General features: G+C 39.3%; 56 protein-coding genes (1 of these 56 running past the window's edge). 46 read left to right on the forward strand and 10 right to left on the reverse strand.

The annotated features are described in order from the left end of the window. Positions 1–201: 201 nt before the first annotated feature. Together IEW93_RS14400 and IEW93_RS14405 are read right to left on the reverse strand one after the other, a co-directional pair. Positions 202–519, reverse strand: a complete 318-nt coding sequence (locus IEW93_RS14400; RefSeq protein WP_188740004.1) for a hypothetical protein — start codon at positions 517–519, stop codon at positions 202–204. Between the two features lie 9 nt (positions 520–528). Continuing rightward, on the reverse strand, positions 529–1,017 hold the full coding sequence (locus tag IEW93_RS14405; RefSeq protein WP_188740005.1) for a hypothetical protein: 489 nt from the start codon (positions 1,015–1,017) through the stop codon (positions 529–531). A gap of 95 nt (positions 1,018–1,112) precedes the next feature. On the opposite strand from IEW93_RS14405, the gene IEW93_RS14410 reads away from it, so the two are divergent. Genes IEW93_RS14410 through IEW93_RS14445 form a run of 8 tightly spaced genes read left to right on the forward strand, consistent with a single transcriptional unit; the run spans position 1,113 to position 8,072 of the window. Beyond that, positions 1,113–1,658, forward strand: a complete 546-nt coding sequence (locus tag IEW93_RS14410) for a hypothetical protein (RefSeq protein WP_188740006.1) — start codon at positions 1,113–1,115, stop codon at positions 1,656–1,658. Continuing rightward, a complete protein-coding gene (locus tag IEW93_RS14415; RefSeq protein ID WP_188740007.1) occupies positions 1,655–2,383 on the forward strand; it encodes a hypothetical protein in 729 nt (242 codons plus the stop codon). Before IEW93_RS14410 ends, IEW93_RS14415 begins: the two co-directional genes overlap by 4 nt. Then, positions 2,380–3,441, forward strand: a complete 1,062-nt coding sequence (locus IEW93_RS14420; protein WP_188740008.1) for a hypothetical protein — start codon at positions 2,380–2,382, stop codon at positions 3,439–3,441. The genes IEW93_RS14415 and IEW93_RS14420 overlap by 4 nt, the downstream gene beginning before the upstream one ends. Beyond that, positions 3,441–4,403 carry a hypothetical protein gene (locus IEW93_RS14425; protein WP_188740009.1) on the forward strand — a complete coding sequence of 321 codons (963 nt, stop codon included), beginning with the start codon at positions 3,441–3,443 and terminating at the stop codon, positions 4,401–4,403. The genes IEW93_RS14420 and IEW93_RS14425 overlap by 1 nt, the downstream gene beginning before the upstream one ends. After that, a complete protein-coding gene (locus IEW93_RS14430; protein ID WP_188740010.1) occupies positions 4,400–5,581 on the forward strand; it encodes a hypothetical protein in 1,182 nt (393 codons plus the stop codon). Before IEW93_RS14425 ends, IEW93_RS14430 begins: the two co-directional genes overlap by 4 nt. A 4-nt stretch (positions 5,582–5,585) precedes the next feature. Beyond that, entirely contained in the window at positions 5,586–6,308 is a 723-nt protein-coding gene (locus IEW93_RS14435; protein ID WP_188740011.1) for a hypothetical protein, read from the forward strand. A 12-nt stretch (positions 6,309–6,320) separates the two neighbouring features. Next, positions 6,321–6,848: a hypothetical protein gene (locus IEW93_RS14440; RefSeq protein ID WP_188740012.1), complete on the forward strand. Its 528-nt coding sequence runs from the start codon at positions 6,321–6,323 to the stop codon at positions 6,846–6,848. 3 nt (positions 6,849–6,851) lie between these two features. After that, positions 6,852–8,072 (forward strand): secretion/conjugation apparatus DotM-related subunit, encoded by a 1,221-nt coding sequence (locus tag IEW93_RS14445; RefSeq protein WP_188740013.1) that lies wholly within the window; start codon positions 6,852–6,854, stop codon positions 8,070–8,072. A 350-nt stretch (positions 8,073–8,422) separates the two neighbouring features. Here the strand turns inward: IEW93_RS14445 and IEW93_RS14450 are convergent, their stop codons facing one another. Beyond that, a complete protein-coding gene (locus IEW93_RS14450; protein WP_188740014.1) occupies positions 8,423–10,285 on the reverse strand; it encodes a DUF2201 family putative metallopeptidase in 1,863 nt (620 codons plus the stop codon). Between the two features lie 13 nt (positions 10,286–10,298). Next, entirely contained in the window at positions 10,299–11,036 is a 738-nt protein-coding gene (locus IEW93_RS14455; protein WP_188740015.1) for a hypothetical protein, read from the reverse strand. A gap of 101 nt (positions 11,037–11,137) precedes the next feature. Between IEW93_RS14455 and IEW93_RS14460 the strand changes: the two genes are divergently transcribed. The 15 genes from IEW93_RS14460 to IEW93_RS14530 all read left to right on the forward strand — a co-directional run bounded on the left by IEW93_RS14460 (position 11,138) and on the right by IEW93_RS14530 (position 26,128). Continuing rightward, complete coding sequence (locus IEW93_RS14460) at positions 11,138–11,707, forward strand: hypothetical protein (protein ID WP_188740016.1); 570 nt, start codon at positions 11,138–11,140, stop codon at positions 11,705–11,707. An 8-nt stretch (positions 11,708–11,715) separates the two neighbouring features. Next, positions 11,716–13,395: a hypothetical protein gene (locus tag IEW93_RS14465; protein ID WP_188740017.1), complete on the forward strand. Its 1,680-nt coding sequence runs from the start codon at positions 11,716–11,718 to the stop codon at positions 13,393–13,395. Between the two features lie 114 nt (positions 13,396–13,509). Next, positions 13,510–14,493: a hypothetical protein gene (locus IEW93_RS14470; RefSeq protein WP_188740018.1), complete on the forward strand. Its 984-nt coding sequence runs from the start codon at positions 13,510–13,512 to the stop codon at positions 14,491–14,493. Between the two features lie 2 nt (positions 14,494–14,495). Next, positions 14,496–15,380 (forward strand): hypothetical protein, encoded by an 885-nt coding sequence (locus IEW93_RS14475; RefSeq protein WP_188740019.1) that lies wholly within the window; start codon positions 14,496–14,498, stop codon positions 15,378–15,380. 245 nt (positions 15,381–15,625) lie between these two features. Then, a complete protein-coding gene (locus IEW93_RS14480) occupies positions 15,626–16,321 on the forward strand; it encodes a DotI/IcmL/TraM family protein (protein WP_188740020.1) in 696 nt (231 codons plus the stop codon). Between the two features lie 2 nt (positions 16,322–16,323). After that, on the forward strand, positions 16,324–17,505 hold the full coding sequence (locus IEW93_RS14485) for a DotH/IcmK family type IV secretion protein (protein WP_188740021.1): 1,182 nt from the start codon (positions 16,324–16,326) through the stop codon (positions 17,503–17,505). After that, complete coding sequence (locus IEW93_RS14490; RefSeq protein WP_188740022.1) at positions 17,502–18,752, forward strand: DotG/IcmE/VirB10 family type IV secretion system protein; 1,251 nt, start codon at positions 17,502–17,504, stop codon at positions 18,750–18,752. The genes IEW93_RS14485 and IEW93_RS14490 overlap by 4 nt, the downstream gene beginning before the upstream one ends. 89 nt (positions 18,753–18,841) lie before the next feature. Continuing rightward, entirely contained in the window at positions 18,842–19,720 is an 879-nt protein-coding gene (locus tag IEW93_RS14495) for a coiled-coil domain-containing protein (protein WP_188740023.1), read from the forward strand. A gap of 15 nt (positions 19,721–19,735) precedes the next feature. Further along, positions 19,736–20,302, forward strand: a complete 567-nt coding sequence (locus IEW93_RS14500; protein ID WP_188740024.1) for a hypothetical protein — start codon at positions 19,736–19,738, stop codon at positions 20,300–20,302. Positions 20,303–20,312: 10 nt separating this feature from the next. Next, the gene (locus tag IEW93_RS14505) at positions 20,313–20,720 is read left to right on the forward strand and encodes a hypothetical protein (protein WP_188740025.1); all 408 of its coding nucleotides are present in this window, start codon (positions 20,313–20,315) and stop codon (positions 20,718–20,720) included. 19 nt (positions 20,721–20,739) lie between these two features. Further along, entirely contained in the window at positions 20,740–21,426 is a 687-nt protein-coding gene (locus IEW93_RS14510) for a hypothetical protein (protein WP_188740026.1), read from the forward strand. Then, positions 21,407–22,447, forward strand: a complete 1,041-nt coding sequence (locus tag IEW93_RS14515; RefSeq protein WP_188740027.1) for a hypothetical protein — start codon at positions 21,407–21,409, stop codon at positions 22,445–22,447. The genes IEW93_RS14510 and IEW93_RS14515 overlap by 20 nt, the downstream gene beginning before the upstream one ends. Next, on the forward strand, positions 22,434–22,619 hold the full coding sequence (locus IEW93_RS14520) for a hypothetical protein (RefSeq protein ID WP_188740028.1): 186 nt from the start codon (positions 22,434–22,436) through the stop codon (positions 22,617–22,619). Before IEW93_RS14515 ends, IEW93_RS14520 begins: the two co-directional genes overlap by 14 nt. Then, entirely contained in the window at positions 22,606–25,548 is a 2,943-nt protein-coding gene (locus IEW93_RS14525; protein WP_188740029.1) for a putative type IV secretion/conjugal transfer ATPase, read from the forward strand. The genes IEW93_RS14520 and IEW93_RS14525 overlap by 14 nt, the downstream gene beginning before the upstream one ends. Positions 25,549–25,642: 94 nt before the next feature. Continuing rightward, the gene (locus IEW93_RS14530) at positions 25,643–26,128 is read left to right on the forward strand and encodes a hypothetical protein (RefSeq protein ID WP_188740030.1); all 486 of its coding nucleotides are present in this window, start codon (positions 25,643–25,645) and stop codon (positions 26,126–26,128) included. 24 nt (positions 26,129–26,152) lie between these two features. Here IEW93_RS14530 and IEW93_RS14535 read toward each other — a convergent pair whose 3' ends face one another. After that, on the reverse strand, positions 26,153–27,052 hold the full coding sequence (locus IEW93_RS14535) for a hypothetical protein (RefSeq protein WP_188740031.1): 900 nt from the start codon (positions 27,050–27,052) through the stop codon (positions 26,153–26,155). Positions 27,053–27,151: 99 nt separating this feature from the next. On the opposite strand from IEW93_RS14535, the gene IEW93_RS14540 reads away from it, so the two are divergent. The 18 genes from IEW93_RS14540 (at position 27,152) to IEW93_RS14625 (ending at position 47,744) form a co-directional block, all read left to right on the forward strand. Then, positions 27,152–27,676 (forward strand): hypothetical protein, encoded by a 525-nt coding sequence (locus IEW93_RS14540; protein WP_188740032.1) that lies wholly within the window; start codon positions 27,152–27,154, stop codon positions 27,674–27,676. Beyond that, complete coding sequence (locus tag IEW93_RS14545; protein WP_188740033.1) at positions 27,673–28,563, forward strand: type IV secretory system conjugative DNA transfer family protein; 891 nt, start codon at positions 27,673–27,675, stop codon at positions 28,561–28,563. Before IEW93_RS14540 ends, IEW93_RS14545 begins: the two co-directional genes overlap by 4 nt. Positions 28,564–28,592: 29 nt before the next feature. Then, complete coding sequence (locus tag IEW93_RS14550; protein WP_188740034.1) at positions 28,593–29,726, forward strand: type IV pilus twitching motility protein PilT; 1,134 nt, start codon at positions 28,593–28,595, stop codon at positions 29,724–29,726. 2 nt (positions 29,727–29,728) lie between these two features. Beyond that, on the forward strand, positions 29,729–30,544 hold the full coding sequence (locus tag IEW93_RS14555; RefSeq protein ID WP_188740035.1) for a hypothetical protein: 816 nt from the start codon (positions 29,729–29,731) through the stop codon (positions 30,542–30,544). Continuing rightward, on the forward strand, positions 30,538–31,110 hold the full coding sequence (locus IEW93_RS14560; RefSeq protein ID WP_188740036.1) for a lytic transglycosylase domain-containing protein: 573 nt from the start codon (positions 30,538–30,540) through the stop codon (positions 31,108–31,110). The genes IEW93_RS14555 and IEW93_RS14560 overlap by 7 nt, the downstream gene beginning before the upstream one ends. Before the next feature lie 49 nt (positions 31,111–31,159). Beyond that, a complete protein-coding gene (locus IEW93_RS14565) occupies positions 31,160–32,083 on the forward strand; it encodes a hypothetical protein (protein WP_188740037.1) in 924 nt (307 codons plus the stop codon). An 11-nt stretch (positions 32,084–32,094) separates the two neighbouring features. Beyond that, positions 32,095–32,496, forward strand: a complete 402-nt coding sequence (locus IEW93_RS14570; protein WP_188740038.1) for a hypothetical protein — start codon at positions 32,095–32,097, stop codon at positions 32,494–32,496. A gap of 2 nt (positions 32,497–32,498) precedes the next feature. Next, positions 32,499–34,046: a secretin GspD/PilQ domain-containing protein gene (locus IEW93_RS14575; protein ID WP_188740039.1), complete on the forward strand. Its 1,548-nt coding sequence runs from the start codon at positions 32,499–32,501 to the stop codon at positions 34,044–34,046. A 1-nt stretch (position 34,047) separates the two neighbouring features. Continuing rightward, the gene (locus tag IEW93_RS14580) at positions 34,048–35,232 is read left to right on the forward strand and encodes a hypothetical protein (protein ID WP_188740040.1); all 1,185 of its coding nucleotides are present in this window, start codon (positions 34,048–34,050) and stop codon (positions 35,230–35,232) included. 2 nt (positions 35,233–35,234) lie between these two features. Further along, complete coding sequence (locus tag IEW93_RS14585) at positions 35,235–35,984, forward strand: hypothetical protein (RefSeq protein WP_188740041.1); 750 nt, start codon at positions 35,235–35,237, stop codon at positions 35,982–35,984. 10 nt (positions 35,985–35,994) lie between these two features. Continuing rightward, complete coding sequence (locus IEW93_RS14590) at positions 35,995–37,500, forward strand: GspE/PulE family protein (RefSeq protein ID WP_188740042.1); 1,506 nt, start codon at positions 35,995–35,997, stop codon at positions 37,498–37,500. A gap of 25 nt (positions 37,501–37,525) precedes the next feature. Further along, complete coding sequence (locus IEW93_RS14595) at positions 37,526–38,626, forward strand: type II secretion system F family protein (protein WP_188740043.1); 1,101 nt, start codon at positions 37,526–37,528, stop codon at positions 38,624–38,626. 62 nt (positions 38,627–38,688) lie between these two features. Beyond that, positions 38,689–39,147 (forward strand): type II secretion system protein, encoded by a 459-nt coding sequence (locus IEW93_RS14600; RefSeq protein ID WP_188740044.1) that lies wholly within the window; start codon positions 38,689–38,691, stop codon positions 39,145–39,147. Positions 39,148–39,271: 124 nt separating this feature from the next. After that, positions 39,272–39,664: a hypothetical protein gene (locus IEW93_RS14605; RefSeq protein WP_188740045.1), complete on the forward strand. Its 393-nt coding sequence runs from the start codon at positions 39,272–39,274 to the stop codon at positions 39,662–39,664. Between the two features lie 119 nt (positions 39,665–39,783). Beyond that, the gene (locus IEW93_RS14610) at positions 39,784–43,824 is read left to right on the forward strand and encodes a beta strand repeat-containing protein (protein ID WP_188740046.1); all 4,041 of its coding nucleotides are present in this window, start codon (positions 39,784–39,786) and stop codon (positions 43,822–43,824) included. 24 nt (positions 43,825–43,848) lie between these two features. Continuing rightward, on the forward strand, positions 43,849–46,155 hold the full coding sequence (locus IEW93_RS14615; RefSeq protein ID WP_188740047.1) for a beta strand repeat-containing protein: 2,307 nt from the start codon (positions 43,849–43,851) through the stop codon (positions 46,153–46,155). A 117-nt stretch (positions 46,156–46,272) separates the two neighbouring features. Then, complete coding sequence (parM, locus tag IEW93_RS14620) at positions 46,273–47,301, forward strand: ParM/StbA family protein (RefSeq protein ID WP_188740048.1); 1,029 nt, start codon at positions 46,273–46,275, stop codon at positions 47,299–47,301. Positions 47,302–47,312: 11 nt separating this feature from the next. Next, positions 47,313–47,744, forward strand: coding sequence for a hypothetical protein (locus IEW93_RS14625; RefSeq protein ID WP_188740049.1), 432 nt, complete (start codon positions 47,313–47,315; stop codon positions 47,742–47,744). 165 nt (positions 47,745–47,909) lie between these two features. On the opposite strand, the gene IEW93_RS14630 is transcribed toward IEW93_RS14625, so the two are convergent. The 3 genes from IEW93_RS14630 to IEW93_RS14640 all read right to left on the reverse strand — a co-directional run bounded on the left by IEW93_RS14630 (position 47,910) and on the right by IEW93_RS14640 (position 49,754). Continuing rightward, the gene (locus IEW93_RS14630) at positions 47,910–48,125 is read right to left on the reverse strand and encodes a hypothetical protein (RefSeq protein WP_188740050.1); all 216 of its coding nucleotides are present in this window, start codon (positions 48,123–48,125) and stop codon (positions 47,910–47,912) included. Between the two features lie 194 nt (positions 48,126–48,319). After that, positions 48,320–48,565, reverse strand: a complete 246-nt coding sequence (locus tag IEW93_RS14635) for a hypothetical protein (RefSeq protein ID WP_188740051.1) — start codon at positions 48,563–48,565, stop codon at positions 48,320–48,322. 256 nt (positions 48,566–48,821) lie between these two features. Further along, positions 48,822–49,754, reverse strand: a complete 933-nt coding sequence (locus tag IEW93_RS14640) for a hypothetical protein (protein WP_188740052.1) — start codon at positions 49,752–49,754, stop codon at positions 48,822–48,824. Between the two features lie 289 nt (positions 49,755–50,043). Between IEW93_RS14640 and IEW93_RS14645 the strand changes: the two genes are divergently transcribed. Both IEW93_RS14645 and IEW93_RS14650 read left to right on the forward strand, forming a co-directional pair. Beyond that, the gene (locus tag IEW93_RS14645; protein WP_188740053.1) at positions 50,044–50,694 is read left to right on the forward strand and encodes a hypothetical protein; all 651 of its coding nucleotides are present in this window, start codon (positions 50,044–50,046) and stop codon (positions 50,692–50,694) included. Between the two features lie 81 nt (positions 50,695–50,775). Then, positions 50,776–52,989 carry a HipA domain-containing protein gene (locus tag IEW93_RS14650; RefSeq protein WP_188740054.1) on the forward strand — a complete coding sequence of 738 codons (2,214 nt, stop codon included), beginning with the start codon at positions 50,776–50,778 and terminating at the stop codon, positions 52,987–52,989. 38 nt (positions 52,990–53,027) lie between these two features. Here the strand turns inward: IEW93_RS14650 and IEW93_RS14655 are convergent, their stop codons facing one another. Beyond that, the gene (locus tag IEW93_RS14655) at positions 53,028–54,941 is read right to left on the reverse strand and encodes an HRDC domain-containing protein (protein ID WP_188740055.1); all 1,914 of its coding nucleotides are present in this window, start codon (positions 54,939–54,941) and stop codon (positions 53,028–53,030) included. A 77-nt stretch (positions 54,942–55,018) separates the two neighbouring features. Between IEW93_RS14655 and IEW93_RS14660 the strand changes: the two genes are divergently transcribed. The 3 genes from IEW93_RS14660 (at position 55,019) to IEW93_RS14670 (ending at position 57,162) form a co-directional block, all read left to right on the forward strand. Beyond that, a complete protein-coding gene (locus IEW93_RS14660) occupies positions 55,019–55,480 on the forward strand; it encodes a hypothetical protein (RefSeq protein ID WP_188740056.1) in 462 nt (153 codons plus the stop codon). A 34-nt stretch (positions 55,481–55,514) separates the two neighbouring features. Beyond that, on the forward strand, positions 55,515–55,718 hold the full coding sequence (locus IEW93_RS14665) for a hypothetical protein (RefSeq protein ID WP_188740057.1): 204 nt from the start codon (positions 55,515–55,517) through the stop codon (positions 55,716–55,718). 97 nt (positions 55,719–55,815) lie between these two features. Next, positions 55,816–57,162 carry a tetratricopeptide repeat protein gene (locus tag IEW93_RS14670; RefSeq protein ID WP_188740058.1) on the forward strand — a complete coding sequence of 449 codons (1,347 nt, stop codon included), beginning with the start codon at positions 55,816–55,818 and terminating at the stop codon, positions 57,160–57,162. A 288-nt stretch (positions 57,163–57,450) separates the two neighbouring features. Here IEW93_RS14670 and IEW93_RS14675 read toward each other — a convergent pair whose 3' ends face one another. Beyond that, on the reverse strand, positions 57,451–57,671 hold the end of the coding sequence (locus tag IEW93_RS14675; RefSeq protein WP_188740059.1) for a DNA replication terminus site-binding protein. 760 nt of this gene lie beyond the right edge of the window; the window shows 221 of its 981 coding nt (coding positions 761–981); its start codon lies beyond the right edge, outside the window; it ends in the stop codon at positions 57,451–57,453.

Below are 57,671 nucleotides of genomic sequence, written 5' to 3' on the forward strand. Positions count from 1 at the left end.
GAGGTTTTGCGCCAATACATAGAACAACAAAACAGACCTCACTGAACTCGCTTTCCCCGCCACAGGTGACGGGGCTACTCGCTCGTTATCAAGTTAAGCGCTAGATTTGAGCGGGTTTATTTGGTGTGCTACATCAACAACAAAAAAGCCACCGCAATGATTTGGTGGCTTTTGCCGCAAAGGTCCAGAGTTATTTTGATGTTAATGTGGTTTCGGAGCTCTGAAAAAATCACTACTAGCGCCGTTTTGCATCAGATCTTCGGCAATACGTGACTTAACATTTTCGCGCATTGTTCTGTTATTAATGTCATTCAATGAGGCCGACAAGAACATGTCTGGTTTTTGCCTAAACATTTGACATAGCTCGTCTGCAGTTGCATTTTCCATTGGCGCCATAGATGTGATTTCTTCCATCACGCTCTGCAAAAATAGTGAATGAGGCATGACAGCACTTTTAGACTCGATCACTTCACTTAAAGGCTTTATTTCCTCACCACCTAATAAATTTTTAATGGCCATATATTTACCTTAGCTATTAGCGTCAAGTGATGCGTGAAACAGAGGCACTTCATTTGAGTTGCCTTCGTCGCTTGCAACTCTAAATACCAGTGATTTTTTGTTAAGCAATAGTTCAGACAGTTCAGGTGTGATAGCTAACTGTATCCAAAAGCACTGAAAACTAATGAGCTTTTTAAGTAGGATGGTGTTGTTAACAACCCGGCATTCAAGCCAAGAAACTCTAGAGAACCATTCCAGCGATTCCGGGACAACGATGGCACCATCATCGGTGTCATAACCAAGAGTTTCACTAACCTCTTTATTACAGCACAAAACATGTCCAACCGGTGTAACCTTCCAGTCAGCCACTTGGGCTACGATTAATTTAGTAACCCAATCAGTGAGCATCGTGTAAACGTAAACACTTTGACTTTCTTTTGGGGTTAAAGATTGAAGTTTTTCCCCGTAATGCTCAAGTAAAATCTCGTTGGGGTCAGATTTTAGCAATTCTTCGTCCATATGGCGTCCTTACAAATTTCAGTTGAGATGTTTTTCATTTAAAGGTTATACTATACTTATCGTATACATCAACAGTTTAATGTGGTGATTGTAGCATGAATTCTGAACAAAGTGTTAAGACTGTTTTTGAGCACGCATTTGCCATTACCAACCCGGCGTTAACAACTTTACGAAGTGGTGATGAAGTATGGCCGCTTAAAATAGGGATAAGTAAGCTAGAGCCGTTTTTGATGAGTTATTGCACCGCTATATCTTCGCTCCTAAACATTAAGACTCAAATAAAATGCAATGTTGTTGCTGTAAGCGAAACTAGTTTTGATGTTATGTATGAAGAAAGTGATGAGTTGGATTTGGCTTCGTTTCTACTTATTGCTTGTGACGGTGTGGAACAGGTATTAAGCAGCTCCAAAGTCGCTAATGATTTGGTGGATGTAAGTCAATTGGTTCAATCGTTCAGCCCTAAAACCTTTGGTCTGGTAGTGGGTGAAATGCTCGACAGCAAGAGATTACAGCAAGGGTTGGTTTCAAGCATTTTAAAAGAGTCAGGCGTTCTACCGATTAAGGGATCTCGCAGAGTCGCATTAGCGATGGTAGATAGTATCGTAGAATCAAATGAGAAACTAACTGGACCGTCGCTATGACATCTGCGCTGAGCCAATTTAAATCCGCTATAACAAAAAAGAGACAGTCAATGGGGGTGACAGTCTCTAGAGTTTCGTTTGAAACAATTGGTGCAGCATTGAACTCAGTAATCTGTTCGCAGGAATGCGCTACGATTGAAGATAGAGCCTTTTTGATGAAGTCTATTATTGAAGAAGCTCGAAACTTGAAGGATAAGTTGTATTCTGAAGGTGTTGAACTGGATGATAAAATAGCGATAGATGTTATTTGTGCTATTGGAGAAAAGACAGGTTTATATGACCTTGAAACGATGAGCAAAGTTTATCCGATAGTTGATATAGTTTGTAGTTATATCGAAGAAGATAGCACCACTAATAGATTCCCATTAAGTAAAAAAACACAACTTCAGACGATCACAAGACTAATTCCTTTAATTTCTAGAGCTTTTTCAGATTATACAAACGAAAGGAATTTATTTCTAAGTGTCCTAGACGCAATAGAACAGGCTATAGCCTACCTCACTAAAACTTGTAACTTAAATTGCGATATTGGCGATGAAAGTGAAACATATCTTGAGGCTTGTACCGACCTCTATATCGCGACCCTTACGCAGTTTCTAACGGACAAAAACCAAAAGTACCTCTTGCAAGATGATCTAAAGCAGATCCGAGTTAATTACGGGAAAAATATAGGTCTGCTTATCTTGAGCATACAAAGTTCCCGCTTCTTAAGAGGTGATAAATGAATTTACGTAGAAAGTTAGTAGCGGTTATTTTCGGTGGACTATTAGGCGCGGCAGTGAACCTATATTCTAAAAAAGCACAAGCCAATCCACTAGATGACTTATTTGAAGAAGCGCTTGAATACATAAGCGATATTATCATTCGTTATTATGGCCAGCGTTGGTATGAAAACACTCAAGAGCAAATGCAGGAGTGGGGCGAATTTAATGGTGATCAAACGGTACAGGAAGAAAATACCCTCAGAGTTGATTATGCCAGGCTTGGTGATTCATTAAACGCGACGGAAAAAGAACTAGCAAACAGAGAACTTATGGCCGATACAGAGCCAACGCCATTAGATTGTTTAGGGGGCGAATCTAATATTATAAAAGAGGCCGGAAAAGTAAGTGTTGAAAATGAAAAAGCATTACGTTCTAACCTTAGAAATCCCAACATCAAAACATTAAGTGATAATAGTCGTGAAGGAATCGATGACTATCAAATTGATATCTCTAATGACGAAGGTGTCAATGCGTTGAGCGCTTCTATTGCAGATCCTGTTAACTATTTGATGAATGGCTTTGGATATACTGCTCCTGAGTTGGACGCTATAAATCAATTTATGGCTGCCAGCATGCCAAGAACAGAACAAATAAACTTAATTGGTGTAGGTAGCAGAGCTGATAGAAAAAATGGCGAAAGGGCCTCGAGAATTGCAAAAGTAAATGTTGTTAAATCCACCTTAGATCACTTGCTGGCAAAACGCACTAAAGTACAAGTTGGAAACTTGGATTCTCGTTTAGAAGATTTAGCCAAGTATTATTATCGTAATAATAACAGTTCATTAGGCTTAAGCGATTCGGAAATATTACAAATTAATGTTGACTTGTATACCAAAAACAAAGAATTGAATGCAAAGGTGAATGGTAGTGAAGGATTTGCTAGTTTCGTGCCGATTGGAATACTACTAAGTGAAATGAAGTCTATTGAAAATAAGTTGATTTCTGAAATTGCTGAAACAGACAGTGAGATAAACAAATTGTTGGCCATTCAATGTTTGCTAGAAGCGGAGGCTAATTAATGGACGAGCAGTTAACTTGTAAGTCAAGAAGGCGCTTTTTTAAGGTGCCCTTAGCATTAGTTGCTGGTGCAACCCTAGCTAGTTACAGCAAACCAACAATCGCTGATCCAATCCAACTTATCGTCCAAGCGATGGCTGAAGCGGCAAAGATTGCACTAGATACCGCGATTCAGCAAATCGAAACAATGATGAGCGACATTTGGAGCGCCGCTTTTATGGCTGACTCTACCAAGGTGGGGAAGGTAGGTGACGGTATAAATGTAACAAAAGTAGAATTATTTAATCAAAAAATGATTAGAGCTACGATGCCTGCTCCACGCAGTTGCGAAATGGAACTGCAAATAGACAATAAAAGAAATACTTCAACAAGTTTTAATACAAATGTTAATGGTGATGGTGAAAACTTTCTGAGTGAGATTCTATCTGACAAAAGGAGTTATGCCGCAGGTATTAGAGATATTTTAAGAAGGAACGATATTCATCTAGTAGAAGCAACAAGCTCCGGGCAAATAATACTAAGCCCTTCAAGTCTCTTTGGCGATATTACTAGACCATTAACCAGTGAAGAAGAACAAAACTATCGTGATACAAGCAGAAACCTTATTGGCTTCAATGGCACCTCAGAAACAACTGTAACAACAAATCCGGGAACCAACGGTAAGATATCAAGAAAGAAATTTATTCAAAAAGCTAATGCTAAAACGTTAGCGATGAGTGTTTTTGAAATTGACATTGCAAAGTTGAACTCTGGTATTTACGGCACGTTTTTTCAACAGGTCGAAGAAACTTACTTTAGTGCTCAATGGCGTTCCGAAACCTCTGCAGTAGCCGATATAGTTCCAGCAGGTATTAATCTTTACAACCAAAACACAGTCAAGCTTGACTTGTTGATCAATTTATTAAGGCTTAAAGAACAGACACTTGTCTTGACATTAATAAAAACTATGCAGGATTTGAAATGAATAAAACGACCCAATCAACAGTTGAAGAATTGGTTAACCACAAAGACAATCTATCAAAATGTCACTCAAATTCTGATGGCGAGTCTGGGTTGGGTGCTCATTTGGAAAAAGAGCCGACAGTTGATGTAAAGCCGGAAGATGTATCAACTCAATTAAATGGATATCTTAAACAGCTTGATGACCTAAAGGTCAATAATAAATCTGGTAGCTCGCCCAATGATATAGCACAAATTACAGCTATCGTTACGGGCATGATTTTGTTAATGCAATCAAACAATGCACAAGCGGCAAGCCTAAGCGACTTGATTGAAAGGTTTGCTCAAGAAATATCATCAACGTTGACTGATCAATTAACACCTATGTTTGAGGGTATTATGGCAATATTCTCTGGTGAATGGGGTTCACTGATGGAGTCTGAAGGTGATAAAACCACTGTGACGATTGCTAAGGTGGGAGACTCAATCAACCAAGTTGCCAAAACACTTGAGCAGGAGAGAATTAAACGTGAAACAGCACCAAGACCCAATGCTTGTGAATTAGATGACGCAGCAAGACTAGAGTCTTCAGCTAAAGCCAACACAGCAGAAATATCATCACAAGTAAAAGACAGAAATACCCAAAGCTATTCTGAAGAAGTAAGCAGTGGAGATAGGCCAGGCCTTGCTAAAGCGGCAGCAAAAATTAACAGTCCTGATACAGACTTAAAAAAAGTTTTAAATCCTTCAGTGCTAGATAAGGGCAAGTTAACTGATGCTGAAGTAGAACAAGCTGAAGTGTTCGTTGATATGCTAAAGGCTACTGCTAGTGAAGGGGTTACGATAAGACGCCATAATCCAGATATGAGCCAGCCTTCACTTATCAAGCAAGCTAAAAACGCAAGCAAAATTACTCATATAGAGCTCGCGACCTCCGTATTTGTCGATGATATAAATCGTCGAAAGATTGTTTCAAGCGGAGAGTCTGAACATTCGCTTTTAGAAAAACAAATAACCGATACGTATTACAGTGAAGCGTGGCGACAAGGTATTAATGAGCTAGCTGCACCAACTCCCCTGTTAATTGATTTAGCAATGCAAACAGCAACTACAAACAAACTTTTATTTGATATGGCTCAAAATCAAACGATGCAAAATAAACTTTTAGCATCATTAATTCTGAAAGCTAACGAAAGAGGTTAACGCTATGACGGCAACTATAGAGCAAGATATCAGCCAGGTTACGATAGAGAATGCTAATGACAAAGAGCTGCTAGAGTCATTGAAAAAGCAGATGATTGCTGATGTGCCAGAAACATCAAAGTTGTTCGAGCCAAGATATAAGAAAGAATTTGATTGGCAAGATCAACACCCTCACGCAAGTGATGAACAAGCCAATGATGAAATGGCTTACAATCGAAAGCTAATGGAAAAAAAAGCAAACGAGTCTGAAATAAAGACACTAGTTGTAGCTGAGATGCTAAATGCGCTTTTAAACAAAACAGGGCCACAATTCAAAACAACTAAATTAAAGCAAAATTATGATGATAAACATAAAGTGCTAGACATGGCTCTGCAGGCAGCACAGCTAAAGGCTATGAATGATTATGCCAAGCATCAGCTTGTTGAACATATGAATACGCATGGGATTGACACTCCAGAGGCTGCTATCGAAGCGTTCAAAGCAGATGGTCCAGGTTCGTTTAAAGAACTAACACAACAATTTGAGGCGTCGAGCGCCGCCCTTATGGACATTATGCAAGACGCTTCAGCTATTTGTGCCAACAATGTTTCAGCACCTTCAGAAATATTGAGTCCGATAGGCGATTCGATTGATGGTATGACTGAGAACATGAGAGAGCTACAGGAAACTGCTGTTAAGAATGTCATGGAAATGATCGATAACGTTCTTGCAAAATTTACAAAATAATAGGCGGTCTAAATGGGTATTATCAAAAAAGTAGGATTGTGGGTTATACGGCCATCAATATTTAACATGACTCCTGGTGCATCCAATCCCTTCTATGATGCGAAAAACGCGATCAAAAAAGCCTCATATGCACAGCAAATATCCGTTGCTGATATGGACGAAACGATTGTGGGAAGGAAGCATAAGATTATGGCCAAAGAGTTGATGAAGGTCCCAGAAAATGAAAGGTTGGACTCTGCACATTTACAGCTCTCATTAGCATTCCTTTATTTTGTAATTTACTTAATTTCAGTGTCACTATTTTTTTTCGCAAAGTCGGCGGTGTTTGAAAGAATTTCAACTCCTTTTGTTCAGTTAATTAATTCTGAATTTGGGTTCGTATATTATGTGGTCTTGGTCTTTATTACGATTGCTATGATATCGCAAGTCATCAGCGCTTTATGGCGTTCAACTATTTTAAGAAATCCACCTCAATCGGTACCTTTCCCGGTATTTTTTATAAAACCTAGTTTGTGGCTTGCTTCGTTGCGATGGAGGTAGGTAATGGATAACAAAGACTATGAAAAGGAAGCCAAAGACACGCTTTCTATATTCCTTATTTTAATAGCAGGAGCAGTAGCCCTAGTATATTTTGTGCCTGAAACGTATCAGCTCCCATGGTTTATAACTAAAAAAGCCGAAATTTATCTTATCATAGGGCTAAGTTATGTTGATTTAAAAAATGTAATTGTTAGTAGGGAGATGTTAGAGAACGCACTATTTATTAATCAAAAATTAAACGAAATTCCCATAGGTGAATTCTACTGGGAAGGTATGAACAACACAGATAAGGCAACTCATTTTTTTGGTTATGTATTTAATGTTATCTTGTTCGGTTTAGGAGCAAAGCTAGCCTTTACGAATAATGAAAAATTTAAAACCCGACATGATTTAGAAAGCTTGTTGAAGTTTACAAGTGTTAAATGGAGAACGCAGCGCTATCTTATAAAACACAACCCACTAGAAGTTAGCGGTTATGATGCTACTAAGTCAAACTTCAGAGTAAGAGACAAGCCTATCGAATATTTAAAGAGAAATGGAGTATTGATCTTCGATGGCGATAACTATGCATTTAATCGTGTTGCACTGCAGGAAGTTTATCAGAAGCAGCTGGGGCCAGAAAACAATGGGATTGACGGTTTAAAGGATTTTGAAAAAGTGCTTTTTGCGGCGTTCTCATTGGTATTGTGCTGTATAGATCAAAAAACAAATAAGACATCTGGAGTGAAAGCTTCGAAAATCGAGGCTGAAAATTTATTAGGTGATTTATCATTTTATTATAATGATGAATACAGCATTAAAGATGTTTTAAGTAAGGCTAAAAAGATAAATAACTATGCAGTTAAGCAAGAGAAGATACAAAAAATTCTTGCTAATCACGCACACAACACAACCCTGTTGAGATCTATGCTATCTCAAGTGAGAAAACAATCCGGCGTATTTGCTGCAGCCCTATTTGGTTGTATAGCGCTCGAAGATAGGGTGCAATTTGTATCGTTATTTGATGAGGGTGCGCCAGAGTCTGCAGTAGAGACATACGCAATCGAATTAAACTTACATTATGAGCAACAGACTGGTCGGCGGTGCCTTATGATGCATACTGCAAGGATGGAAAAATATATCGATATTTATTTAGCGAGGGCTCAATATAACAAGAAGAAATCGTTATCCACCAAGACAGATAATGACACAGGTCAAATTAATCAGTCACAAAAAGTGCTTTAGTCCTTATTAGAAAACAACCACAAAAAAACTGATTACATCATAAAAAACCCACTACGTTGTGGGTTTTCTTTTATTCTTTAGTGTATTAGTCATCTTCACTTCAGATTAGAGCAGTAAGCCAAAATCAACCTTCGATTTCGAACGGTGTCAGTTTGTATGAATCTAATAAAACCCCTGAAGAAAGTACGGTAACAAAATGCGCCTGCCTTATCCCGGAGCACAAAGTTTTAATTACTGTGACATGTTGGCCTCGAAACTGTGATGCTAAAGTATCTATTACTTCATCAGGCGAGGTGCAGTTTATTCGGTTATTAAAACTTTTAATCATATAATCCACTTAGATTTCCTCATCAAAATGCTAAATTTAATTCCGCTTTCTTATCTTGGTTTGCTTCGTACAAATCCTGTAAGTCCAGCTCTTTAGTTGAGTTTAGTGCATGGACCTCGGCAAAATTACTTACTTTCTTCTGAAATGCAGGGTTAAAGTCGTGCTCCCGACACACAAAAACTAGTGGTGGTAATTCATCGTGGAGATTTCTCTCTAAAGGGGCTGCGGCTTCTAAATCTGTAAGGTAAATTATACCGCCGGGCTTAAGGCCGTTTGAGTGTTCAATACAGTGTGTAATAGCCGTGTTAATAGGACCAGTAAACTCTGTGCCACCATTGCCGCAAACGTCAAGATTGTTAACGCAATCATCCAAGGTGTCTTTGGTCAACAAGAAGGGTTTGCCTCTAACAGCTGTATCTGCTGCGTAAACCCAGACTTTAGCTGTATCGTCTTCATCTACCATTCCAGCAGCAATTGAAAAGAATTCAACCATTGTGTCTTTATCTGAGTAAAGACTTCCTGATGTATCGACGATGACGATTGTGGGAAGGGTTTCGACTTCCCGTGGTTGCATGCTTTCTTCATATACAGCATATTCAACGCCCATAGATGCTGGGTCCTGGAAGAATAAATCTGTCGGCATGTCTGCATCCATTTGCCACTCTTCGCCTTCACCTACAATTATGTCTCTAATAACAGACTCGATCTTCATTTTAGGTTTTTTAAGCTCGCCCAATGCATATCCAACGGCTTCTTCAATATGCTGTCCAGCCATCTTGTCAGAAAATGGATTACTCCTTCGAATATCATTTATTCGTTGAAATGACTCCTGAACCTGGTCCTGAAAGCGATCTTTAATTTCTTGCACCTGGGCTTGGGTGGCATCCTTGCTAATGCCTAGTTTATCAAGGACATTATCAAGGCCATTTTCCTTCAGTTTATCGATAAAATCTTCTAGCTGCATAGTGTGGTTAAGATCAGTATTTGGTGACCTTACAATCTCACCAAGCTTGCCATATTGCTCTAAGTTCGGGATTTTGGGATTGTTAACATGCTGTTGTCCTTGTTGTTGTCCTTGTTGTTGGCCTTGCTGTTGGCCTTGCTGTTGGCCTTGTTGTTGGCCTTGTTGTTGTCCTTGCTGTTGGCCTTGCTGTTGACCTTGTTGTTGACCTTGTTGTTGACCTTGTTGTTGACCTTGCTGTTGACCTTGCTGTTGACCTTGTTGTTGACCTTGTTGTTGACCTTGTTGTTGGCCTTGTTGTTGGCCTTGTTGTTGGCCTTGTTGTTGGCCTTGTTGTTGACCTTGCTGTTGGCCTTGTTGTTGCTTCTTGGCGTTTTGTTGATTAGCTTCCTCGGTCAGCATTGAGCAAATAAGTTCTTCAGGGAAGTGCCCAAACTTCTGTATTTCCTCCGCTTTTAAACCCCAACCACCAAGCACATCGCGTAAATATGTACCCGGCTCAAGGTTTAGATCTCTCACCTTATCCATATTGATACGGATGTCTTGAGCTATATTTGAAATTTGTGGGTCAAATTGATTGCAACGAGTAAAGTGATCTCGACAAATGTGATCTAGTTCATGGGTTAACATAAATATAACGCCGTCACTTTTAGTCCCAAGGTTTTTAGCTTCTGCATCGGCAGCAAGCAGGTTGATGAACGTATCAGCATGAAGAAAAATACCTGCCTGACACGCAAAAGCGGTTGAGCACTCTGCTGTTAACGATGGGTGGTCATAAATAAACATAGGTGTTTTTTCAGCAATTAATGACAACAGCCCATAAGAGGGCAATCCATATTGATCTGTAGATGTTAGTACACTGCGATATTTATTTAGAACACCTTGTAATTTAGGCTGAGAGTTAAGCGTAGTCTGGGTGGTCATTGGTTTTAACTCCTTACAAGCTGTTATTTAGAGTTTCTGCAAACTCAGGGATAGATTCATTTTTGAATTCATTGGAGATAGATTCTGTTGCGGCATCTACCATTCGAGAGAAAATGACACTGGCTGTGCGTTCATGACCTGCTTGATTAAATAGGTCCAAGGCGGTTTTTCCATAAATTTTTATAGAGCTAACATCTGGATAAGCAATCAAGAACTTATCAAATATTTCAATATTTGAATCTAATTCCTGTTCAGAGCAAATAGCCGCGACAAATTCAATATAAGCTTTTTGTACATCTTCTATATTTCGATATACCTGATTATCAAGCAAAAAAGCAACACCTTGCTGGTCGTTGAATTCGCAACGTTTAGATAAAGGGTTGTAACCAGAATCATGCAGATTCTGCTTAAAATCAGAAAGGCGCGATGTATCCAATAAAAAATCAATAGTGGAACTATATTTCAAGTTAGACGACAACATCCATACATCAAGTCTGGGTGGAGCATCAGCCTTTCTTGCTTGCCTTGAATAGACCAGTTCATCACGAAGTTCGTAGATAGAGTTAGTACATCTGGTAGTAACGGACCCAACTTCAAAATCTGAGTTCGCTTGAGTTATCAAATATGCCAATGTTTCAACCCTCATCCAAGATGGGTTATCTTTACTAATAACAATTGGGATGCCAGCATCGACATTCATCCCATTAGCGCGTATGTCATTGAGATATTGAGTTGCACGTAGCTTAGACATTAGTGTTCCTTGTAAAACTACTTTTCATGTTGTAGATTAGTATAATGGCGAGAGCCCTATAAAACAAATGATAATGAAGTTCAGCTAACGTAGAGGTGTGTATGAATCAAACAGTCTCAGATGGAATGTTCTTAGGCCACTTGCCTAAGCAAATGCTTATCACTGACATGTTTACAGAGTTTTCGCACGAAGACCATTTGAGTTGTCCATTTGCTTCAGCTTATGAACAGGTGAGAGGTATGCCGTTTTTTAAAGGGCGGTCAACGCCTCTTACATTAGTTTATAACGACGAGAATGATTTTGTTTTGGCTGAATCAACTCTAAAAGTTGTCTCGGACATGACTGGTTATGGCATCGTGAAAAGTTCAGATGAAATTGGTGTTAAATCAATTTTACATGCAAAAGTTAATGCAGATGATTACGCCGAAGTGTGCAAAGTCCTCAGTAGCCTTGTTAAAAGTGATAGAAGTGTTTTAGAAATTACAAATTTTAAAAACATTGAGTATCTGTCATTTGTTGCGCTTTCAACGCTTATTGAACAGAAGTTGGTCGATGGTGTAAAGGTCAATGGTTTGGCCATCGTTTTACAAGAAAGTCGCAACGAAAAAATTAATGAGAATGAGTATGCTCGTAAGCTTCGCTCATTGACAATGACAATTAATGAGCAGTAGGGGGCGACATGAAATTAGATGATAATAATGAGTTGGCAATCCCGTCGGTAAGCACCAAGCAGCTAATCAACATGTTAAAGCAAGACATGCTTGCAAACTTCTATACTGAAAATCCAACAACACCATTGCAGAAAGCTCGAAATGCAAAAATCGAAGATGTATTTTTAAAAGAGTTTAATAAACCTTTCTTTTCATACAAAGTTGAGCCTCATCATGCGGCAGGCCGACCTGGTGTCGGGAAAACAACCTCGTTTATGGTTGCTGGTGAGTGGGCGGCGAAACAATTGGATTTGAATTTTGTTCCTAATCCAGTAGGCGATTTCAGGGCCACAGAAAATGACTTTGTTATAGTTACGCTTGAGCTTAGTGGTGAAACGTCAAAAACCGTGGTTAGTGGCGTGCCTGTTGTGGTTGAGATGAGTGGAGAGAAGTACACAATGTCAGCCCCGCCGTTAGCATTTGATAATTTAAAAAATGCTGGTGGCTCTATGTTGTTGCTCGATGATATGCCAAATGCCCTGCCGGGAATTCAAAATATGTGCTTGTCACTGATGGAGCGTAAGGGGTTTCAAAATATCAGTATTGGTGAAAACACATTCGTTGGATCGACCGGCAACCTGGGGAAACTAGATGGCACCAATATCTCAAGCACGTCATCTGCAAACGCATCAAGACGTCAAAACTGGATGGTGTATGATACGCCTGAAGATTGGTGTCACCGAGCCGCCACTTCAAAAGGTGCCGCTCATCAGCGTGGAGACGCTTACTTAGGAGAGTTTTTTCAACAAAATCCTGAGTTGTTTTCAACAATCACCAAGAGTAAAAATGGTGAGCCATTTGCCACACCTAGAACATGGTCCAAATTCCTTGGATATTCGCGAGTAGCTTTTGCTCAGTATGAAAAAATGTTGGATATCGGAGATTCAAAATCGAAAGTCCATTTTGACCTTCCTGAAATCATGCTGAGAGCTCAGTCGTTGGTAGGGATGGACGCTGCCAACAAGCTAAAAGGTTACTACTTAACAATTACAAACAATGTAATGCCGATTGCAAAAAAATTAATTTCTGGAGATGATTTAAATAATATTCAGAAAGCGTTGATTAAGGAGCATGCTGGCAAAGTTGGTAACGAAAGCGAGCTGTTCTTTTCACAACTAAATCGTACACTTGGTGAGTTTGCTGCCTTAGAAGTTTCCAAGAATGTAGGTAAATATCCGAATGATTGGGTTGCCAAATCTAAGCCTGTGCTTGATTTGTATACCAAGGCCATTGTCGATAATATTTTGAAGTTGAATCGTGCAGATAAGATAGGCTCTAGCTTTGTGGCGTTTTCAAATAAACTTTGCACATTACATAACAGTGAAGAGGTGGCTCAGTATTCTAAGGTTACCAATGCACCTAAACTCAAACCTGACCTTGCGTTGGAATTAATAAAGTCATTTGCTCAGCATCCTGAGACTCATCAAAAAATGGGTGACAAGCCAATTTGGAAGGTGTGCGGAAGTGATGTAGTAACTAATGTTGCAAACTACGAAAGTTCAGATTCGAAAGTAGCAAATATTCAGTCTCAACTTGAATCTACAGAGTTGGCAGATTTATTAAAAAGTAAAGCAACTACAAAGCAGGAAGCACCTGAGCCTCCAAAAGAAGCCCTCGAACCGTCGCCACCCTCCATGGTAATGTACTAGAATAAATATGCCGAGTGAATCTCGGCATTATTTTAGGCTAAAGTAACTTTAACAGATGGTTTTATTATGCTCTAATGTACTTATCTAGTATTTGTTTTGTTATGTGAGGTGCGCATGTATCAGTTTTATAGAGGGTATGGGCAATTGATCGCTACTCAGTCAGCGAAAAAGAATTTATCCGAAATTCATAATGCTAGTTATGAAGTGGCCAATGAAATATCCAATGTTAAACATGCTATAGGTCTTATTTATAACAGAAAAATTCAGATGAACGATATTATTAACCATGTCATGAATGCCACTGCTGATGATAACATTCAAAAACTTTCAGATGACGTGTTTAGACGCTATGTCTTTGACCATCAGGCAAACTCAACGCGCTTATCGCATGCTGAATTTTTAAACAAATATTGTTATGATTATGCCTTCACGCTCGAATTGGCTGGCCGCTACATGAGCAATATTGCCGCCTTTTCAGATGTACCGGTTATCGGTCCGAACTATCTCAAATTACACAACATGCAATTGTACGCTGAAGTGCAAACTCACATCAAAGCGATTAAAGATAGACGTGATTTTGCTATCTTAAACGCCAATCTATTAAAGTTAAAACCGAAACTGCCCGATGAAGAGTTCTTTAAGTATAAGGCAGCTCTCGAACAGATTAAGGTACTAATCACAGATTATAATTATCTTGTTTTAGCAAGAGACAGAGCTAAACAAATTAATAGAGAAGAATATAACGTGGTTACTTTTGCCGACATACCTGATGATTACTACTTATCACAAGTTTTTGCTATAAAATACGGCCTAGGCATGGATTTTAGCCCAATCGATGACATACCTTCATATTGCAAAGCCCTTGACCCAATGAAAGGCTTGGCAGATAAAGTAAGCCTACCATTTGACTTTATGGAGTTCCCACCAAGAATTTTGGCCATGGCAGCAAACCAAACACTAACTGGATTGGATGTGCTTGATGTAATCACTGGCCCGATTGGAGATAATCCTGCAGTAGTAGACTGTTTGCCAGAAATACTTAAAGGGGAAGGTAAGACAATCTCGCAACATTATTTAGATCTGACGGTGAGGATTTAACCATGTCTAAGTTACCAATTGGTATTGTCGATACCACTCAAATTACTCACAATTTAATTAATTTAAGCAACCAATCCGTCGCACGCAGAGAAAATGTTAAGTTAAACAATGAGCTCAGTTCAATCTATCAACGCGTGGATAACTACAATCGTTTGCTTGCAAACAATGCTCCAGCTATTGCGAGATATTTAGGTTACAGCGTGAAGTCCGTAGGGGTTATGTTGAGACATATGAACCCAGCAAGACCTCATTGCAGATTAAACGTAATGCCCCTTGATTCACACGCTTATGATTTAAATATGTATTCAAATAACAAACTCGATATCAATTTTCTTCATTCTACTGACGAGACTTATTCGCTGTACAGATATCAAAACAGTTATCCTACCCCAATAAATACTGGCACCTTGCAAAACCAAAGAGATATATACATAAATGGCTTGGCTTGGAGTACGTTGGCTTACATTAAAAGATTCGATGTTGACTACATCGATGCAGCTGTTGACTTTGCGTTAAGCGAGCTTAATACGACATCTCAATATGATTTTTCAGAACGGGTGCAACGTAGAGTGGAATTAATATGTACAGAGTCATTGAACTCAGGGCATAACTGGATTCAAGATGTATTTAAATATCATGCGAAATATGACTCAACAACAAGTATTAAACCAATAAAAGAGTCTATCCCTGACATAAGCCTGCTCGGTGTTATCGCCAGGTCATATGAGTACGATTTAGTGAACAAAAAAACGGTTAGCAAAGAAGAATCCATCGCCATAGCGGAATCACATCACCCAATGGTTCAGGAAAGTTTTCATTTGCCATCAAAAATAACCGATGTCCTCACATCGTCCTCAGTCCAGCCATCAAATATGAGAACTCCATGAATCTAAGGGTTGAACACCTTTAGTGCTAATTCCTTTTCAGAGGTGGTTTATTTGCCCTTAAGCCATTCACTTTAGTTCCGCAACGAATATCTATGTAAACCCAAAGTTATAGCCCTACAAGAATGCAATAGAAATGCATTTTGATGAGCTATTCCCATTATTAACCATGTGCCGGTTGCTGATTACTGTTGAACAAAATTAACTTATGATGTATAAGTTACGTATATTGACTGATTGGTGGGAATATGGAAACAACAAAGAAACCTGTGACTTCGCAAAAGCAAAAGTCGGCAATAAATTTTTCAAGTCAGAATTCTCAGATTGCTTCGAAATTGATTATGGTTAGCAAGTTACAAGACATGATCGGATTCCAAAAAAAGATAATCATGGTTCTAGCTTCGTTATTAGTCCTGACCATCTTGATTATTTCATATCAAGTGACAAGGCCGGATGCAGTAGCAAAATACTTTACCGTAGATCAGGCGGGAAGATTAACTGAAGTAATTCCGTTAAGTGAACCTACATTGTCAAGAGCTGGTATCGGAGATTGGGCTGCAGACTGCGTGCGTTCAAGCTACACATTTATGTTTGCAACTTATAAAGAAGAACTGACTCGCTCTCTTCAACGTTGTTTCACCAAAGAAGGTATCGTTAAGTTCAAAGATCAACTAAATCGAATTGGAGTTTTAGAAGATATTGCAAAAGACAATGGTGCAAACATAACCCAGGTTGACGGTGTGGCGCTCATTAAGAAGGAAGGCGAAATAGATGGTCAAAAAGCGTACCTTATCGAAGTGCCAGTCTTAATTTCTCAAAAGTTTCCGAATAAGGTGTCTGCTGCACGACGCTGGACCGTGATTATCACCGCGTTAAGAGTTGATAACACTGAATATGATAAAGGTATGGCTATTCACGTTTGGAACATGGAACCAAGGGGATAGTTATGAATGTAAGTTTAAAGTCATTACCGCTTTTGCTCGCACTCTTTGCTTCAAGTGTATTTGCTGAAAATGAAATACAATCACCTACATCTGATGTCGTATTACCGGCTGAAGTAAGTGTGCAGCCGGTTCCATCTGCTCAAGGTGTGACCAAACAAAATATGAAGCAAAAGCCAGGGCAAATAAGGCCTGAAGCGGTAAGTGTAAATGGTGGTATAAATGGTGCCGCAACAGCGAGACTTCCTAATCCAGTTCAAATTGGGTCTGAAGTAGTGAGTGTTAACGCTGGTTTGAATGGTACCACATCCCCTACATATCCAACGGCAGACTTTAAAGAAGAAGATCCAAGTATACACCAAGAAGCTTTGTTGGGGTTATTCGCTGGCATGACCCCAGAGCAAATCAAACAAGTAAAGTTGATGTCAGAAATGCTACTTGAGGCCAAAAGTAGTCAGGTTACCCCGCTTACGCCTTCGCAAGACGTTTTTGTTATGAATTTATCCCCAGGAGGGGCGCCGCCAACAATAAGAACTAGGGAAGGGTTTAACACGGTTATCAGTTTCTTAGATACGCTCGGGAAACCATGGCCAATAGAGTGGTCATTGCCGGGGAACAGTGCTTACGAGGAGATAGATTCTCAAGGTGATAAGCCTGTTACTCATACTATCGTTCTGAATGCAAAATCAAAATATGAAACCACCAACTATACAGTAAAATTGGTTGGTCTAGACGATCCATTAATGTTTATTCTTGTAAATACTATTCACGGCACAACTGATTTTAAAATCACTTACAAGATCCCCAAAATAGGGCCAAATACCGAGTATGAAAACACATCATCTGCAAGTGGCATTGTAGGCACATCTACTAACTCAATTTTAGATATTAACATGGATGAGTTGGACCAGTTTTTTGCCAACCCACCCGCCAAAGCAAATGTGATTCCCGTGTCATTACCTCAAATAGCAAGCGTTTGGTATTACAACAGCTACTTTATTGTGAAAACAAGGCATGAATTAGCAGAAGATTACGAGCGTATTACATATGGGCCAAACGGGTGGAAGGTCTACGCCGTGCGCAAGATCGATTATGAAATGGTTGTGGTAACTGAAGATGGCATGGTCCAGGTTGCACTGCCTGCTGAGTTGGTACACAACTATTCAACAATGGATTCTAAATCATGAAGCAATTCTTTATAGGTTTAAAAAAAGCCTGGATGACTTTGCCGGTAAAGGCAAAAAAAGTATACAAGCTAAGTGCTGTGGTAATAGGTATATCTGGATTTTATTTGTATGGGTTATTAACAGGTGAGAGCGAACTAGGTTTGAGTTCAAGTGTGTCCATATCAAAGAACCCTGCTGCAGTGGCCGCTAAAAACGGTGAAAGCCAAATAGATTATCAACAGGCTCAATTGTTGGCAGAGAAAGAAGCTGCACTCGCTGAAAACACTAAAGAAGCAGGAGACAGTTACTTGCCGGACTTTAAGGTACTAGAAAACGCTTCAAGTGAAAAAATCGATTTCTCGATACCCAAAAAAGAGCCAGAAAAGCCAGAGCAAAAACCAAAGGCAGAACCAGAATTCGAGGAAAGGCGATTCCCAGCAAGGCAATCTCAAGTAAATCAAAACACAGAAGATGCAAAGATAAGAGCAGAAGAGCGTAAAAAGGCAATAGAAGCTAGGATAAGCGCTTATGCAGGCATAGTGTCCGTCGTTCAATCTCCAAAGGCTGCTGGTACATTGGTGCAACACTATAAGCCCGTAACAACAAATGCCACTGAAGTGGCTTCTGCTGGTGGCCAAGTTTCGAGTAATCAAGCTGGAACCGCTGGAACAGGCAGCGTCGTGTTAAATAAGTTGACTACTGGCGATGTTCTCTCTGCCAAAGTTGATAACTACATCAATACAGATAATAGCTCTAAGTTTGTAAGGCTTACTCTTCTAGAAGGTGAGCTTGAAGGTGCGATTGTCATGGGTGAGTTTGAAAGGGTCGAAGGCGTTATTGTAATAACCACCAAAACCATATCAAAAAATGGCATAACTACACCATTTCAGGGGGTTGTTGTTACGCCTGACGGAAGAATGGAAACGGGTTTAACAACTGACACTGATTATCACACACTTTATAGATGGTCAGCACTTGTGTTCAGTGGTGCTTTGAAAGGCGCCGGAGAAATGTACTTAACACTTACCGATGAAGTAATTACAGAATATGGCACAGTTACTAAGGTGAATGAGAAAGATCCGATGGATATTGTTATGGGTGTTGCTAAAGGGGTTGGTGATGCTACGGCTGATATAGCGGCTGAAGAATTTACGATACCGCCCACTGTGATATTAGACCCGATGGCGATGCCTGTTGTTGGTATTATGCTCACCTCAGATGCGGAAGCCCCATGGTTTAGTAGCAAAATAAGAGATAACGTACATTAAAACAAAAAATATGAAAATAAGTATTCAAATAAGCACATTTTTGTTTTATATTCTAATGTACCTAACATATAGCAAATAAGTAGGTTTTTGTGAGTAAGAATATTGAGGCGGCTAATTATCCTAGCGGCGACGATTACACGGATGATATTAACGAGCTTTTTAGCAACGAAGAACAGCTCGACGTTGATGATAGGGTCGATACTGATTCGCATTTAGATATGCCTTTGAACACTGGTGAAGCACCTAGAACTGCAGCGCAAGGTAGTGAAAAGGGTGGCAAGAAAAAGATGTCTAAAAATCAGTTGGCTTTATACCTGGTTTTGGGTGTCGTGATTTTATTCGCTTTGTTGCTTTTCCTGCAGATGCCGAGTAGCGAGCCTTCAGGGCCAGTTAAGAAAAGCACTGGATTCCAAGTAACTTCAGAGCCTCAGTCTCCAGCGGCTGTAAGGACGGAGGTTGTTTTAGAGTTAGAACAACAAATTAGGGATCTGAAGAACGAGTTGAAAGACACAAAAGAGGCCGTAGACGAAGCTTTTGAGTCAATCGCTGTAACACTTAACAACCAACAAAAAACGAACACAACGTTAGTTGAAGAGTTGAAAACAATTAAATCCAGTTATGACGATTTGTTGAGCAATGGCAACAATAAATTTGTTGATCAATCTAAAAAACTAAATTCAATACAAACTGATTTCAACGCCAAGTTGCTTAGTTTAAAGAAGGATTTGGAAAGTTTTAAAGAAGAGCAAAACAACAAACTCGACATCTCAAAGCGTAAACAATACGAAGTCGTAAGTGTGGTAACTGGTAAAGCACTCATTCGCGATATATCAAGCGGGAATGAGCTTCGAATAGAAGTAGGAACAGAGCTTAGTGGTTTTGGTGTTATTTCTGATATCAACATAACAGGCTGCATTACCTTTGAAACTGGTGAGCGCTATACACCAATTAAAGGTCGATGCATGTAAATAAGTGCGGTGAACATGGGAACTGAAGTGATAATAGGGTGGATACAGACCATCCATACAGCTGGCGCGGTCTATATCTCATTCTTTTTCGTCGTAGGTATAGCATTTGCTGCGATGGTCTTTATGAACATTAAGCAAATGTCGAGTATGGGGCAGATGCAAACCAGAAACCCACCATCAGTAACCGCAACAATTGCTTTTGCAATAGGCTCAGCAATGGCTATTTATATTGCTGGTTGGATAAATGCACTAGATGAAACCATTTTTTCAGGTGTAATTAGTTTAGGGACTAATGACCCGTTAACTTGGCGAGTGGATGATACTGTTAACCCAGGGGGAAGCCATGAAGAAGTGATTAAATTATTTTTAAAGACAGTAATCAAGTTCTTTGGATTAATTGGAATAGGGAATTCGATTAATTGTGTTTTAAAAATCGGTACTCAGTATGAAAAAGAAGACACCAAGAAAAAGGCGATTTTATTCGCCCTTGCTGGAATTGCTTTCATGAGGATCGAAGCAACAACAAAGCTTGTCGCAGAGTTAATCCCACTTCTCGACGGGATAGCAGAAATATTGGCATAGGAATAAAATTATGAACAAATTTAGAAAATTTTTATCAAGCTGGATGACAGCAGGGAAAGTTAAATACTACACATTACTCGCCTTTATAATGACACCGAATTTTGCCCATGCAGCAGAAGAAGTGGGTGTCCAAAAGGTTCTCAAAAACCTGATGGGTTTGTTCGAGGTTGGTGCCCAAGCGTTGATTAGTGGCTCGTTCTTGATCGGCCTTGGCTTCGCTGCCATGGCGTTTTTCTTGTTTAAAGGGGCAGGAGAGCCAAACGGTCAAAATAAAGGCGTGTGGTTCTCAATCGTCCTGTGTGCTGTAGCCGCAGGTGGATTGATGTACCTAGGCGCATCAGCTTACTTGTTCGGTGACACACTGTTAGGTGTTGATGGTACTGCTGATTCAATTGATAAGACTAACTACGGTCTATAAGTGACAAAAGGGGGGTATTATGAAGTTATTGCGCTCAAAATTATCGGTAGCTCGTAATATCCCTCTAGACCGAGGTCAGCTGTTATTAAATCCTAAAGAGGTAGGCATAGCTCACAAAAGAGACAAGGGGAAATGCTTATTCTGTGGATGGCAAGAACGCTCAAAGGGCATGCTTAGATTTGTTGCTGTTAATGGCGTTTATGACCAAGATGTAAAATCAAGCAAGATTGCTAGTTCATGCGAAATTTGTTTTCAGGCTTCAAGACTTGGGTATGTGGCATATGCATCTGCTGGACAGATAATGTATTGTCCAGAATTGCAACAAAAAGACATAAATGCTTTAGCAAGATTATATTTCTCTATACCAAATACAGAATCGACAATAGATGAGCCAGCAGAACTTTTGAATAGTTTTGTATGCCTCACAACGTATTTCGATACTCGTTGTCGTGAAACACCAATATATCTCGACATTCAGGGATACAATCTCGAAAACCTAGCAAGTAGCTTATGTGATATGGATGATGACCTCTATGAAAAAAGGGTAAGCTATTTCGACAAATTACGGTATTGGCCGAACATGACGTATTTACAAAAAGTTGTTGGCAATCAATGGGACTACATTTCTAAAATTAACTCACCAACTAATTGGAAGTTGATTAAAAATCAAATCGAAAATTTCGCAAATGAAAATAGTTCTTTTTGATGAATCTAATCAGTTTAAGTCATATTGGCTTGTCGATGCTCGCACAATAGTAAGAGGTGAAAATGCTGAAAAAATTCAGGCAGACACACTCTTAACAAACCTCACCGAAGTAGATGCAATATTACTGCAAACACAATTAACTGACATCCGGGTGCTGGCAGGAGACTATCTAAAATCAGATTTAAACTCACTTTATAATGAGTTGACAGGTAAACCCTTAAACTTAAATGATCTAAGCGATGTTTCAAGCTTGTATAAAGTAATTTTAAATACACATCGGATGTTAGAACTTCATCGGTCGCAATTCAATGGTGAAATAACCAATGTAGGACCAAAGTTAAGTATAACAAAATATTCCAAAAACTATTTCAGTGAACAACCTTCTGGCGCAATTAATAAAACATTAAGATTTACAAGTGTCGAGGTGGCGGCATATCTCTCTCAGATGTCGTGTTATGCAGGTCATTTTAAAAAGCTTGATGTTAGAAGCACACCTAGTTTGAGACGTTTTGATGGGGAAATATCAAGTTATTACATCGACAGTGAAAATTACTATTACGCAAAAATCCAGCTGTCAGAACGTCAGGATAGATTAAATGTCTACTTTCAATTTAACCGGCAGTTACAGGCAGTTTTGCCCAAAGATTTACTACTGATGTTGATAGAAATGGCTGATTGTGACGTCAATGTCCTTGAATTATACGAATACGAAAAAAATGGCAAAGAACAAAAAGTGGCATTGCCAAAAAAAATGAACATGACTTCTATAAGTGGATGGTTTAGTGCCGGGATAATTAATCGGGTGTTTTGTCATGAAATGTCTGTTCGAGGGTGTGTCTCATCAATTTTTTACAGAGACTTAATAAGAAAAAAGACAATTATAAGGGCTGAAAAGCTGAATTCGATGGGTATAAAAATAAATTCGATTGGCCCTTTTGAGATTAATTGTTCGGTTAATAAAGATGAAATCGATTTACTCAACTTAAGAGCGTATGAGGTTGGTTTATATGTTGCCAAATGACCTAGTTTCCCTGATCAAAGATGAACTAGCCTTGCGAAACATGCCCGATATCGAGTTTAAAGCAATGGTTGATTTGATGGGGAGCGATGACGCACCAAATGATCAAATAAAGATCACAGCCATCACTAAAAAAATTAAAGAATTAGAGGGTAACAAAGATGATAGTCGATAAGTTGTTTAAAATGCTGAGCTCTTTAAAAAAAGAGCATGCCTTCAATTATTTAGATCTTTGCCACAATACAGAGTCTAATACTTTGGTTACAGATAGCGGCGCACTGGTAACCGTCTTTAAAATAAATGGTCTTCAAGCAATTCCTGGAGAAGAAGAATGGATAAATGCCGCAAATAATTTGCTGTCAGCATTACAGACGATTTTTAAATCTGACGGACTTACCGTGCAGTGGGTTTATGAAAAAGATGACAATCAAACTCAGAGGGAGTTAATTCGCCATACAAGACCTGCAATTGATGCTATGAATGCGATAGGCCTAGACTTAAAGGATATTTATCAGGAAAACATTAAGGTTAACCGTGAGTGGGTTTGCTTCGAATCTTCGCATATCGCAATTTGGTCTGACTTTAGACTGATAGAACCACAACTATTAAAAAAGCGAATCAATGAGAACGCGTCTAAGGCAGTAGATATAGATCTATTTTTATCAGATGTTCCAAATATATTCTTATCAATTAGCGAACTCATTGTAAAACACAAAAGTGTTGTTGAAGAATTTTTGTATAACCTTGGCAGAGCTAAAATATTAGCTCAAACATTAACATCTGAAGAAGCATGCCGTGTGATCAAGGTTCAATATGATAAAGAGGCCTCACCTAACTGGGTAGCACAGTTAATTGGGCAGCTAAGGTATATTAAAGCTCCGAAAGATGGCGAACCTAATGATGATGGAAGCGAACTGTTCTGGACAAAGCTAAATGAACAGATAGCCAATAAACCATTTGAATATAAAAATGGTGGCCAATTATGCATAGGCCAAACACTATACAAAAGTGGGATGATTGAAACTTTCCCAATTACTGTAAAACCTTTTAGATCTTTGGTTGAAAGTATCGACGGTAATTTGCCGTTTCGCATTTCATTTAAAATAATGTCTGGAAAAGGCTTTGATTGGTCGTTAAGACAAAACTTGCTTGCTTTCACTTCATTCTTAAGTTCAGATAATTCTCGAGTGCAGTCAGAAATGAGTCACCTTGAAAAGTTAAGTGAAACAGATCCATTTGTGCGAATGTCAGTTTCATTTTCTACGTGGTCTAACGAGCCAGAAACGTTAATGTATAACTACTCACGCTTAGATCAGGCAGTGCAAGGGTGGGGGGTGTCGCAAACACTTGAGGATAAAAGCGATGAAATGGAACTTTATACAGATACAGTCATTGCTGCCAATGCCAAAACTTGCGCTACGCAAACATATATTCCAATCAGTGAGTGTATAAAGTTTTTGCCAATAGACAGAACGGCCAACATCTGGGATAAAGGCTTTTTGCTCTTTAGGACTCTCCAAGGGGTATGTTTCCCATGGACGCCAATCAGCCCTTTACTTAAGCCATCTATTGAATTGTATATCGCACGCTCACGACAAGGAAAGTCGGTTTTAAGTAACTCAATTCTTGCCGCATTAACCTTATCACCTGGTAATAAGGTGTTACCTTTAGCTGCAACTATTGACGTTGGCCCGTCGTCCATAGGTATTCACAAGATGATCAGGGATAGGTTACCGGAAAGTGAAAAGCATAAAGTCATTACTTATGTACTCAGTCTCGACGGCGATGACTACATTAACCCTTTTGAGAAGAATCCATGTTTAGATTCGTTATTTATGCATCAGCGAGCATTCGTTGCTGGTTTTTTATTGCTGTTATCTCAAAATTCACGCGGTGAAATGCATGAAAATATGGAAGGTTATGTTGATGCGTTAATCGAAGAGGTTTATCAATATAAGGCAAATGAAGGTGCTACGGCATACAATGCAGGGATCTTACCAGAAGTAGACCGGTGGATTGCAGAAAATGATTTCACGCTATATGAAGACACTAAATGGATAGAGATCGAAAAAGCGCTTGGTGATGCTAATGAGTGGAAGATGGCACAAGAATGCTGCGTCAAATCTTCACCGATATTAAATGACTTTGTGACTGTAGCAAACCAATCTGGTTCATTATTACGTATGTATGGCGATAGCAATGACCCTAGCTCTCCAAAAAAAGAATTCGTATTGCGAATGACAGAATCTGCAAAAAAATACCCAATTTTCACCAGCCATTCGACATTGAATTTTAGGGCCGCCAGATTAAGAAGTATCGATTTGCAAAACGTCATTACAAAAGACGAAATTATTGGTCCACGCCAAAACGGTATTATGTTTATGCTAGCCCTATACCTTGGCAGTGGCGATTTCTTTATGAACTCAGATTGCTTAAGAGCGGTTGATTCAAGGTACCTAGACCACTATAAACAAGTAGTAAAAGAAGTGCGGTCTTCGCCTTGCCGCTTGTTCATGGATGAATTTCATCAGTGTAGTGGCTTAAGGCAGACAGTGGTTAACGTAGAGCGTTATATGCGTGAAGGTGGCAAGTGGGGGATTAATAGCGCATTAGCTTCGCAAGAGGCGGGAGATTTTACACCTACAATGATTAGGCAGGCCACAAGTTACTTTTTCCTTGGCGGTAATTCAGTAGAAGCCGTTAAAGCATTACAGGACCAGTTTAGCTTGAGTCATTCTGATTTTACCGTCTTAACAGACAACACTGTTCACGGTCCGAAAAAAGGAGGAAGCTCATTGCTATATGTTTATAAAACAAATGAAGGCCAATTTAGTCAGGTATTAAAATTCCCAGTTGGACCGCAAATGTTGTGGGCTAATAGTAGTAATCCAGACGACTTGATAATTAAAGAAGAAATCAACGCTAAAATTGGTTCAAATATAGGATTGTCATTATTAGGTGAAATGTACAGTGGTGGTACAGCTGAAAGTGAAATCCAGCGTCGCAGAAGCGATGAAAGCGTAGTGAGTAAAGATATTGTTAAAGATATTATCGATGAAATCCTCACAGTTGCAGGTAAGCGTGGAATTCCATTTCTATCGTAAAGTTACTTTATGCTAGCAATTTTTTCTAGCGCTTTTGGCTAAGAAGTACGTAGAACTAATATGCACAGGTAATAGCAGAACAAAAGGAAGTAGCATGGCATCAGAACTTCATAACCAGCTTTGTTTAAGAGCTGCAAAATTTCTCAATAATAATGGATTCTCTGTTGCCTTTGATGATAGGTTTCAAGCTGCTACTGGCGTTGGCGAGTTACCTGATGCCATCGGTTTTCGAAATGGTGTGAGCTGTTTAATCGAGGCTAAAGTAACCAGATCTGATTTTCTTGCAGACAAGAAAAAACGTTTTAGAGTTGACCCAAGCTTAGGCATGGGAGATTGGCGGTTCTTTATTTGTCCACCAGGACTGATTAAACCAGAAGAATTACCACAAGGTTGGGGGTTGTTGTATGCCCACGCTAAAGTTATCAAGAAGGTTCACGGGTTCCCTCCGAATACTAAATGGTTTAGCGCAAAACCGTTTGTAGCGAATAAACAAGCTGAATGTGACTTCATGTACAGTGCTCTTAGACGAATAGCCTTACGAGGTAATTTTGATGACGTCTACGACAGGTTGTCTATATAGGATTTTGACATTACCCAAATAGAATTAATCTGCGAATAACTCTTGGAACAAATGAATTGTCTCTTCGGTGCTTTCTATATCAATCACATCCATTTCACCATGACGCTTGGCGCCATATGAGTGCCTAGATGTCGTTAAATCATTATGCCCCATAAGAAATGCAGCAGATTCCATAGATACGCCGGATTTTTTTAGGTTTGCAGAAAACTGATGGCGCCCCGTGTAAAGGTTTATTGTAGGTTGGCCAGGGAAGAGCTTTTTGCTTACATGATATATTTTCTTTCTAGCAGATTCATAGCAATCTTCGTATAAGCCTTCTATTACTGCAATTCTAATATATGCCAAATGCCGCTTAATGCAGTCGATGTCTGCTTCATCATAGTTCATAAGTGGAATTATTCGATGTTCAGGTAGATTGTAATGCTCACCATTCTGTGTAAGGGTCGCTTTGACAGTGTTTTTAACCTTCAGAATCAACCTACCTTTAAGATCATAAAATATGCTCGCATTACACCACTCTTTAGGTCTTAACCCAGTTAAAATAGAACAGCGTAACCAATCGCTTATATATAAATGCTGCTCAAGTTGAGAAAGCTCCTCATCGATCGCTAAAAATTGCTCCCAGCTTATTTTTTTACACTTCTTTTTTGTCTTGTCTTTCGGCTTGTATGCGACTTCAGATGAGTTAACGTGTACGTAATTAATCAGGTTTTGGTCCACCATCCCAGCTAGTAGGCTTCGCAAGTAATTTTTGCCAGAGTTTAAAGTAACTTTAGATAGCACATTCGATATAAACCAATCGATAAAAGCATACACCGATCTGTCGTTGTTCATAGTTAAGTAACTGTTAACCCAGCGGTTTACTCTGTCTCGATGGATTTTTTTATTCGAACTGTTAGCTATCAAATCATCTATAGTTTTCATGTTCACTTCATCATTGCAACAAGGATTGAATTATATTAAAGTATACGTAATTTATACATGATAAGTAGGTTTTGATCAATGAGACGGATAAAATCAACAATGATGGCATTAGTGATTTCACTTGCAGGATTCGGCTGTGCTTCTACTGATAAAGAGGCGTCGGCATATAATGTTGTTGATATGTCTGAAATAGACCTAGCATTGCTACAAAGCGGCAAGGCGATTCAAGCTTCAATCAAAATCATGGAAGAAAATAAAAACTTTATTGCCTCAAAAAGTAAATCCGATGAAGAGCAGCAGGAATATTCTGAACAAATGACGTATGTTCCAAATGGACTTGATGTGCCCATTACGCTCAATGACAGGCTACCGCTCCAAAAAACACTCAAAATTATTGGTTACCTAACAGGTTACCAAGTTATGACTGTTAACCCCCCTCAGAATGATATTTCTAAATCAGTTCGTGTTTATGCTCGGCCTGCAATTTATGTCTTGCGTGATTTAGGCGTTTCTCTGGGTGATGAAGCACATATATCAATATTGCCATTCAAGGAGCCAAAACCTGACGGGATGCTTGGCTTGATAACAGTTACTTATGCTGAAAAGTTGGGGGCAGGCAGATGAAAAACCTTATTGTGCTTGTTATTTTGTTATTTTCAGCAAATTTCTCAGCGTTCGTAACGGCAAAGCCTGCAGATAGTAAGTATCCAGAATTTTTGCAATATCTTTTGTCATTAGATTCTGACATGAGTATAGGCGAACAAGAGCGTTCAGCAGAGTCTCTTCGGATTAGATTGATTAAGAGTAAGGGACTTAGCTTTGGTCTACAAGGAGGTAAATTCTGGGCGTCTCAAGAGATTATGAAACACTTAAAATCAAAGGATACCATTTTAAGTAAAAACTATGATGCTCGCTCATTGGTTGTGCCATATAAAGGGTTCCTTATATTACCGCCGGTTATTGACGAGCTCGATGGTAAAACCGTTTACAAAGCAAATGGCTCTCAGATTAGAACAGCCGAACAATTGTACCAGATTAGAACAAATCCCCGCTTTATAACAAAAATTCCAACCTGGGAAGATTACATTAAATTTGTGGTTAAAAACCCAACTATCAAATATGTCAATGTACTCCCAAGCTCAGATAATAAAGAAGAGCTAGCTGTTTGGCGGCAAGCAGTTTTAGATGGGTGGTTACAGGGTGTTGAGCAAGCAAAGCGAATGGCTACATCACAAATTGCAATGTTAACGGCCGATATGCAAGGGCTAATCAGGTATCACTTACTTAGCGACAGGAACATGATTGAGCAGTTAGATGTCAGCGAGCAATTCAACGAAGTTGTTGGTGGTGGTACCACTATGTCTATTAATGATGTGATTATTAATATTAAGACTAATCCTACTCTGTTAACCAATAGATTCGAATGGAAAGCAATTCCGCAACTACCGCCCATAGAGAGTATTTTTCCTGACGGTGTTGTTATGAATACAGTTGAAATGGAGATGAAATAGTGGCTAAGAAACTCGACAAAGCTCTTTATATGCTCCCAGTTGTGACCACCTATCAACCTGAAGATATTATTAAGATTTTGATTCATGTTGAAAATGCTGGTGGGTTCTCAGACATTGTATTTCTAACAGATCGCGAGATAACAATTAAGGTTGATGGTATACCTTTCCAAATTACAACCAAAAAACTAACAGCTACTGAAGTTGACGGGTTCCTTGCTTTTATAACGCGAGATAAATCAGCGCCAATGTCTGTCAACTCTGGTGTCGAAGTGGATGAGGCTGTATCTATCCCAGGAGTCGAGCGTGGCCAATATTATCGCTATCGTATTAATGCTAGTGCGTTTAGTGTCCCGTACAGAGGTAGAGGGATAGCAATAACTCTTCGTTCTATCAGTAGCGAGACACCGTTGCCTGCAGACATTAATTTAAGGATCGATATTGCAGAAGCCCTAATGCCACGCCAAGGTCTTGTGCTTGTTGCTGGTGAAACCGGTAGTGGTAAAAGCACCACGTTGGCAGCATCGATTAGACACCGGGCGCAAAATCCAGATCCAGACAGTGGTTTGTTTATTTTGACTTATGAAGCTCCGGTAGAGTATGTGCATGATTACAAGTGTGTTAATGGCAGTCTTATCGTACAAGCTTCAGTAGATGAAATTCGTGGTGACACAAAGTCATTCGAGTCAGGTCTGCGTAACGCGCTTAGGCGTTCACCTGAAGTTATTCTTGTTGGTGAAATACGAGACTTAGTGACAGTTGATATCGCAATTAAAGCAGCAGAATCTGGCCATTTATGTCTTGGGACAATTCATGCTAACTCTGCAAGTAGTGTTTTCACACGTATAGCCAATTATTACCCAAGCGAAGTTCAAGAATCCAAAGTGCTTCAGCTTATATCTGGAGTAAAGGCGATTCTAGTCCAGTATTTAGCCCAGCGCGAGGGTGGTGGACGTATAGCATTGCAAGAGTTTTTGCCACTCAATAGTGATGTACGACTTGAAATTATGACTCGCTTGAAAGACGAGGGGATGCAGAATATGTCAGTGATAATTAATGAGATGGTGGACAAACATGGTTTCTCTATGATGACGTCTGCAATAAAGGCTAGAGATAATAAACAAATAAGCGAATTCGAATTTATGAAGATTTCATCGGGAGTGTAATCATGAGCGGCAATAAATACGATGACTATGATTTAACATCTGGAAGCTTAAATTATTGGCGTATGAGCTCGAAGTGGCCCATAGCAGGTAAAGGTGACGCCTCAATATGGGCTTCACACGTAATATTATTATTGCTCTGTATATTTTTCGGGGGGATTATCCCGTTTGTATGGGACCTTCTTTACATAATGATTGCTTTAAATGTGATCTGTAAAATGAAGAAAATGAATATAAATCAGATTTTCAGACACTTGTTACAGAGAGTTGGATTAAAAGGGAAAAAAGCAACCCCGTTTTGGAGGCATACAAGTAATTTTTGCTTAGCCATAGTTGTGATGTCTACCGTCTCTACTGCCGTTGTACCCGAAGTGCAGGCTTCATTTGAAATAATTATACCTAAAGCTACTCCAGCAGTTGATCCAATGGTGGCAAGCGGCGAGCAACTTATAGAGGGTGGGTTTGGGCGAGACGTCAAGCTTATTGATTTGATGTTTCAGATATTACCGAAGCCATTCGAAGCTGAATTTCAAAACTCAGAAATACAAGATATGAAAGTGAGCTGGTACGCAGATCAGAGGGTTTATTTAAATGCAGTTTTTGCAGATATAAGCAGACGCTATGGTCTTTTATTTACTTGGAAGCCTACTGGCGGTTTGATAAATGTGTCATGGGATACCGGTATATGCAGAAAAGTGATTGCCGAACATGACGAAGACCGAGCCGCTGATGCTGAAAAATTCAAAACGACTGAACAAGCCAGGCCTGCTTTTATTAGAAAAAAAATAAACGATGTTACGGGGGAGGTAATCATATGCTAAGAAATAGAAAAATTCTTACGCCTTTACTTTTCGTCTCGCTTTACTTTGGGTTCTCACACATAAGCAATGCTAGCTCAAGCTCTACTTATCCAGTACGTGATATGCTTTATGAGCAAACTCAATTAAAAAAGTATTCACGATTTAAGAACTGTATTTTTTGGCAGGCGAAAGCTTTTAACGTAAATGAGTTAGTCCTAATGTCAGTGCTGTTGGCTGAATATGGTGATGAAAACTCAAAGAATAGGAATAATGATAAAACGTATGATTATGGATTAATGCAAATAAATGATGCCCGAACTGAAGAGTTGTTAGAGTTGGGCTACAAGTTGGATGAAGTACGGACAAATGGGTGTAAAAACATAGAAGCTGCAACTCACATATTATCTAGAGAGATAGAGCGAGCCGGAGATGTCTGGCTTGGTGTTGGCAGATATCATTACAATGAAAACGGGAAAAATCCCAAGCACCACTACAAATATCGTGCAAGAGTAAATAGTAAGCTTCAAACACTATTAAAAGTGGCAAAAAAGTCGCTAAACACAATGCACTTATCAGGTGGACAATAAGTTAATTATATTGTAATGTTGCTGATAAGTTATGTCAGAAGGGTTGTTTATGAAAATCTTGAGTTTGGTGATTGTATTAGTCGCAATGATGATGCCAGCGACAAATGCTTTAGCGCAGCAAGGGGAGGTAAAAGAATCCGGGTACAAAATTCCAGTAGGAATGGCAGTGTCAAAGATCGTACCTCACAGCTGGAAAGTAATGTTCACTGATAATACGATGCGTAATTATCAAATTACATGGTCAAAGGGTGACCGCTGGACAAACGTTTTAGATCAAGTTGGGATGCAATATGATCTCGCTTTTGTGGCAGATGCAAGAAGTAAAGTTCTGTACGTATCAGAAACAAAGGACTTGCTCTTGCGAGGGATTACGTTAGTAGCATCATCCGGTGAGGCAAAAAAAATCAACTTAAGCGATGTTGAATTTGCTGCATTAGATGCCGAAGCAGAATTAAATTCAATTAATTCAGCATTGGATGATGCAACCAAGAATGTAGTTAAGATTGAAAATGAAATATATCAATCAGTTGCAGCGTTAGAGCGGGAATCGGATAGATTGGCTAGCACTCAATCAAAAAGCGTAGCCTATGGCAATCCGGCTAACAAATCTATCACCATGGACTTGATGAAAACAAGTACAGCTAACGAAATCGAATTGTACGTAGCAAGTAACGACGATGAAGACGCTTTAATTGAAGCTGGTGAACTGTTGGCCTCAGTAGATAAATATTTTACCGAGCGTTGGAACTACGAAGCAGTATACACAAAGAAATCACTTCCTTTAATAGTCACACTCCCACATTCATTAAGGATGCCATCTACAAGCATGGCAGATGATGTTCGCTCTTTCTCTGATGCGATAAACAACAAGAAAAACTCAGTAAATGTGTTCTTCAAGGTTGTTAAAGGGCGTTCTCTTGATGGGACAAAGGAAGGTCAAATTCAGATAACAATTGCAAATAAGCAGAACTAAGAGGATACAACATGAAATATGTATTAGCAGCAACAATGTGGCTTATTTGCTCAGTTGCAACGGCCAATTCTTTTGTAGAGATAATCGGTGAGAGTGACGATTCATACCTCCAAATTGAACCTGCACCTATTCAGGAGCAAGTTTCTGAAACAATGCCGCAATTCCAACTTAGTCAGGGATTGCTGAAAACGAATGTTGTTCGATTAACTAATGAATTTCTGCCAGGTCATGAAGTCGTGTGGACCCTAGATGACCGCCTTGAGCAATACAGTGATGTGCTTATCGTTGGTGACTCATATGAAGATATTTTAGAGCAAATAGCTCGCCAGTATGTGATTGGCGCATGCATCAGACCTAATAATGTTGTTGAAATGTACGACATAAAAGCCAACCGTTTTTACTGCGAGGATTAATAATGAGTATGTTAAATAAAGTAGCGATGGCTTTGGCTGTATCCATAATCGTAGCGCTTTCTGGCTGTCATTCGAGAGGGTATCAGGAGTCAACCAAAGAAACTGAGGCCCTTGAAATCAAATTGCGTGAACATGACAAAGCAAATGAATATCAATTTGTTAAACATTCAGGAAAGTGGTTTGTCCCACAAATAAGGCAATCACGAAAAAATATGCCAGATTGGTGCTATAGCCCACAACAGATGGGAGTGTTTAAAGATGCACCGATAAAGCTAATTCTTCAAGAGTTAACGAAGAGTATTCCTGTTAACGTTGTCTATGGGAATGATGTTGACTCATCGAAGCGGATCACAGTAGAGCTCAATCGTGATGTGTGTGATGGGTTGGAAAAAGTGAGCTTGGCTTCAGGTTACTCCTATTCTATCAATGATTCAAAAATCACACTAAAAGCATTTGAAGATAAAACGGTTGCTGTTGCATTTGCTCCTGGTGTGAATAAATACTTTTTAGGTAAAGAAAAATCTAATGGTTCTGGCTCTAGTGATCAGAGCTCAAACGCAACAAATACAGTATCAGTAGTTAGTGACACTCTTAACAATGCATCTGGCTTCAAAGGGGTTGAAGCCGAGTTGGACCCATGGACAAATTTGGTATCCGTCCTTGCCCAAATGAAATCGGATAAGGGTTTTATTGGGCCTAACCCTGTTGCTTCAAATATATTGTTGCGCGACACCCCTGAGCATGTAAGTGCTATGGAAAAGTATATTCAAGGCCTAAACCGTGCAGTTAACCGCGTGCTATCAATCGAATTTCAAGTCATTGAAGTCACAACTACGGATGGCGAAGAAAACGGCTTGAACGTACAAAATATTATCAAACAGTTTGATAGTGGTTCAAAGACAGTAACCTTTGGGACAGAACTTGCCAATACCATTTTGACAGAAACGACTTCGCCACTACTTGATATTGCCTTCACGCAACCGGTTGATGGTGATTCGGAGTCGTTGCTAATAAAAGCATTGGCTCAGCATGGGCGTGTCTCAGTATCAAGAAGTCAACGTGTTATTACATTAAACAATCAAGTTGTAAGACTTAAAGAGGTTGTTAATGACACATACCTAGCTCAATCTAAGAAAGATTCGACTGCTAACGTTGGAGCCACCGATGAACTCATTCCTGGCCAAGTTCAAAGTGGTTTAGATATGTATGCATTAGCAAGGGAATATGATGGCTTTATTCAATTGCATCTGTCGGCAAACATTTCGAATTTATTGAGCATCGGTGAAGTAACCTCTGGTGAGAGTAAGATTCAAACACCATCAATAAATGAACGTGAATTTGACACAATGGCATTTATTCCTCCAAATAAATCATTGCTACTAACCGGTCTGACAACATCAAGAAATGAAACTTCATATCAAGGTACTCTTGATGACAAGAGCGGCTTCTGGCCATTAACAGATCTATTTGGCTATACACGCGGTGGCAAAAAAACAAGAACAGAAACCATTATTCTTGTAAACGCTAGCGTTGTGTATAAGGAGTCATAATATGGCCATAGCGAAGCATGTTGTTCGCTATCGTACAAGCGATTACAACGTTAAAGATATTGTCAAATTAAGCGAGCAATGGGGTGAGTTCGTATTCAGAACTCCTCATGGAATTTGCTTCGCTGGTGAACGATATGAAGCTACTCAAGAATATTTGATCAAAAAACACAAAATTAAAAATGGCTATCTGATTATTCAACTCGGTGATCATACGTTTGAAGTAAATAAAGTTGTGGAACATTTCATTGAAGAAACAACGACCATTTCAACTTTGGCTGTTCCATTTGCTATTGCGCTAAATCAAGCTGTTGGCGACATTTCAGGTAACAGCATCGTATTGAGGGTTGATGCTAACACAGAAATCAATCCATCTAACGAGCACTTCATAATAGATAGTGATGGTGATGAAGTACCTGCTAAATACGAATACAGCTTGGCAGTAATTGCTGCCAAACAATCTTTTGGTAACACGAAAGCAATTTTGATTGCCGGTGTTGTAATTGCTGGATTGACCTATGGGTATGCTTACGATTTCTTTTTCGAAAAAGAAGTTGCCCAAGTGAGCGAGCAAAAAATTGACCCATTTGAAGGTTTTTTTGCTGCGATTAACGGTGGCGAGCCGGATGTTCGCCAAACGATGTTAGCAACATACAGAATGATGGAGGTTATAGATACTATCCCGCAGTGGCGAGGAATGAATATTTCTATCAATAAATCTGGTGGGGGAGTTGTCATCGCTGCGGAGTTAACGCCAAGGATTGATGGTGATAACCCACAACGGACAATCCTTGTTAATACAGCTGCAAAATACGGTTACTTAACCGATTTACAGCAACAAAACCCAGTAATATTCCTTTCGCTAAGGAACACTCCAATTTATGACCTTGAAAATGAAACCGCACCTTTTGTTAACATTGACCAGTCATTAGCTTATCTGTCGGACTCAGTTAATTCACTGGTCGAAAATGGAAGCATAACCATACCTGTCGAACAACTAGCCCCGACAGGAGGCGATTACAAACAAAAAAATTTGCAAATCACAATGACCGAAAATTACGCGCAACACCTTGATTATTTGTCAGTGATATTCAGCGGGTGGCCTGTTTATTTACAATCTGGGCGTATTGAAATGATGGATAGAAACAAATATAGAGCCCAATTTAATCTGACAATTTTAGGAGAGTGAAAATGAATTTAAATATTAAGAATTGGGATTCAAAAACAAAGGTTAAAGCGATTGCTTTACTAATTTTTGTAATAGCATCAGGTGCATATTTAATGCCCGAAAGTGAAGTGGAAGCGGAATCTGTTTCATTTGGTGAGCCTATGGAAAGGTCTTTTGAAGCCCAGCCTTCAGGATTTGATTCAATTCCTAATACGGCTGCACAGTCACAAGGAGTGAATCAAAACGCTAGCTCTCCCGCTTCAACGCCAAGACCCGAACCCGTTTCTGTGCCTAAGTTTAATTTCATTGTCGAGTTGGCAAAAGTAATTGATAACGTACAAAACAAGCCTGAAGCAATGCTGGACTATAAGTATGCTTTATCGGAACAAATGCTAGAAAAGAGGGCGAAATTGCAAGAGCTTGTAGCTCGAGAAACCACCGCGAAATTGAAAGAAATGACTAGTAAAAAAGAAATGAATGACTTAACACCTGGGATGTCAGTAGCCTCGAGCCTGCCTACGAGTGACATCAATGAATCCACTGTAAATAAAGCATTGTTTGAATATAACTATCAACCGTCAGATTTTTCGCTCACGAATGTACGTTCTACTATTGATGGCTTGGAAGCAATTATTGAATACCGTGGCGAATTCTACACAGCCAGAAAAGGTCGTGATTTATTAACAATGGTAAAAGTGTTAAACATCACCAGCGATAGAGTTGAGCTTTCTACTCCCAACATTAAGTCATTTAACGTTGTGTTGAAGTTATAAGGTGGAATATATGGAAATTGCTCATGTAGAAGAAGCATTGGATTTTGATAACCTCAGTGTCATTCCTAAATATATAGAAACCTGTGAGTATCAATCAAACAATGGCAAAGCGATAGCAATATGTAGTGACGGCACGCTTTTAGTTGAAGATGGTGCTCAAGACGATAAATTGCTGATTCAACGTTTTATTAAAATTGGCGAACGCGAAGGCTTTTCCAATATTTCAGTGAGAGTGGCTGATCGTGCTGAATTGCTGGTCCTACTGGGTCGAACCCAGAGAGAATCCGATACTCAAATGGACGAAGAGAAAGACAATGATGCCAAGGCTACGCTTGAACGCATTCTTGCTAAAGCAATCAAGATAAGAGCGAGTGATGTTCATATAAGAAAAGCTGGGGCCGACTCATGCGTATATTATCGAGTCGATGGGATGTTGACTAAAAATGAACCATATTCTGAAGCACTGTTAAGCCTCGCCATATCAAGGCTTATTAACAGGGACATTGGCAACATCAAAGAAATGAGTGACGATAACAGCATCGAAAATGGTACTGTTAATGATTACGTCATTAAAGTTGATGGTGAGCCAACGAAAAAAGAGCTCCGCTTATCAAAAATACCAACGACTCTCGGCAGTAAGACAGTTATACGTATTAACGATTCCAATGTTAAATCAAAAAAGCTAGAAGATTTTAAATATGATGAAGATACTTTAAATTTTTTAAAGGCAGAAGTATCACAATCGTATGGTTCAACCATTGTCACCGGCCCCACCGGTTCAGGTAAAACAAACTTGTTAGCGGCAATGACTTCAGCGATAGACCCCTCCAAAGAGCGAAGGACAATTGAAGATCCTGTGGAAATTAAGATCCCAGGAGTTGACCAATCAACAGTAATCGAAGGTTCAAAAAATGCCACCTTCGAAAAACTTTTAAAAGCAATGCTTCGTCAAGACCCCGACACATTGACTCTTGGTGAAATGCGTGATGCAGAAGCTGCGAGGCAATTGTTAGGTTTTGCCAGAACAGGCCATTACACTTTAAGCACCCTTCATGTTAACTGCGCGGCATTAACACCAGAGCGTTTAAACGACATGGGAGTGGATTTTTCAGAGATGAAATCCACACTTTCATCGTGCATTGCTGTGAGACTTGTACCCCTTCTGTGCCCAGACTGCAAACTTGGCGTTGATGAGGCCAACCTGAGCAAAGAAAACCGTGCGAAAATCCTCCGCATTACATCGGACCTTTCTAAGATACGCTTAATAAATCCATTGGGATGCCAAAAGTGCTCTGGACTGGGCGTATATGGTCGTCAGTCAGTGATTGAATACATCAAGATCGAAGAATCAGATTTTGAGTGGATTGAGCGTCGCAATATATATGCATGGATGAGGCATCTAAAAGAGACGAGGAATTGGCGAAGCATGGGTGATAGAGCAAGGGATATAGCTCTTCAGGGCATTATTGACCCGTTACATGCTGAAGGATTTGTTACCGGAATCTTCGATATCTAATCCTGGGAATTTAAGAGGTAACAACATGGGTTCTCCAATCGGTAAATTAAGCGTAAACAACTTAAATAATTATTTAAGAAGGTTTACACATAAATTAAATGTAGTTCTAAATTTTAATCAAGAAAAGCAAATAGAATATTTATTGGAATTAAGCACATGGATGTCTGACGGAGTGAAGCCAATTGATGCATTGCGAGGAATGAATCAAATTTTTCTGCTGTCTGGGAAAGCTGCATCTATTCAGAACAAGGCAACCGAGTCGATGATTGATGCTTTGAGCTCGGGAAAGCCAATGTATGTCGGAATGCAAAGTTATTTTACAAAGTATTTGGTAACTATATTTCGTTCAGCTGAAGAAACCGGGACGATGGGGGAAGCTTTATCCCTTTTATCTGAGGATGATAAGCAAATAAAAGAATTGAAAACAATATATTTTAAACCAGTAATTCCTGCTTTTTTTTATGTTCTGCTAATGCTGGCAAGTTCCATTAATATTACAACAGATGTATTACCATCACTTGCTCGAGGTAAACCATTCGATGAATGGCCATTACCAGCCCAAAATTACACAAACCTTATAAATTCAGTTATTGATTACTGGCCTTTTATTCTAACAGCAATAATCGCTGGTTTGCTTCTGCTGACTAGAATGTTAGCAAACAACACGTCTTCACTCCGTATGGATTTGGACACCATGCCCATACTAAATGCATATCGAACATTTGTTGCAAACCAATATTTAAAAATGTTGTCGGTTTTAATGCTGGCAAACATCAAACCCATGGACGCACTTAAGCTAATGGAAGCAAATGGAACCCCTTATGTTGCCTGGCATGCAAAGGAGGCTCAAAAGAAATTGGATATGGGCGAAATGGAGATTGGCAAGGCAATTGACACCGGGTTAATCGCTGATGAAGTTTTGATTAAAATGCAATATCTAACAAGTGTCAGCTCGCACGAAGGTAAGGTTAAAGGCTTAAGGGTTACAGCTAGTAGGTCCATAGGTTTAGCAATGAAATCCTTGAAGAGAGCCGGTTTAATCACATCACTTGGTTTGTTCTTAATTTTGCTATATCTACTGATGAATGCTGCTATGGCAATCATCACGCTCTCAGTAGCTAAATAATGCTTTACAAGTAGAAAACTTTAAATATACTTATTGTGTACTTAATAAAGGAGGTTGGAAGAATGTTCAAAAGCAAGTTAGGAAAAAAACAATCAGGTTTCACCATCATGGAACTGATTGTAGCGCTAGGAATAATGGGTATTTTGATGGCGATTGCCGCAGAATCATTTAACGATACATCCATGGCAGAAACTCACCGCGTACAAAATGATATAGACCGAATTGCTGCACAAACGGTTAAGTATGCTGCAGGTGGGGTGTTTACTGGCGTGTCGATTACACTACTTTGTACTGACCAATACCTTGATGCAGACATCTGTGGCAGTGGTAATGGTACTGGTGCAAACCCATGGGCAGGTAACTATTCGGTAGCCGCAAGTGGAACAAACCGATTTATAGTCACTGTAACTGCTGTACCAACTAACGTAGGTCCACAGGTTGCAAAATACTATTCTAAAACTGCCCGTTCGTCACAGTATACATCGGGTTCTAAACAACTCGCGTTGGTATTCGGTACCTAATAGTATGAAGGTCCAATCATCCCATAAAACTCAGAGCGGATTCACACTACTGCATGTAGTGTTTATTCTGAGTTTTATGGGTTTTGTGCTTTCAATGAGTGCAAAGTTGACTAATGATTCACATTTGGATAACCAAACTTATATAAGCCAGTTCGCTCTGAGTGAGCTAAAAGCAGCATATAGCGATTACTACGCAGGGCAATGTGGTTCTTTCATCAACGCCCCATCCATTGCAACTTTGAAATCAATGGGCTACCTGCCTACAAGTTTTAACGAAAACATCCCAAATGCCGGTGGCATAACTCTCGGGGCAAGCAAAAATATTGATAATACCCAAATTCTTACAATAAGCCTTACCTACAACACTCCAGCGATAGCTAAATACGTCTGGAATGCCATGAAAGGTGAAGGCTTGATTCTCTCAGATAAAAAAACTTACCAACTATCATTTTTTCCTTACTCTCTTGGGGATCGCGGCGCTAGTTATACCTGGTTTTCTGACGCTAATTGCCAATAACATCCAACAACAGCAAAAAAATCAAATAACAGTAGCCTTGACAGAATCCGGCATCTTGATGTTTTTAGATTAATGATTTACCTTATATATACATGAAAAGTATTATGGTGAATTTATCTATGGCTGCTAACTTTAAGACAACGCTATTTATGCTTGCATTTATGTCATGCGCAAGTTTTGCTCAAGACTCACAAGATATTGCTAACCAAGAAGCTGCCATTGCCGCTCAGAGTTTAAAGCAATATAAGGATGCAGCCATTGCCGTTTATCAAGATACTGGAGTATGGCCGTCGAGTGTGACTAACCTCAATACTAAGATGCCAATTGTTCCAAAGTTCAATGGTAAATATAAATCACCATCGATTATACAGAACTCTAATGGTTCTATTTCTATCGTTGTTCAAGCTGGTAGCGCTGCTGAAGCGAAGCGACTTGCCGACCAAAGTGGTGAGGTTTATACCCTAAACGGGTCAACCGTAAGCATGTTAGTTACGCCACCAACAGGCAGTAACCTAAGAAGTGTTTATAAAACTCAAATAGATTCTACAAATAAAACTACGTTCTCGGTTACTGATGATATTTCAATTAATGGTAACGATGTAATAAATGCCGGAAATGTAAGCGTTAATAACCTGAAATTAAAATGCTTGGAATTAGGCTCGAGTAAAGTATGCGAAAACTCAACAGGCGTTTTGGATGTAACAACTGATCTAGCAAAGTTGACGTCAAATGGGCAAGTTGATCAATCCATTGCCTCAGATGTCGTATCAATCCTCAACAAGCTTAAAGCAAACGAAATAGACCTTGCTGAACTTGTTTCCGCAAACACAGTCGCAACTGACTTGATCGTAACAGCAGCTAATCTCGACAAAGCTCAAATAGATACTATGGATGCAATCGTCGCATCAATGAAAGCAGTTTTAGTAAATGAGCTGTCTGTAACAGGCTCGACAACCTTAGCAGATATTGTGGCCACAAGCGGCACACTAACGTCAATAACGGGCTCTGATATCAATGTCTCCGGCTTGGCAGTAATGAACACATTACAAGGTAACGGTTTACTTGCTGGAAATGCTTTTGTTGATGCTGCTAACGTTCAAAATTTAATAACCAACATTGGCTCTCTTGAAAACCTTAAAACCAATCTTATTCAAACAAATTCTATCCTAGCTGACCATGGGTCATTAACGGACATAAAATCAGTTTCAGCAAACTTCAATGAAATCATAATAAAAGATGGTGACTCAGGCACATTAAATACTCAAACATTCAAAGGGAAAATTGTTGAGTTAGGTGCGGCAGTTATTAAAGCTACTTTAGCCGTAGACCAACTTAATGTGGACAAAGTTGTCTCGGATGAAGCAAATATAAAGTCGTTACAATCTGACTCGGCAACAATTACCACCGTAAAAACTACGAATGCCACAGTAACAGGAAAAACAGAAACAGGCAGTATTGAAGTATCAAGTGATGCCCTTTTTAATGGCGATGTGACTGTTGATAACAAAGTGACAACCACGGATTTATCGATTAGCAATAACTTTACAGTGGCTAACCTACTCACAACGATGCGCCTGGTAGTGAATAATGATGCAATAATTGCCGGATTGTTAACGACCAAAGATTTAGCTGTTAATCAAACAGCAACAATCGGTAAAACTATGACTGTTTCAGCAAATTCAACTGCTTACAATATGAATGTGAACAATGCAATTACCGCGAAAACAGTTAATGTAAGTGGTAATGCTTTGGCTACAGGGCAAGTAACAGCTGGAAGTGTCACAAGCAAATCAGCAAATGTGAGTGGGATTGTCAATGCTGGCGAAGTGAGATCAGATTCAATTACATCTACTACAATGAATTCTTCAAACTGGACATCAGACCGGTTGACGTCTGGCTCTCTGATCTCCCAATATAACGCAGCACTAGCAAAGGCCGTGATCCAAAACATGACGGCACAAACATCAAGCCTCGGTTCTTCAACTGGTGCTAGTTTGACCTTAAGTAAAGATTTAACAGCAAAAAATGGGTCTTTTGAGACATTAAATGTAACCGCAGAAGCATTGATGGGTTCATTTACCGCAGAATCAGGTAAGTTCAACACTAACCTCAACGTGTCTGGGAAAGTAACATCAAAAAATCTCGACGCAACCAACATCAGTGCAGTTTCATCAAATATTACCACTTTAAATACAGCTGGTTTTACCGTTTCAGGTCTAGTGAAGGGTGGCACTGTAAAAACCAGCTCAGGAAATAGCCTAGCTAGCGTTAACAATATCTACATAAACCACGAAGGCAGGATTATTAGTATTGAGCAATTCAAGTCAGAATGTATCAACAATTGGGTTTATGCTTGTGCAGGGACGTTACCGAGATTAACAGATACTAATTGTGTAGGCTGCACTCAAACAAGTTATTCTTCTGGCTCATTTACTGCTACTGCTTCCGCAAAAATACAAGATTGCCCTGCTGGTTGTACCTATACATGGACCACTTCAAGCGGAGTAGGGAAGTCGTCTTGTTCAAATGGTAGCGTTAGTGCGGGTCAAACCAAATCAGTTTCTTGTGCCGTGGTAAGTTCGCCGGATGTTGTTATCGGAAAAACACTTACTTCATCTGTGAAATTAGAGGTTGCACATTCAGGAAAGGGAAGTATCAATACTGGTAACCAATACCCAATAAGCTGGACGTTTGAGGGTGAAACGCCTTCGATCAATACTCCAGCATGTCCACGCTGTACCACAAGTCAGATAGGGTATGGCATATTCAACGCGTCTTACTCAGCTACAATTGCGAATTGTTCTGCAGGTTGTAACTATCAGTGGGTATTTGGTAACGGTGTTGCGGCAGATGTGTGTGCTAGTGGTTCCGTCAATGCTGGCCAATCAAAAGCTGTGTCATGTAATATTATTTCAAACCCTGCAGTTTCTCCTGGCCAAACATTAAATAGCACACTGCAGTTGATTGTAATGAATAGCAAGAACGCATCCTTTACATCATCGCATTCGCAACCGGTAAGGTGGGAGTATGTTAAATCTACACCAACACCAACGATTTCCGTCGCTTCATGTAAATTCAGTAACAATGGAGATTGCTCGCTCCCGGGTTCAGGTTCTTTCGGGTACTTGGATGTCATAGTTACTTATAGTATTGGTAACTGTGATCCATCATGTTCTTTAGTCACTACATTGGGTTCAGGACTTACAGCTACCGATTGCTCTCCATCTACAGTGTTTGGCAATACGACAGCGACGTGCCGATTTAGGAATTCAAGCGCACTTGCACAAGGCGAGACTTTAAACACAAGTATTACCAAAGCCAAAGTAACTAATAATGATGATTCAACTAAAACAGCAGAAATCACATCGATACCATTAAGCCTTCAAAATGGTACGGCTCCAGTTTCAGCGCCATCAGTTTCCCTAAGTTGCTCAGGGTGTAGTGACCAAACAGAAGGCAAAAGCAGTTTCAGTGCCGTGGCTAACTCCACTATCACAACCTGTGCGGGTGGTTGTACATACTCATGGGTTTTAGGTAGTGGATTAACAAAAACGGCTTGTACCAATGGTTCGGTTAATTCAAACGGCACATCATATCCATCATGCACATTTAAGAATACTTCAGCATTAGCTAGTGGCGCTAAGTTGAATAGCAGTGTGTCTTTGACCGCAACCAACATAGGTGACACAAGTAAGAAAACAACCAAAACCATTAGCGTTATTTGGGAAAATGTAAAGGCCGTAGCTGCTCAGTTTATGAACTCGTTTATTATATCAGATTCAAATGTGATAGCGGAACAAGTTGGCTCATTCAAGATATCTGCTGACGGCACTTATCAAGCTTGTGATGATTCGTGCCGTAGCGGCAACTGGATTTGGGATGCGTCAGCAAGTGAATACGAATATTTGATGTCTCCTTATTACGACGATTATATGGTTGGAGCGACTAGAGGTGGCCATGGGTCCATCCAGATCACAGGAACGACTAATACTTGGGGAACAAGCGATATATTGTTCAGGGTAGCGACTAAAGCTAGTACAAATTATGGCTCGATTGTAAGAGGCGCTGCGACAGTTGATGTTTCCTTTAGGAAAAAGGGCACAACTACAATTTTAAAAACGGTGACGATTCAGATACATGTTAGCTCTGAGAATACCTAACAAACAACAAGGCAGGAAAAGTCTATGAAAACATCAAGAACCCTATATTTAAGTTCCGCGTTGTGTTTGCTTGCTGCTGCACAGGTTTCCGCAGATCCACTTAACCCTTCAGGGATAGAGGTTACTAAAGCGCCATCATCATCAGATATTGCAAATGAGCGTATAGATAAAGCAAAGGCAATGTTTGAAGAAGTTGAGGCTGCTGCACTAAATGATTATGTAAATTCAGGTACATGGTCTTCAAGCCTGAATGTAATGGCTTCTCAAGGTAAGTATTTAGGCAAAATAACTGGCCCATACGGCAAAAATTTTGAATTTGTACCTCAATCTGATGGTACTACCCAAATAAAACTACAAGTAGATACAGCAGCACAGGCCAAACAAATTGCCAATTTAATTGGTAATGGAGTTGCCTCTGGGACAACAGTAATCAAAACGGTAGGTACACCAGCTGAAGGTGCGTTGCGCAATAGTTTGCTCGCTGATTACGTCGATATCGATTCAACCAGCAAACTAAAATATCAAGTGGATGTAGACCTCAATGGCAATGACCTTAATAATGTAAATTTACTCTCAACAAACTCATTAAATATAGGGTCAGGTGGGGTAGATTTAGGGACTACCTCAATAAAAGAAACATCATCAGGTCAGTTGGCTTTTAACGCTAATACAACGCGATTCTCCAAAAATCTCGATGTTGCAGGCACGTTAAGTGCCAACGATTTAACAGTATCTAATAAAATTACTGCTAATACCGGTGAAATCACTACATTGAATGCAACTACAGCAAACATAAACAATTTAATCGGCACAAACGCAACTGTTACCAATGCAGATATAGACGACTTGATTGCCAATACAGCAAAATTTCAATCAGCAGCGGCTCAAACGTTACAGGTGAGTGGCTTAACGACTTTAGCAAACTTGGTTGCAAACAAAGCAACATTTAATGGGTTGGTAAAATCAGGAAGTTTGCAATTGTCTGGTTCTGCAGTCGTAAATACACTAGAGGCGCAAGGTGTCACGGTTGAAAATGCTACGATAACTAAAGCTGAAGTGATTAATTTGGTATCTGCACTAGCCAATATTACAACCGTATATTCAGACTTAGTTGACACACGTCAAGTCATTTCTAATTATGGTCAAATTAACGATCTGTATGGTGTAACAGCAGACATCAACAGTCTTGTGTCAAATATTGTAACAGCCCAAACATTTGATGTTACAACCTTAAAAGCCTTGAACTCAGAGCTTCAAACAGCTACAGCAAACACTTTATCAGTTTTAGGCAGCGCCAATATAAAAAGCCTTACAGCAGAAACAGGTGTTATCAAAGTGCTAGCATCAGATCTCGCAACGATAAAAGACCTAAAAAGTACGACGTTAACAAATACTGGGAAGCTTACAACAGGGACGCTTCAAGTTAATTCGGACGCGAACATCAAGGGTAATATGACCGTCGCAAAAAAATTAACGAGCAAAGATTTGAGTGTAACGAACTCTGCGACAATTTCAGGCACTACAACGACAAATACTTTAAGAGTAAATAGTAATGCTGATATTGTTGGAACAACAACAACAGGCAACTTAAGCGTGACCAACAATGCAACGGCAGGCACGCTCAACGCGACAACAATTAACACTACTGATGCGAACGTCACGAATAACCTTAATACAAAAAACCTAACAGCATCAGGCTCAATGGGCATTGCAGGTTCATTGACATCGAATTCATTAGCGACAGGCAATGCAACAATAAACGGTAAGTTGGTTACTCAACAACTTGAAGCGCAAGTAGGCGAAATTGCAACGCTAAACACTACTAATGCAAATGTCAGCAACAATATGACTACGCGTGATTTGGTTGTAACTTCGCTTGCAACATTAAACGCAGCAAATATAAGTAATCTAGTATCAACCATTTCAAGCATTGGGACTGCATCTGGCTCTACCTTGGCGTTAACAGGGGATATTTCTGCTAAAAATGCTTCCCTAAACTCTTTAGATGTTTCGGGTAAAGGTTCCTTTGGCTCTATCGTTGCCCGAGGTGATAGTTCAGTAACCGGGAATTTTACTGTGGGCAGTAATTTAACTGCTTCATCAGCAAATATTACAGGCACCCTCACGGCTTCGAATGCCAATTTAGGCACAACCACCGCCAATACTGTGACAGCGACTGGTGTTATCCAGGGAAGTGATGTGCAAAATAATTCAGGGGTATCCCTTAATGCATTAAAAACAGGGTATGACGCACATGGAAACAGAATTGTAACGATGGAAAAATGGATCGCAGACTGTAAATCAAAAGCGGTAGCAGAATGTAATCGTTAGACTAAAGTAACTTTAAACCCACTTAGTAAAGTGGGTTTTTTTATGTCTAAGGGTTATTGAAGAATATACCTATCTAAGTTAGAATGTACTAAACAGGTACTTAATAAGTGGGTTTATATGAGCAACGTTAAAACAATTGGATGCGACAATGGGCATTTTGGGATCAAAATCTATGCAGGTTTAGGTAAAAAGCACTCCATAAGCTCCCGGTGTCGCATAGGTGGTTCATCACAGACAGAATTTGGCTCTAACGGTCCTGACAGTTCGGAAATAGTGTTCAGTACCGATGGAGAGCTTTATACAACAGGTTCGTTGCAATCGGAAGTTACAACATTTGCAGATTACCCATTAAGTCCTATAAACCGAGTGCTTGTTCATTCTTGTTTGCATCAAGCGGCGTTTACTAAAGGCCCTGAGTACAAGCAACTTGACTTGGTGTTGGGTTTGCCTTATGCCCAATATTACAGCAAAAAACATCCATCAGGCCGCAACGAAGACTTGATTTCTGGAATGGAAAAAAATCTTTTGGTTCCTGTGCAAAATATAGCGACAACAGAAGATCAATTTACCATAAACAACTGTATGACAGTGCCTGAAGGTATGGCGGCATGGTTTTCATACATTGTTAAAGAAGAAGTAACAAATGGAAGAGTGGTGCCTGTGTTTAACGAAGTTAGAGGGCAAGAAACAACAGTCTTTATTGATATTGGTGGTGGAACAACTGAAGTTGTCACTGTTGCAGAAAAGAAAATTCAAAAAGATTACAGCGGCACCATATCACAAGGTTCACACCGTATAACAGAAGATCTACGCCGCTACATTTATGAGTTAACTGACGTATCGAGCATATCTGAACGCAAGATGCACCAGGCGTTATTGAGCAAAAAAATAAATGTGAATGGTGAGGTAATCGATTTAACCCAAGCAATAAAAAGTGCTCAAAGTAAGTTGATACATAAAATCAACGGTTTTACGGATAGCCTACTTCGAGATGTAAAAGGTGATATCGATAATAAAGTTTTAGTTGGCGGTACATCCATTGACTTAAAAGACGAGTTAATGAATTGGCAGGGTGTGTCGTTAAGTGATGATCCACTATTTGAAAATGCAAAAGGCATGTATTTATTTAAAAAATATCTAGCTTAGAGTGCGTGACTATGACATCTGAAAAGAAAGTAAGTTTACGTGTGTTACTTTCGAGCTCACGTAAAGAGGAGGTTGCTTTTATTGAGCACCTTGCCTCATTGCGTAAAATGAAAAACCATTACTTACCTAATTACGTTCTTCAGTTAGCAATGCTTGGTCTAAAAGCCAAGGATAGTAATGGCTTCAACACCCTAAGTGGGGGTATTGATTCAGCAGCAAAACCCCAAATAAATATTGAAGAAATGCAACTTGAGCTTACAGACAGCCAACTCCAATTTTTAGCCAAAAATATCGCGACTGAAATGAAGCGTTTAAATATTACAGATGGGGTAAGGTCAATCTTGTCAGAGAACGTTTCAGACCAAAGTAATCACATTGAAGAAGTAGGTGATGATTTTGAAAATGAAGAGCTTAAGGGTTTAAAGGGCTCTTCATTTTTCTAATGTTTTATCCGTATTAACTAGAAGCCAAGAAAGTATAAAAGTCATCATTTTAGTGGTTGGTGCAATCTTCCTTGGCGCGTTTATTTCCACCCTTAATCATTCAAGAAAAAATGTTCTGGCTATTGTTACATTTTGTACAAGCCTTATATCCACTAGGAACAAGTATTATTTAACAAAAAATCCTTTTTCCTTCGCAAATCTATACACATCAATAACGCCTTGCTTCGCAGTTCCCGAATGATTAATAAGATCGACTTTCATCTGCTCCATTTCTAGAACTTCTTCAGGGGTATCCGCAGTTGTAGCCTCGACTCGAAATAAAGGTTTGCGCTTCTTGTTGTACTTTAAATCCTTAGATTCTTTATTGTGTTGTTCAGTCATCTAATTATCCTATGCTTGTAATAATATTATGGCCTTTACGGCCAGAAGGTTAGTAAATCATAAAGGCGCGGTCCGTTGTCACTAGCAAACCACTTATCCATACAATACCGAATTCTTTTAGCAATATGGTCAGTAGTTCCAAAATGAAAATACTGACCAATGTTATCAAACAGTAGATCGTTTATGGGCTGTTTCTAACCCCCTAGAGCCTCATATACAGCTTCAAAACCTGAGCAATATGCCTTAAGTAAGGCGTGTGCGTTTGTAACAATTTCACGCTCATTAGTTAAGGTTAACACTTCTTCTTTGGTCAAGTGTTGCTGATTACATAACAGGCTATTTAATTCATTGCGCCTAGTTTCCAATATCTGTTCTTGTGCTGCCATGATATGAAATGCTTTTAACGATTCTTTTCTAGATGTATTGAGTAGTGTAGTCATTGCATTGAATCCCGTGGTTTGAATATATAATGATTATAGTCGTGTACACGATTGTAATCAAGATAAATTTATCGAAATTTAAGAAAAAAAGAGCTTGGATTCCTAAAATCTACTCAGGGTATGCGTCTTGATATAGATGTTGGCAAAATGCCATGACTGTTTTGGAAATGTGCTAGCTTTGAGGCATGTTGTTAGAGATGCGCCATCTATATGTTTATGGAACATATAGATGGCGTATTTAGGATAGAGTGCCAGGTTATTTAGCAGCTCTCTTTTTGCTTGGCATTAAAACTTTAATCCTGTGCTCGATAGATGCCATTCGGCTATGCATATCAACCAACTCTTTGTTGTACACGCTGAGCTTTTCAATCACATTGTCATAAACTTCTTTAGGGCTTGAACGCTTTAAGAGCAGTTTGCTTTGCGCTGTAAGCTTATCGATTAGTTTGTTGTGTTCTTTTATCTTTTCCGACAAGTCGGTCCACTCTTTAGTTATATCTGCAACTTCCTGCATTGCAATGAGTTCGTGATCAGAATACACGCCTTTTTCAATATCCTTCGAGACTTTGTTATGAAGGCGTTTTATACGTAACCTGGCCTTGTCTTCTTTTGTTTTCCATGTGCCAGCTTTTAAAATATCACCAAGGCCTCTTAGCTGACTGACCGTGTTCGCAATGTTCAAATATTTATTGGATAGGTTTGCCTGACACATTAAGTAGATTGATAGAGACAGCCTTCTTGTCAAAGGCGTTTGGTTCTGGCCGTTACTTCTGTCTCCTGACTCATATTTAATCCAGCGATGCCCAGAGATCTCTTCTTTACCTAACAGCAAACCAAGCTCTCTCATTTGTACATCTAGGGCTTCACGTAATTCAGTTGCAGTTACTACTGCAGGTAAGGGGATTAAGCTTGGGTATTTGTCCCAAAGACGGATAAGGATTTCAACATCAGGCGGCACATTAGAAGTTTTGTTCTTGTTCGTCATTTCACCCCATTTTGAAGATGGGGTGATAAGTAGCCAACAAATATCAGCGGAACTTATTTTTTTAAAGTTACGCCAGTTAGCAAGATCCTCACCAGTCAAAGGACGATTATCAGGTAAGATCGATTGTCTTGTGTCTGCGGTGTCTGCATCTGTGGAAATCTGATTTGTTAACGCCGTTAACAAATACTTTGGTATTTCATCCATAATACTGCGCTCTCTTTTTGACTGTAGTCAAATATTTGACATTATGCTGCTTAGTGTCTATTTTATAAGTGTCAGATAAATACATTTAAATAGATAAACTAACAAAAAAATGATAATATTAAATTAATAAAAAAAATATCCATCAATCAATTGGTTAATGAAAGATAAAAATTAGCAATTAAATCTAGAGCTTTATTGCCTTATCATATACATGATAAGTGCTAGCCTGATGGTTGTAAAGATAAAGTTCTTGCAAGAATAATTAAGTCATAAAATTATATGGTGAGATATGGAACTAATCCTGACAGGCACTTTAGTAACTCAAAAACTAGATGTAGAAAAGTCTTATATATTGGAAGATGTGCTTGCGCCAAAAGGAATTAAATACCCAACTCTAGGCGTTACTTTGTATCATGGGTTTACAACTACAACTACATCGATGGCGCATGCTTTTAAAAAAGCGGTCATGAAAGGTATGGAGATCCATGCCGTTAGTGTCGAACTAGACGTTGAGAGAAGTGAATCATTGTGTTCACTTGAAGATTTACCTAGTCGTTCAGTTTTGAACGTTACTAAAATGAAAAAAGACCTTAGCCATTTTCTCAAAGAAAAATGGACTAGCTATTTAAAGATGATCCCTGGAGCATGGACTGACGCAGTTGAACGTGGGCATGTAAATGGTTCAAATGAGCTTAAAGTTAACGGGTTTGTTGCATCTATAGGTGAACATCCATATTTGCTCGATTCCCTCTGGCAGCTGCCAGAATTGAACCATTTAAGCGTTATTCTTTACACGGTGATCGAAGATGGCCAAATAGCCAATCGCGCAACAATGTTTAGACGTGACAAGGTAACAGTCGATGAAACAGGTGAGCTTCCGAATATCGCTGTAGCAAGATATCCAGAAGTCGATATCAGCCTACCAGACTTTATAAAATAAACAAAAAATAGCAAGGAAACTTGCTATTTTTTTATGCTTCTAATAATGTACTTATCATGTACTCGATTTGCTGGTGGTTATATGTTGGGCATTTATTTTGTTGGAATTAATATTGATAAATTTAGCGCGAAGCGCCGGTGTGATAAGGGTGATATTTTACGTTATCAATCAGGTATCTATTTCGAAAATGAACTTCAAAATTCTGAATCAAGCACCACTCTCGCTAAAAACATCAAAAGATTAGAGCAAAGCGTAAGGTTTTACGCCCCATGGATAGTCAGTTATTTAAATCCAAACAGTACATTAGTTGCTTCAAGCGCCTATTTTAAATCTGCTTCAGAAAATAACACCATATTTATTGATGGTGTTACCAATGGCAGAAAATCCTCAATAGGCTCCAGAATTTTAGAGGATTACCCAGACTTCGATGCTGACGTGAGTATCAACATCGAGCGTTTAAGGCTTCCTAACCAGTTGAGCAATGCTAACGTCGTTTCAGAATCAATGAGTGTAGACAATATCAATATGCTCTTATCTTCATTACCAGATAATCAAGATTCTGAATTAATCAAAGAACGCTTATCAAACTTTGATATAAAGTTTACCTCGTTCGAGAGAACCTTGAGCGACATGGTGAGATGGGATAAAACTGATCCGCGTTCACTAAGTGATATCGATTTGATTGCATTTCTAAGTGATAACGACGTTGATATCACAACGATGAGTGGGACTGAAAGGTTCAAAGTGCATCTTCAGCAAAAAGTATATCCAATGTGTTCGAATAGCCAGATTGAGCAAATCAAATCAAGGCTGAACTACATACTGGATAACCAGATGGATCGAGGCATTTATGATGCGCTAAAACGAATGAATTTTAAGTTCGAAGCCAAAAACGCAAAACAGATTTATGACGTTTACCATTTTAATGACAAAAAACTTAAACTCTACAATATAGATGGAGTTAAGTGGGCCGCAAGTGGAAGCAATTGGTTAGTGCCACTTGAAAATGGAACAATTGGACATGTGTTACCAAAGTCAATTGCCGGGATGCTTCCAGAAATTCATAAGATTGACCATCATAATTTCGAAGCGTTTTTTAATAAAGCTTCTCGATTCATGTCTAACATTCAGATAGTTGAACAGTCTAAAGACGTCGGGTTCTTTGATTATCACACACATTACTTAACAGATAATGAAGTTTTCAATGGTGAGGTTTTAGGAATCCCGGACCTAGAAGACCGTTTTGCCTACAATATGACTGGTATGGCTATGGCTGAAGGTGTGCCAAAAATATCAGGTGTACAAATCAAAATGCCAATGAATCTGGATTCGGCAGGCGACAAGATGCAATTAAGCGTAGCGCTAGGTAAGCCGTTTACGCATATTCTAAAAGTACCAGGAGTCGATCAACAAAACTTTGTAATGGGTGAATGGTTTGGATTAAAGGCTGTAGAGCATGCTGGTGCTAGCAGTGTCTCAAAACATCAAATAGCAGAGATAAAACAAGGAGCCGTTACGACTTACGCATTGGTTTCAGAGCGCTTTGATATATCAAATGACAAGAGCAAGAAACTTCGCGCAATTGATTTATTGTCTTTGTTAGATCTTGACAACAAAGATAAATATGGGAAGTCATCTGAGTTGGTGTTTCAATGCTTGAACGGCATTCAGCAAAACCGGGAACAGGCAAAAAATGATGTCTATAAATTGATGATGACAAGTGTGATCTGCGCAAATACAGACTTGCACTTGAAAAACCTGTCCTTCATGAAAGATGAACGATTTGGTGGTAGCGTAGAAAATAACACCACCTGTATCGCGCCGTTTTACGATGTAGTCGTATCAACCGTTATGCCGGGCTATGAGCACCAAAAACAATCCTTAAGTATTAACGGTACTTTTTACCCTGAAACCTCAGATTTAATACAGTTCGGCATGAATATGTTGGACATAACTGAAGCTGAGTCAAAAAAACGCCTTGAAAGTGTGTGTTGGGATATTTTCAAATTTACCAAAAATTGTAAATCATTATATCCTGAAGTGGCCGCCCTAAAGCCTTTACAGCATGCCTTGGATGTTTGCGCTGAAACAGTGCTAGGCAACATTGTAAAATACGCACCAAGTTTGCAAACAGGAAAGTGGTCAGATGTAGGGATACAGTACAGCCAGTTATCGCATACTGATCTCGAAGGTTATAAAAACTTGCCAGAATTAAACCATGAAGCAATTCTCAGGCAGCAACATCAAGATTCATTAACTGAAAAAGAAGTACCGTTTAAATTTCAAGCCTTTTAGATAATAAGCACTGCTATCGTTTGTTTGATTCTGTGGTGCTATTTTCTATTGAAAATCTTAATAATCTCCTTGCCAAAAACAGAGCTCCGCTGGGAGCCATAAAACTCATTAATCGTATTCAATTCATGAATACTTTTTGGCTTGCTCTGTGAAATTATTTTTAAAGTTTTATCGTTAAATACTGACATCTCAGGGATGTTAAGCCGTTTAGCGACTGTTTTTCTGATTATGCAAAGTTGTGTTTCGATAGGATCGTTCAAGTTAAGGTTCACCGTAGGAATTCTATTGCGGCTCAGTGAATTTGTTGGCCTGTCATTGTAATCCTCGACGTTGTTTTGAGTTGATAAAGACGTGTAAGGATTTCGATATAGCTGGTGGCTTTTTTGGTTAGATATCGGCTTTACTTGTGATTTATACTGCTCATCAGAAACATTGCCAGATGACACTCTGTTTTTCCATCGACTAATGCCAGGCGTTGAGTTTTGACAGACGGAGCATTTGCCACACCTGACCTCATTTGTAGTGCCTATTAGCGAATTTAACGCTTGGACTTTGCAAGCGTGTAACTGCAAGATCCGATTTAGATCGCCCAATTGTGAGTTAACCGAAGAATTGACATAATTAATAGAGCTTGGCAGTTTGCGATTCAAATTTAAAATATGGTATTTCGCTTGAAACCCATGCTCAAAATAGACAGTTTTTTTCAAAAATGACAAGCTAGACAACTTGTCCATCACCCTAAAGACTGTTTGAGCTGGAAGGCCATAGTCTTTTGCGGTTTTGAAAATAAAGCTTTTGTCTAGTTCCATTGTTTGGGACTCAAGGAGGGCTTTAATTACTAGTTCAAATGATTCTAATGTCGGGAATTTACAATTTAATTCATAAACAGCGTGGTTAAATGAAACATCCTCCCTTTGCAACACATAAACATTTTTGATTGAACCTGTATGAATATTGCCAGCACCCATTATCGAGCAAAGGTGTGAAGCTGATAATGGCAACTGCGCGAGAATAACTGTTTCAGCACCTGAGTCAACGATGTTTGAGTAGCGATTACTAATAAGAATGCCTGACTTTAAATTTTTGAATTTTGCAATTGCCTCGGCAGCTTCCTGAGATGAGGGGTTTGCTAATATAGAAATACACTCTTTATGCTTACACAATTCGTTGTAGAACGATTCACCGGCCTTTTTGTCACTAACCACCACAATAGATTTCGTTTGTGTAGATGAGCAAATATGAGCGCATTCACGAAGCATTGCTGAAGTGTTCTTAACGCAAATAGATTCAAGCACAAGATGACCGAATGCGTAGTTAAGGATGCTGTAATGTGCGTTATGCAACCTTTGCCTTTGAATGATCTCTGTAATTTGTTGCTTAGTCAGGGTGTACCCAATGTATAGCTTGTTACATTCGAATGAACAATTACGCAGCTTACTTAACTCGACTTCAATAGCATAAATATGACAAAATAATTCGTCATAAATTGTTGAATAATGTAGGTGATCATGAGGAAATTTCTCAGAATTTAGAATTACAATAGTAACAGAGAATTGCACATCAATAGCTGACATCAATACATCGGATTTGGCGGCCTTATCCGGCGTAACAAAAAGCAAAGAAACATTTTTAGCTCTGAATGCTTCCAACCGTTGGTTAATCTCACTATCGCTTAATTGTCCATGTATGTAAGTTGCAAAGATGTTTGCCTCACTCAGTTTGTGGCAAATATCCATCATATCGTCGATAGAGTTTGAAATGATAATGGATTGCCGGCCAAGACTGGCTAACTGCGCAATAGATACCTCATCAATTAATTCATACTTAGGTCCAGAAACTAGGTATTTATTATGTTCCCCAATCCCTTTAATAATCTCATCCTGAGCGGGATTTATGTGAAAAATATTAAACGCTTTCTTAAGGATGTATTTTAGAGTTGGCTTATTGGACATTTATCACCCCATCTTTACTTATCAGGTAGTAATGAAGTATATTTCAAATTAGTCAAAAAAACATCAGGTATCTATCGATGACCATAGAACATGCAGAATTATTAAAGCTTTGGCTAGTGCATCAAAAGCGGCTTACAAAGCTTTTGGATGTCCAAAGAAATTTAGAATCCTTAATGGCTCATTACAAATTAGAGTGCATTCAAAAAAGCAATAAATCGATTTCCACTCTCTCGTTGATTAACGATGCAGTGACAGAAATGGAAGACCTGCTGGCCCAGGATTTCACTATGGATGAGATCACACTTACCCAGGCGACTCTCACTGACGATACACCTTCACAACATCAACAACAAGCGGAGCAAATGCAGCAGCGTACTATGAATAGTAAACCTGCTTCATTGGAAGAGAAATTAGCAATGCTGAATGCTGGTGGCGTGACAGATGTACGTAGCAAAGTGACACATAATCACTTTGGTAAGCAGAATGGCTCGACAAATCCACCCGATGATTTATCGAATGCCATAAGAAGCTCATTCTAGGCCAGAATCGTTAAAGTAACTTTAAGGTGTAGTGATGATTAAATTAAATGACTCGTTTGGATTAGACCAGCGAATTGACAATATCAATAAAAAAATGAGCGACGAGCACCGTAGGTTAGGGATTATTTCAAGAGCGCTCTCGATGGCTGAGCTAAATCTGTTTAAGAAGGTTGATTCACTAATTACCCAGTCAGCAGAATATAAAGCAAATGTGAGCCGTTTGAAAACTAAGCTTTAGGGCGAAGTTAAAGGTTAATATGTTTGTTTAACTATGTTATTGAATTCAATAGAAACATACATATAATTCTCAGTAAACTTACTTATTTAAGGGATATATGAAAAGTTTAGCCACTTTGATTTTTTTAATGCTTATTTCACTGCCTTTGTATGCCTTTCAACGGGATGTTGTGGAGCATGCTTTAAAAGAAGGTGATTATAAAGGTAATTTGATAGCTGTTTCACTTACGACAACAGCTGCGGAGAAGGGAGATAAGGATGCTCAGTTCTTCCTTGCGACCATGTATAGAGATGGGAAAGTAATAGATGAAAATCTTCAAGAGGCAGTAAAGTGGTTCACAAAGTCTGCTGAGCAAGGGCATGTGGAAGCTCAGGGTGTTCTTGGCTCTATGTATTATTTTGGTAGAGGAGTACCTAAGAATTATCAAGAGGCAGCGAAATGGGTGACCAAAGCAGCTGAGCAAGGGCTTGCTAATGCTCAATATGTTCTTGGCACCATGTATGAGAATGGTGAGGGTGTTTCTCAGAACAACCAAGAAGCTTTAAAATGGTACAAAAAATCTGCTGCACAAGGAGGTGTCGATGCTCAATATCACCTTGGCGAGATTTACTGGAACGGAATTTGGGTGTCTCAGAATCGACAAGAAGCCCTTAAATGGTACAAATCGGCCGCTGAACAAGGTGATTCTCATGCTCAAATGAAGATTGGTCTAGAGTATTTTAAGGGAGAGTTTTTCCCGCAAAATTCAGAAGAAGCAATCCGGTGGTTTAAAAAAGCAGCTGAGCAAGGTCTTCTTAGTGCTCAACTTCTACTTGGCGAGATTTATTGGAATGGCACATCCGTCAAGCAGGATCGTCAAGAAGCTTTTAAATGGTATAAATTAGCTGCTAAACAAGGGGATTCTACTGCTCAACAGAAGGTTGCCTTGGTATATATTACAGGAGAATTAACTACTCAAAATTTTGAACTTGCAACTTGGTGGTTTAAAAAAGCAGCTGAGCAGGGGCATGCTGTCGCCCAATATTCACTTTATATGTTGTATGACGAGGGGTATTGGGTACCTAAAAGTCATCAAGAAGCCGTTCAGTGGTTAAAAAAATCAGCAGAGCAGGGTATTGCTCAAGCTCAAAGTGATCTTTCTGTTTTGTATTTTAATGGCAAAGAATTACCTCAGAATCACCGCGAAGCATTTAAATGGAGCAAAAAAGCAGCTGAACAAGGGTACGCGGTAGCTCAATTCAATCTCGCTAAGATGTATTATAATGGGTATGGAGTTGAAAAAGACATTAAAAAATCATACATCTGGAATGCGGTAGCGGCTGCTTCTGGGCACGAAGATGCAAAAAAATATAGAGATCTTGATGCAGAGAATTTATCACAAGATGAACTGTACCAAGCACAATCAGAGGCTGCAGAACTCTACGAAAAGTACGGAAGTCATTGACCTAAAGGCTAATAATGACCTTTTAACATTACGAACGGTGCTTGTCAGATTAGATTTTAGCTAAATGTTGCTAAGCACCTAAAACGATTGACGGAACTGTGCGGGAGTGAGCCATAACAAGTAATGCACTTTGCAACCGAGCATGTTGAATCCTTGAAGCAGTATTGAAGGCTTGATTTAATTGCTCGGTTACAAATTAAACGCTCATGCGGTAGCCCCACGTTATACGCTTTTTGACATGCTCCCCGCCAAAATGACGGGGCTACTCGCTCGTTATCAAGTTAAGCGCTAGATTTGAGCGGGTTTATTTGGTGTCAGTCCATAGAGGTTTAATGATGAATCGATGCAATGGTATTTTTTATTGTTTCTATCTTTGTTGGTCCTAGGCTTAAAATTCTTCAACCCTGTGACATCGATATCATCGCTGATCAAGATAAATGGGATAGGGCAGGTAAAGTTAATAAGCTTCGCACCCTTACGACGAATATTAACTGACGGTTGTGGTGGGA

It is taken from the genome of Shewanella inventionis (assembly GCF_014641855.1).
Lineage (GTDB): Bacteria > Pseudomonadota > Gammaproteobacteria > Enterobacterales > Shewanellaceae > Shewanella > Shewanella inventionis.

Bases quoted from the DNA above. Each gene is read 5' to 3' on its own strand.
- IEW93_RS14445 (WP_188740013.1), top strand. From the start codon at position 6,852: ATGGATAACAAAGACTATGAAAAGGAAGCCAAAGACACGCTTTCTATA.
- IEW93_RS14570 (WP_188740038.1), top strand. From the start codon at position 32,095: ATGAAATATGTATTAGCAGCAACAATGTGGCTTATTTGCTCAGTTGCA.
- IEW93_RS14595 (WP_188740043.1), top strand. From the start codon at position 37,526: ATGGGTTCTCCAATCGGTAAATTAAGCGTAAACAACTTAAATAATTAT.
- IEW93_RS14525 (WP_188740029.1), top strand. From the start codon at position 22,606: ATGATAGTCGATAAGTTGTTTAAAATGCTGAGCTCTTTAAAAAAAGAG.
- IEW93_RS14460 (WP_188740016.1), top strand. From the start codon at position 11,138: ATGAATCAAACAGTCTCAGATGGAATGTTCTTAGGCCACTTGCCTAAG.
- IEW93_RS14485 (WP_188740021.1), top strand. From the start codon at position 16,324: ATGAATGTAAGTTTAAAGTCATTACCGCTTTTGCTCGCACTCTTTGCT.
- IEW93_RS14405 (WP_188740005.1), bottom strand. From the start codon at position 1,017: ATGGACGAAGAATTGCTAAAATCTGACCCCAACGAGATTTTACTTGAG.
- IEW93_RS14585 (WP_188740041.1), top strand. From the start codon at position 35,235: ATGAATTTAAATATTAAGAATTGGGATTCAAAAACAAAGGTTAAAGCG.
- IEW93_RS14515 (WP_188740027.1), top strand. From the start codon at position 21,407: ATGAAAATAGTTCTTTTTGATGAATCTAATCAGTTTAAGTCATATTGG.
- IEW93_RS14590 (WP_188740042.1), top strand. From the start codon at position 35,995: ATGGAAATTGCTCATGTAGAAGAAGCATTGGATTTTGATAACCTCAGT.
- IEW93_RS14670 (WP_188740058.1), top strand. From the start codon at position 55,816: ATGAAAAGTTTAGCCACTTTGATTTTTTTAATGCTTATTTCACTGCCT.
- IEW93_RS14465 (WP_188740017.1), top strand. From the start codon at position 11,716: ATGAAATTAGATGATAATAATGAGTTGGCAATCCCGTCGGTAAGCACC.
- IEW93_RS14615 (WP_188740047.1), top strand. From the start codon at position 43,849: ATGAAAACATCAAGAACCCTATATTTAAGTTCCGCGTTGTGTTTGCTT.
- IEW93_RS14555 (WP_188740035.1), top strand. From the start codon at position 29,729: ATGAGCGGCAATAAATACGATGACTATGATTTAACATCTGGAAGCTTA.
- IEW93_RS14540 (WP_188740032.1), top strand. From the start codon at position 27,152: ATGATGGCATTAGTGATTTCACTTGCAGGATTCGGCTGTGCTTCTACT.
- IEW93_RS14440 (WP_188740012.1), top strand. From the start codon at position 6,321: ATGGGTATTATCAAAAAAGTAGGATTGTGGGTTATACGGCCATCAATA.
- IEW93_RS14475 (WP_188740019.1), top strand. From the start codon at position 14,496: ATGTCTAAGTTACCAATTGGTATTGTCGATACCACTCAAATTACTCAC.
- IEW93_RS14580 (WP_188740040.1), top strand. From the start codon at position 34,048: ATGGCCATAGCGAAGCATGTTGTTCGCTATCGTACAAGCGATTACAAC.
- IEW93_RS14560 (WP_188740036.1), top strand. From the start codon at position 30,538: ATGCTAAGAAATAGAAAAATTCTTACGCCTTTACTTTTCGTCTCGCTT.
- IEW93_RS14410 (WP_188740006.1), top strand. From the start codon at position 1,113: ATGAATTCTGAACAAAGTGTTAAGACTGTTTTTGAGCACGCATTTGCC.
- IEW93_RS14545 (WP_188740033.1), top strand. From the start codon at position 27,673: ATGAAAAACCTTATTGTGCTTGTTATTTTGTTATTTTCAGCAAATTTC.
- IEW93_RS14470 (WP_188740018.1), top strand. From the start codon at position 13,510: ATGTATCAGTTTTATAGAGGGTATGGGCAATTGATCGCTACTCAGTCA.
- IEW93_RS14630 (WP_188740050.1), bottom strand. From the start codon at position 48,125: ATGACTGAACAACACAATAAAGAATCTAAGGATTTAAAGTACAACAAG.
- IEW93_RS14535 (WP_188740031.1), bottom strand. From the start codon at position 27,052: ATGAAAACTATAGATGATTTGATAGCTAACAGTTCGAATAAAAAAATC.
- IEW93_RS14455 (WP_188740015.1), bottom strand. From the start codon at position 11,036: ATGTCTAAGCTACGTGCAACTCAATATCTCAATGACATACGCGCTAAT.
- IEW93_RS14550 (WP_188740034.1), top strand. From the start codon at position 28,593: ATGCTCCCAGTTGTGACCACCTATCAACCTGAAGATATTATTAAGATT.
- IEW93_RS14415 (WP_188740007.1), top strand. From the start codon at position 1,655: ATGACATCTGCGCTGAGCCAATTTAAATCCGCTATAACAAAAAAGAGA.
- IEW93_RS14655 (WP_188740055.1), bottom strand. From the start codon at position 54,941: ATGTCCAATAAGCCAACTCTAAAATACATCCTTAAGAAAGCGTTTAAT.
- IEW93_RS14565 (WP_188740037.1), top strand. From the start codon at position 31,160: ATGAAAATCTTGAGTTTGGTGATTGTATTAGTCGCAATGATGATGCCA.
- IEW93_RS14640 (WP_188740052.1), bottom strand. From the start codon at position 49,754: ATGGATGAAATACCAAAGTATTTGTTAACGGCGTTAACAAATCAGATT.
- IEW93_RS14625 (WP_188740049.1), top strand. From the start codon at position 47,313: ATGACATCTGAAAAGAAAGTAAGTTTACGTGTGTTACTTTCGAGCTCA.
- parM (WP_188740048.1), top strand. From the start codon at position 46,273: ATGAGCAACGTTAAAACAATTGGATGCGACAATGGGCATTTTGGGATC.
- IEW93_RS14610 (WP_188740046.1), top strand. From the start codon at position 39,784: ATGGCTGCTAACTTTAAGACAACGCTATTTATGCTTGCATTTATGTCA.
- IEW93_RS14575 (WP_188740039.1), top strand. From the start codon at position 32,499: ATGAGTATGTTAAATAAAGTAGCGATGGCTTTGGCTGTATCCATAATC.
- IEW93_RS14420 (WP_188740008.1), top strand. From the start codon at position 2,380: ATGAATTTACGTAGAAAGTTAGTAGCGGTTATTTTCGGTGGACTATTA.
- IEW93_RS14635 (WP_188740051.1), bottom strand. From the start codon at position 48,565: ATGACTACACTACTCAATACATCTAGAAAAGAATCGTTAAAAGCATTT.
- IEW93_RS14530 (WP_188740030.1), top strand. From the start codon at position 25,643: ATGGCATCAGAACTTCATAACCAGCTTTGTTTAAGAGCTGCAAAATTT.
- IEW93_RS14425 (WP_188740009.1), top strand. From the start codon at position 3,441: ATGGACGAGCAGTTAACTTGTAAGTCAAGAAGGCGCTTTTTTAAGGTG.
- IEW93_RS14510 (WP_188740026.1), top strand. From the start codon at position 20,740: ATGAAGTTATTGCGCTCAAAATTATCGGTAGCTCGTAATATCCCTCTA.
- IEW93_RS14600 (WP_188740044.1), top strand. From the start codon at position 38,689: ATGTTCAAAAGCAAGTTAGGAAAAAAACAATCAGGTTTCACCATCATG.
- IEW93_RS14645 (WP_188740053.1), top strand. From the start codon at position 50,044: ATGGAACTAATCCTGACAGGCACTTTAGTAACTCAAAAACTAGATGTA.
- IEW93_RS14660 (WP_188740056.1), top strand. From the start codon at position 55,019: ATGACCATAGAACATGCAGAATTATTAAAGCTTTGGCTAGTGCATCAA.
- IEW93_RS14520 (WP_188740028.1), top strand. From the start codon at position 22,434: ATGTTGCCAAATGACCTAGTTTCCCTGATCAAAGATGAACTAGCCTTG.
- IEW93_RS14505 (WP_188740025.1), top strand. From the start codon at position 20,313: ATGAACAAATTTAGAAAATTTTTATCAAGCTGGATGACAGCAGGGAAA.
- IEW93_RS14400 (WP_188740004.1), bottom strand. From the start codon at position 519: ATGGCCATTAAAAATTTATTAGGTGGTGAGGAAATAAAGCCTTTAAGT.
- IEW93_RS14490 (WP_188740022.1), top strand. From the start codon at position 17,502: ATGAAGCAATTCTTTATAGGTTTAAAAAAAGCCTGGATGACTTTGCCG.
- IEW93_RS14480 (WP_188740020.1), top strand. From the start codon at position 15,626: ATGGAAACAACAAAGAAACCTGTGACTTCGCAAAAGCAAAAGTCGGCA.
- IEW93_RS14665 (WP_188740057.1), top strand. From the start codon at position 55,515: ATGATTAAATTAAATGACTCGTTTGGATTAGACCAGCGAATTGACAAT.
- IEW93_RS14450 (WP_188740014.1), bottom strand. From the start codon at position 10,285: ATGACCACCCAGACTACGCTTAACTCTCAGCCTAAATTACAAGGTGTT.
- IEW93_RS14500 (WP_188740024.1), top strand. From the start codon at position 19,736: ATGGGAACTGAAGTGATAATAGGGTGGATACAGACCATCCATACAGCT.
- IEW93_RS14430 (WP_188740010.1), top strand. From the start codon at position 4,400: ATGAATAAAACGACCCAATCAACAGTTGAAGAATTGGTTAACCACAAA.
- IEW93_RS14650 (WP_188740054.1), top strand. From the start codon at position 50,776: ATGTTGGGCATTTATTTTGTTGGAATTAATATTGATAAATTTAGCGCG.
- IEW93_RS14435 (WP_188740011.1), top strand. From the start codon at position 5,586: ATGACGGCAACTATAGAGCAAGATATCAGCCAGGTTACGATAGAGAAT.